Here is a 57,671-nt window from a genome sequence, read left to right as displayed (position 1 = left end):
TTTTAAGTCAAATTCAACAACTGTTTACAAATCTTGAAGTACAAAACATCCATCGTCAACATCAAGCAAATCCACTAACGTTAATGGAACATCCACATCAAACAAAAATTGCATTATTTGAATCGCTCAAAGCGTGGCTTGATGAAGAAGTTGTCGCAGATACATGGTTAGATACATATCAAGTTATGAGAGATGATGAGAAATTAAATGCGGGCCTTAATTATTTATTATCATCTCTCACTTACGATAATAAGACAGTACAATTAAGTGAGGCACTATCAAAAGATTTATATGGTACGACCATTAATGCCAGCGTATCACGTTTTGAAGGGTATCAATCATGCCCATTCAAACACTTTGCTTCACATGGTTTACGACTTAATGAACGTACAAAATATAAACTAGAAAACTTTGATTTAGGTGATATATTCCATCAAGTATTAAAATTTATTTCTGAAAAAATTAATGGTGACTTCAAAAATTTAAACGTAAAGCAAATTCAAAAATTAACGAGTGACGCATTATCTGAAATTCTCCCAGAGATACAATTTAATTTATTAAATTCAACAGCTTATTACCGCTATTTGTCACAGCGCATAGGTTCAATAGTAGAAACAACTTTAACCGCGTTAAAATATCAAGGTAGTTACAGTAAATTTATGCCGCAACGTTTTGAAGCTAGTTTCAGAAAAAAACCAAGGGACAATCAAGAGCTATATGCTCAGCCTTTACAAACAACACAAGGGGTTCCTATCAATATTCGGGGACAAATTGACCGGATAGATACGTATAACCATGGAGATGAAAGTTTTGTAAATATTATTGATTATAAATCATCAAAATATAGTGGGACCTTAGATTTAACAAAAGTCTATTATGGTATGCAAATGCAAATGATGACCTATATGGATATTGTATTACAAAATAAATCTAGACTCGGACTAACGAATATGACTAAACCAGGTGGGTTATTGTATTTTCATGTTCATGAACCACGTATTAAACTTGCTTGGAATGAATTAAATGAGACGAAAAGAGATTTAGAATTTATTCAATCTTTTAAACTAAGTGGCTTATTGAATAGTGATGAAGCAGTATTAGACGCTTTTGATACGCGAATAGAACCAAGCTATAATTCAGATATTGTACCTTTAGGTTTAAAAAAAGACGGTGGTATTAAATCTAATAGTAAAGTTGCGGACGAAAAGACTATTTACAAATTAATTCAGCATAATAAACAAAATTTTATAGAAACAGCATCTAATATTATGGATGGACATACAGAAGTAGCACCCATGAAGTATAATCAAACACTGCCATGTGATTTCTGTAGCTATAAACCAGTCTGTCATGTTGATGGCATGATTGATAGTAAACGCTATAGAACTGTAGATGAAACAATTAACCCAATTGAAGCGATACAAAATATGGAATTAGAAAGTGAGGAAGAAGAATGATAAGTGAGATTCCTGTGAAACCAGCTGATACAAGGTGGACCGATAATCAGTGGAAAAGTATCTTTGCAAAAGATCAAGATATACTTGTAGCAGCAGCTGCAGGCTCTGGTAAAACAGCGGTCTTAGTTGAACGTATCATTCAACGCATTCTTAGAGATGAAATCGACGTAGATCGTTTATTAGTTGTAACATTTACTAATGCAAGTGCAAGAGAGATGAAGCAACGTGTAGACCAACGTATTCAAGAAGCGTTTATTGAATCACCTGATAATACACATCTAAAGAATCAACGCATTAAAATTCATCAAGCTCAAATTTCTACACTTCACAGTTTTTGTTTAAAGTTAATTCAGCAACATTACGATGTATTAGACATTGATCCAAACTTTAAAACAAGTGGTGAAGCGGAAAATATTTTGCTACTTGAACAAACCATTGATGAAGTTTTAGAACAACATTACGATATATTAAATCCTCATTTTGTTGATTTGACTGAACAATTGTCTTCAGATAGAAATGACGAGCAACTTAGAGATATTGTAAAAAAAATGTATTTCTTTAGTGTTGCTAATCCCGATCCTTTGAATTGGTTAAGCCATCTTTCAACACCATATAAAGATGAAGCACAACAAGAAGCATTATTAAAATTACTAAATGAGTTGGCTATGATATTTATGGAATCAGCGTTAGAGTCATTAAATAAAAGTTATGATTTATTTATGATGCTGGAGCAAGTTGATAAACAAATTGCAGTTATCGAAAAAGAACAACAATTTTTAAGTAAAGCTATGGAAAATGGCTATATCAATCATGAAGCAATCGTGCAACACGAATTTGAAAAAACATTCCCTCGAAAAGATAAAAAGATTAAAGAAGCGAATGAAATGATGATAGATGCTTATGATGATGGTAAAGCATATTATGATAATTATAAAAAATTAGTATCAAAAGTTAAAAATGATTATTTTTCAAGATCTTCAGAAAATCTAAAAGCAGATATGCAACGTTTAGCGCCTAGAGTAGCTTATCTTGGTCTTATTACCAAAGATGTCATAACATTTTTTAATCAAAAAAAACGCAGTCGAAATATTTTAGATTTCTCAGATTATGAACATTTTGCTTTGAAAATTTTAACAAATGATGATGGTTCACCTTCAATCATTGCACAAACTTATCGTGAACAGTTCGAAGAAATATTAGTAGATGAATATCAGGACACAAACAGAGTACAAGAAAAGATTTTGTCTTGTATTAAACGTGGTGCAGAACATGATGGCAACTTATTTATGGTAGGGGACGTAAAACAGTCGATTTATAAATTTAGACAAGCAGATCCTAGTTTGTTTATCGAAAAATATAATCGTTTTACTATAGAAGGTTCATCTTATGGTTTACGTATAGATTTATCTCAAAATTTCCGTTCAAGATTAGAAGTGTTAACAACGACTAATTACGTATTTAAACATATGATGGATGAATCTGTAGGTGAGATTAACTATGATGATGCAGCACAGTTATATTATGGAGCTCCCTTTGACAACAAGCCACATGATGTAAATTTAAATATGTTAGTAGAAGATGCATCTTCTGAGTTAAATGGTTCTGAACAAGAAGCAGAATACATTGTGCAACAAGTTGAAAAAATAATGAATAATCATGAAATCTATGATATTAAAACACAACAATATCGAAAGCCTAATTACAAAGATATCGTTATATTAGAAAGGTCATATGGGCAAGCGCGAAAAATACAACAAGCATTTAAAGATCATAATATTCCGTTTCATGTGAATAGTAAGGAAGGGTATTTTGAACAAACAGAAGTACAATTGATATTGTCCTTTTTAAGAACAATTGACAACCCGCTACAAGATATTTATTTAGTAGGGTTAATGCGTTCAGTTATTTATCAATTTACAGAAGATGAATTATCGAACATTAGAGTGTTTAGTCCTCATGATGATTATTTTTACCAATCTATACAACATTATATGGATAATGATGTTGCCAATAAAAAACTAGTCAAAAAATTAAAATTGTTTTTAAATGATATAGCTATGTATCAAGACTACAGTCAAAATCATCCTGTATATCAACTTATTGATAAATTTTACAATGATCATTATGTTATTCAATATTTCAGTGGACTTATTGGTGGAAAAGGGCGACGTGCGAATTTATATGGATTGTTTAATAAAGCAGTAGAATTTGAAAATTCTAGTTTTCGCGGCTTATATCAATTTATTCGGTTTATTGATGAACTTATGGATCGAGGAAAAGATTTCGGTGAAGAAAATATTATAGGTCCTAATGATGATGTAGTACGAATGATGACAATTCATAGTAGTAAAGGGTTAGAGTTTCCATTTGTTATTTACTCTGGCTTATCACGTAAATTTAGAAGAGACGATTTACACAAACCTGTCATCTTAAACCAAAATTATGGACTTGGTATGACGTATTACGATGTTGAGTCAAATTTAGCGTATCCCTCATTATCTTCAGTCACTTTGAAAGCAATCGCAGAAAAAGAAATGGTTTCAGAAGAGATGAGATTGATTTATGTGGCATTGACGCGTGCTAAAGAACAATTATTTTTGATTGGTCGTGTTAAAGATGAGAAAGAATTAACACAACTTGAGCAGGTTTCTGTCTCGGAAACACATTTACCAGTAAGTTATCGAATTACAGCCCAAAGACCGATTGATATGATATATCCAATACTAGCAAAATATCAATCATCGTCATTACCAAGTGAAATGCGATTCGAGCAATCGATAGATGATATTGATGCTACGATGAAACCTTATGTGAAATTGACTACAGAGTTTTATGAAGATGTTGCTTCAGAACAAGTTATTTCAGATAGTGAACAGCGTACTGTTAGTGACATTGAGAATATGAATAGTGGCAATGACACCTTAAAAACACAAATACATCAACAATTAACATACGTCTATCCGTATCAGGAAGCTAAGGAAAAACCTTCAAAACAGTCTGTTTCTGAATTGAAACGACAATTAGAAACGGAACAAGCGGATACAAATTATGATAGAGTTCGACAGTATCGTATTGGTACGACTGCATACGAAAGACCTGCATTTTTAAGTCATCAAACTAAAAGAAAAGCAAATGAAGTTGGGACATTGATGCATACAGTCATGCAGCATTTGCCATTTAAACAAGAAAGGTTAACTTCAGAAGAAATTGAAGCATTTGTTGACCAGTTAATTGTTAAATCTATCATTCCTAAAGACGCAAAAGCTGATATTCAATTTCAAGATATTCATAATTTTGTTGAAAGCGATTTGTATCTTACGATAGCGCAAAGTGATTATATTTATCGTGAATTACCTTTCGTTGTTAATCAAGCAAAGGTAGACCAGTTGCAAGATGGAGAAACTGATGCATCAATTATTCAAGGGATGATTGATTTAATTTTTATTAAAGATGACCAATATTACTTTGTTGATTATAAAACAGATGCTTTTAATAGACGTTTGCATATGTCAGATGAAGAAGTCGGAAATCAATTACGCACCCGTTATAAAATACAAATGGAATATTATAGAAACACCTTACAGACCATCCTTGGTAAATCTGTTAAAGGCTATCTATATTTCTTTAAATTTGGTCAGCTTTCAATAGATGATAAGTCGATAAAATAATGTTTTGATAAAGGAGTGCTAAACAGTGTCGACACAGCAGAGAATATTTGAATTAGATGCTTTACGTGGATTCAGTTTGTTAGGCATTGTATTGATGAATATTTTGACTTTTAGTATGCCATATGAAGAATCATTTCTCCCTGATTTAGTGAAGGGCATAGATGAAAGTTTATTAAGAGGCGTTACACTTTTTGTGATTAGTTCTTTTTATCCCATTTTCACTTTTTTATTTGGTTATGGTTTAGCCATAATGTATAAGCATAGTCTAAAAAGATCAATGAAATACTATCCTTTTATTTATAGGAGATTAATAATTTTATTAATATTAGGTGCATTACACGGTTTTTTACTTTTTTCAGGTGATATTTTATTCAGCTATGCATTTACTGGGATGATTGCAGTATTATTTATTAAAAAAAATGCGAAGCAACTTTTAAAAATAGGTATTGTTTTGTTTGTAATAAAAGTATTGATGTTGATTTTACCTACTTTTTTAGTGACACTCTTCGATGATCCATACAGTACTATTAACATAAGCGGATATACTGTTTCTGAAGTCGTCAACTTTAAGCAAAGTGGTGAATATTTTAACTATTTAAAAATAAATGCTGCTGAAAATATTTATAATATTATAGATACAGTAACTTTTTCTGCATATTTTGAATTTTTACCGTATGTGTTCTTAGGAATGGCAGCACAAAAATACAACTTGATTAAAAAAGTACAATCTAATCAAAGTCGTTATCGTCATATTTTATATGTATCTGTTATGTTAGTTGTAGGATATGCTTTTAAAATGCCATATGTAATTGATTATGGAAATCAAGCTTTTGCTATTATTAGCGCTATGATTGGTGGTCCAATTGTAGCATTTGGTTACATATTATTGTTTATCTATTGTTGTCAATTTAACCGGTTTTCTAAAATAGTGCGTGTTTTTAAGTATCCAGGAAAATTAAGTTTAACAGTATACCTAATGCAAAGTTTTATTTTTACATTTATTTTTGCAGGCTTAGGTTTTTATAATAAGCTGCCACTTTACGAATCTTATATTATCGTGTTTATTGTATATAGTTTGCAACTTATTTTCTGTTATATGTATCTGAAATTTTATAGATATGGACCTATTGAGTGGTTGTGGCGTAAAGTGACTTATTTAAAATAATGATGTGATATCTAAGACAGTGTTTATTGAATTTTTTGAAAATAATGGGTATTTATTTGTGATTTATTACTAAATATAGTTATAATATGTAATAAGATATAGATGAGGAGCTGATATTGGATGAAATTTTTATCATTCAGACATAATGAACAGACATCTTATGGTGTGAAAGTTAAAAGAGAAGAAGCTGCTTGGGACTTGAAAAAAGTCTTTGCAGATTTTGCGGAAGGAGACTTTCATCCTAAGACATTATTGAATGGTCTTCAACAAAACCAAATATTAGATTTCCAAGAACAAGTACGTAAAGCAGTCGTAGCGGCAGAAGATAGCGGCAGAGCTGAAGAATATAAAGTTGCATTTACAGATATTGAGTTTTTACCTCCAGTAACGCCAACAAATAATGTGATTGCTTTTGGACGTAACTATCAAGATCACGCAAGTGAATTGAATCATGAGGTACAACGTTTATACGTCTTCACAAAGGCAGCTTCATCGTTAACGGGTGATAATAGTGTAATACCAAACCATAAAGATATTACAGATCAGTTAGATTATGAAGGTGAGCTAGGTATTGTTATAGGCAAATCAGGTGAAAAAATTCCAAAAGCTTTAGCACTTGACTATGTATATGGCTATACAATCATTAATGACATTACTGACCGTAAAGCTCAAAACGAACAGGACCAAGCATTCTTATCTAAAAGTTTAACTGGTGGTTGCCCAGTTGGTCCATATATTGTAACAAAAGATGAATTACCAACACCTGAAGATGTAAATATTGTAACTAAAGTAAATAATGAAATTCGTCAAGATGGTAATACAGGGGAAATGATTCTTAAAATCGATGAATTGATTGAAGAGATTTCAAAGTATGTAGCATTACATCCTGGTGATATCATTGCTACTGGTACACCAGCTGGTGTGGGTGCAGGTATGACCCCTCCTAAGTTCTTACAGCCAGGTGATGAGGTAAAAGTAACGATTGATAATATTGGTACTTTAACAAATTTCATATCAGAAAAATAAAAATAAACCAATTAGGCTAATGATTATAAAGTTAGCCTAATTTTTTTGAAACAAAGTAATGATATTGCTTTAAATTGAAATTAAAGATAAAATGTGAAGTGCAGAACTTTTTTTGAAAAACATATACTTTTTCAGTATGATTAGAGAAGTACGCTTTTAGTTTTGTAATTAAAAGTAATTATGTATTTATATTTTTTATAAAAAGTAAAAATAGTGTGGGGGTATCATATATGTTACATATGCATATTGCAAGTTGGGTATTATTAATTATCTTGTTTTTCGCAGCTTATTTTAATTTCTCAGAAAAACAAGGCGCAACACCTTATTTTAAACCAATTCATATGCTATTAAGATTATTCATGGTTTTAGTCTTAATTTCAGGATTTTGGATCTGGATTCAAGCATTTGGTGATGGAAATTCAGGCGGACACATGTTATTAACATTGAAGATGATATGTGGTGTTGCTGTAGTAGCGTTAATGGAAGTTACAGTTACAAAACGCAAAAAAGGACAATCAAGCAACGGTATGATGTGGGGCACGATTGCATTAATTATAATTACTATGATTATTGGTGTTATTTTACCGCAAGGACCAATCACACAAATGTTTGGTATGTAAAAAACGGAGACAATTTAATGTCTCCGTTCAGACTGTCGACAAAGTCTCCGACTTTGTTGGCAGTTTTTTTGTGCACGCTTTCCGCGGGAACTGCCTTAGCCTGTAGTCTTCGGCTAGTGCGCTTCTCGCAGGCGTCGGCCCAAACCACTGCCAACATTAAACTGAAAATACTATAATATATATAATTGAACAGTGGTGGTGTTTATTATGTTGAATAAATCCATTAACAAAAGAGATCAATATGAAATGATTTCTATCTCTGCATTAGTTCCTAATAATTATTTATTACGCGTTTTATAGCCTATCATGTTGATAATATCTTTTGGTCGACTATAAGGTGGAGCATAAGCAACTTCGAACTCAGTAAGCTCATCAATGGTTAATTTATGCAACATGCCCATAGATAAAACATCTATACGTTTATCAGCACCATTTTTTCCTACAGCAGCAGCACGAATGATACGTCTGCTAGATTTATCGAAATAGACACGTAAATGTAACTTAGTATTTCCTGGGTAATAACCTGCATGTTCTCCTTGGTTAGCTTCTACTATTTCATAATCAAAGTTATCTAATTCTTGTGGTGTTACGCCAACACTGGCAAAGGTATAATCAAAGAATTTTACAATATTTGCGCCTAAATAACCCTTAAAGTGTACTGAAGTATTTCCTGCTAGTTGTTCTGCAATAATACTTGCTGCTCTATGAGCCCCCCATGCTAAAGGTACATGTGCAGTTAAGTCTACATGACGATAATGAGAAGTAATAATATCACCTAAAGCATAAATGTTTTCAATGTTCGTTTGAAACCGATCATTTACTGGAATGTAACCTTTACTGTCTAAAGTTACATTTGATGATTGAATGAATTCTGAATTAGGTTTAACGCCAATCCCTTCAATAATCAAATCATAGTGTTCAACTTTACCAGATTTAAAATGAACTTCATGACCATTCACTTTTACAATTTCTTCATTTAAACGATAATTGATATCTCTTGCTTTCATTTCATCAAAAATGGGCTGGTTCATATCACTATCCATTAATTTGTTCACATGAGTTGAACGATGTATTAATGTGCTTTCAATACCTCTATGATGTAAATTATCTAATATTTCTAATCCAATATATCCCACACCAACGACAAGTGCTGTTTTAACGCTTTGTCGTTCGATAAAGTTTTCAATGGCATCAGTATCTTCCATATTTCTTAATGTAAAACTGATATCACTATTTAAGTTTAAAGAATTCGCGCTACATCCTGGGCTTAGAATTAAAGTGTCATAGCCTTCTTCAAACGTCGTATTATCTTGCTTGTTATATACGGTAATTGTTTGCGTTTTGTCGTTAATTGCAGTTACTTCGTGATAGGGCTTAACAACAATCTTTTTAGAATCATAGAAAGACTCTGGCGTTGCTTCTAATACTTTGTCTCTAGAATCTACGACATTTCCTAAATAATAAGGCAGTGCACAGTTAGCAAAACTCATATCTCTATCTTTTTCAAAAACGATGATTTCACTCACATGGTCTAATCTTCTGATTTGGCTAGCAACGGTTGCACCTCCAGCAACAGCCCCAACCACTACAATTTTATTCATAGTATATAGCCCCCTATAAATTTAATAATTAAATATGTGATTCTACTACTGTTTCATAAAATAAGTTTAAATGGAAAAAATCATTTAAATAGCGACCAATACCATCGTCATTATTTGAATAAGTTACATGATTTGCGACATGTTTTAATTCGTCTAAACCATTTTCCATAGCAATGCCATGTTTGGCATATTTTATCATTTCTAAGTCATTATCTTCATCGCCAAATGCAATAATATGATTTCTATCCATATCTAAATAGGATTTAACATAATCTATACCTCTTGCTTTACTAATACCTTGTTTTACGATTTCAATAACTGGGAAGGGTGAGCCCCATCTTCGGTGTTCAATGTTTTCAGCATAGAAACGTGTAAGCATTTGCTTGATTCTAGGAATCATAAACTCTTCAGCTTCAACTAAAATTGAAGTAGGTGATTCATTTAAGGAATTAAGTAAGTCACCGGTTTCTATTTTAGGGTTTCCCATTGAAAAACCATCAAATAATTTTTGGTCAAAATTATTTAAAAAGACATAATCTTTTACTTCAGCAATAATATTGGAAACACCAAAGTTGTTTAGTGACTGAATAATCTCATGCGATAAGTCTAAATCTAGTACTTCATGTTTATTTTTAAAATGGTCGTCTTTTGGATGGTGGACGAAAGCACCATTAAAATTAACTACAGGTGTATTCATATTTAGTTCATGATAATAAATTTGACTGGCTCTGTATGGTCTGCCAGTTGCTATCATTAGTTTGTGTCCTTGCTTTTGTAATATCGTTAAAACCTTTTTAGTATAAGGTGTAATTTTCTTGTCATCGTTTAACAGTGTTCCGTCTAAGTCTAAACAAATTAAATAAGAACTCATGTAAATCTCCTTTAAATTTAATAAATGATGTATGAATATCATAGCATTTTATTGGCGTTTTGTAAGATATTTGATATATTGTTAGTATGATTAAATACGAAGAGGTGAGATGTATGGACGAAGGATTAAAAGATAGCATACTAAATGCTTTAGAGATGGTAATTGACCCTGAGTTAGGAATCGATATCGTAAACTTAGGTTTAGTATATAACGTAGATGTTGATGATGAAGGCTTATGTACAGTAGAAATGACATTAACTTCTATGGGTTGTCCGCTTGGACCACAAATTATGAACCAAGTAAAAATGGTCTTAGCAGAAATTCCTGAGATTTCAGACACAGAAGTAAATATTGTTTGGAGTCCACCATGGAGTAAAGAAATGATGTCACGTTATGCTAAAATTGCACTTGGCATAGGTTAATAAAAGATAGATAACTAGTTTAAGTAACAATACGTTTCGATATGTATTGCTAACTTAAGCTAGTTTTTTTATTTTAGAACACTTATGGACATTTTATGTCAGGCTATTTTAAATTTTTTTATTTCTATCGCTCAATTCATTAAAATAATTGCAGTTGTATTACATTAATATTACAATGGCTAAGTGAATAAATTAGATGTTTACGTAATTTTAGGAAAGTTTGTGGGGAAATGAACAATGATCTTGAAAATAATCATGTGACACGTAACACGCGGTATATGCCTGGTTTAGATGGTTTAAGAGCAATAGCAGTAATTGGTATTATTATTTACCACCTAAATAAGCAATGGTTAACTGGTGGATTTTTAGGTGTTGATACATTTTTCGTTATTTCTGGATATTTAATTACGAGCTTACTTTTAAAAGAATATGAAGAAACAGGGATAATTAATTTAAAAAACTTTTGGGTACGACGATTCAAAAGATTGATACCTGCAGTACTAACTTTAGTATTTGTTGTAGTAGTAGCAACATTGGTATTAAAACCAGAAGAAATTGTTAATATAAAAAAGGATGCAATAGCAGCAATTTTTTATTTTTCTAATTGGTGGTACATCGCTTCAGATGTCAATTATTTTGAACAATTTGCTTTTATGCCATTAAAACATTTATGGTCCTTAGCAATTGAAGAACAATTTTACATTGTATTCCCAATTCTTTTTATATTGCTTTTATTATCATTAAAAAAATACCGCAATGTTGTTTTAATATTTTGGATAATTTCATTAATTTCTTTACTTGTGATGATTATCATTTCACAACCGCATATGTCTCATTCACGAGTTTATTTTGGTACAGATACGAGACTTCAAACAATGTTATTGGGTGTTATACTAGCGTTTTTATGGCCACCGTTCAAGTTGAAGAAAAATCCTCAAAAAACATTAACGCATATCATAGATGGTATTGGCGTTTTTGGTATTTTTATCTTACTTTTACTTTTTTATAAAGTTAATGATAATAGTGATTGGATTTATAATGGTGGATTTTACTTAATATCTGCAATGACGCTATTTGTCATAATGAGTGCTGTTCATCCATCAGGTTATTTTGCTAAAGTTATCGGTAACCCTATTTTTGTTATGATTGGTAAGAGATCTTATAGTTTGTATTTATGGCATTTTCCAGTTATTAGTTTTGTACATTCATATTACGTTGCTGGGCAATTACCGAATTATGTGTATGTTTTAGATATCATATTGACAATCACTTTAGCTGAACTCTCGTACCGCTATATTGAAACACCTTTTAGAAAAAAAGGCTTCAAAGTATTTTCTATAAAAGTAAGTAAAAAATTACCGTTTGTAAGAACAGCTATTTTATTAATATTTATGATTCCAAGCTTATTTGTTTTATCCGGCAGTTTTGATAAATTAGGTAAAGATATGATTACAGATAAAAAAACAACGTTTAAAACAGATGAATTTGATAAACAATTAGTGCGGCCGATACCAATTGATGAAGTAAACTTTTTTGATAAATCAAATGCTAAAAAAATAACAACATCAGAAGTATATACAAATATTAAACCATTGCTCATTGGTGATTCAGTGATGGTTGATATAGGTGAGAATTTTAAAAAAAGGGTGCCAAACGCAAAAATTGATGGTGAAGTTGGTCGTAATTTATATGATGTTGCACCACTTGTAGAAAAACACTATCAATCATTTAATAAGAGCTCTGATAAAATTGTGCTAGAACTAGGTACAAATGGTGACTTTAGTAAAGAACAATTAGATACGTTAATCAATAAATTCGGAAGTGCACAAATTTATTTAGTGAATACGCGCGTTCCGAGAAGTTATGAAAGTCACGTGAATAAATTGATGACAGATGCCGCTAAAGCACATAAAAATGTAACGCTTATTGATTGGTACAAACGTTCTGAAGATCATACAGAATATTTTGCACCAGACGGTATTCATTTAGAAACAAAAGGTGTAGAGGCATTAACTGATGAAATTTTAAAACATATAACAAGCGATTCAAAATAAATCAAAAGGTCAGAGAAACACGATATTAATGTAGTTTGATCACACATAAACGCCAATTTCAATTGAAATTGGCGTTTACATTTTTTATAGATTTATTTTTTCGAAAAACCAAAACTTTCATTTGAAAAACTATTAATAACCTTTTATTATGTCTGTGCTCATATTAAGATGAAAATATATTAAATGACAGGTATTTATAATTTATGAGTTGCAATCGTTAGGTAAAGTAAACTTAATATTTTCTATCACGCTCATTGATTGGGTAATCATTTGCACTCATATCTCTTCTCGTCATGAGGCCGTTGTTATTAAATTCCCAATGCTCATTGCCATGTGTACGCATCCATTGATTTGTAGAGGCATTATACCATTCATACTCAAATCTAACTGAAATACGGTTGTCGGTGTAACACCATAATTCTTTCATCAATTTGTAATGAAGTTCTTTGTGCCATTTTCTATATAAAAAGGATTTAATTGCTTCTCGACCTTCAAAAAACTCACTACGATTTCTCCATTGTGAATCTTGTGTATAAGCAAGACATACTTTTTCAGGATCTCTAGTATTCCATGCATCTTGCGCCAATTTTACTTTTTCTAAAGCTGTCTGTTTATTAAACGGCGGCGTTGGTCTTTTGATTACGTTATTCATATATTCAACCTCCATTGTTGTATATTTACAATAATGCTAACATAACTTTAACGTAATGGGATATGTGCTTTTGTTGAAAGTATAAAGATTGCTATCAATTTAGCAGTTTTTATGTAATCTGTATGAATGTTTTAACAAATGGGTATTGGGCAAAAGTTATGATGTGCTAAGTGCTCAAAACTTTAAAAAATAATTAAAAAACGAACCCTTTATTGTTGATTCTTGTCAGAAAGCGTAATATAATATAGATAAGGTCAAAGAAAGTCAAAGTCAAACTTACTTTTTTGATCAATCATTAAATGGTGAGGTGAATCAATTTGGATATAAATCAAATGACCTATGCAGTTCAAAGTGCATTACAGAATGCAATTGAATTAGCCAAAACAAATGAAAATCAAAATATTGAAATTGAAGCAGTATTATCAGCGGCATTAACAGAAAATGAAAGTTTATTTAAAAGTATTTTCGATAGAGCGCATATTGATACAGAAAAATTAGATCAATCATATAAGGAAAAATTAAAAAAATATCCATCAGTCCAAGGGGATAATGTTCAATATGGTCAATATATAAGTCAAAATGCTAATAATTTATTAAATAAAGCTGAAACTTATATGAAAAAATATGAAGATGAATATATATCTATGGAACATATCGTTTTAGCTGCCATGGATATAGATGATACGACCAAACAATTTGTAGCAAATAAAAAAGAAGTAATAGAGGAAATTATAAAAAAAGTTAGAGGAGGCAATCGTGTGACATCACAAAATCCAGAAGCAAATTATGAAGCATTAGAAAAATATGGCCGTGATTTAGTTGAAGAAGTGCGTCAAGGTAATATGGACCCTGTCGTTGGACGTGACGAAGAAATTCGTAATTCAATCCGTATATTAAGTAGAAAAACCAAAAACAACCCGGTCTTGATAGGTGAGCCTGGTGTCGGTAAAACAGCAATTGTCGAAGGATTAGCGCAACGTATCGTACGTAAAGACGTACCAGAATCACTGTTAGATAAAACAATTTTTGAACTTGATTTAAGCGCACTTGTTGCAGGTGCAAAATATCGTGGTGAATTCGAAGAAAGATTGAAAGCAGTACTTAAAGAAGTCAAAGAATCAGACGGAAGAATTATTTTGTTTATTGATGAAATTCATATGCTCGTAGGTGCAGGTAAAACTGAAGGTGCCATGGATGCAGGTAATATGCTTAAACCAATGTTGGCTCGTGGTGAGCTACATTGTATCGGTGCGACAACTTTAAATGAATATAGAGAATATATTGAAAAAGATTCAGCTTTAGAACGTCGTTTTCAAAAAGTAAATGTATCTGAACCTAATGTAGAAGATACTATTTCTATTTTACGTGGTTTGAAAGAACGTTACGAAGTATATCACGGTGTTCGTATACAGGATAAAGCATTAGTAGCAGCAGCTGAATTATCAGACCGTTATATTACTGATCGGTTCTTACCAGATAAGGCAATAGATTTAGTAGACCAGGCATGTGCGACGATACGTACTGAAATGGGCTCAAATCCAACAGAATTAGATCAAGTGAATCGCCGTGTTATGCAGTTAGAAATTGAAGAGTCAGCATTGAAAAATGAATCTGATAATGCCAGTAAACAACGTTTGCAAGAGCTACAAGAAGAATTAGCAAACGAAAAGGAAAAACAAAGTTCTATTCAATCACGTGTTGAAGAAGAAAAAGAAAAAATAGCTAAATTGCAAGAGAAACGTTCAGAATTAGATGAAAGTCGAAAAGCTTTAGAAGATGCTGAAAATAACTATAATTTAGAAAAAGCAGCTGAATTACAGCACGGTAAAATTCCACAACTAGAAAAAGAATTACGTGAATTAGAAGACGCTTTCCAAAATGAACAAAATGAAGACAATGATCGCATCATTCGTGAAATTGTTACTGATGAAGAAATTGGCGATATTGTTAGTTCTTGGACAGGCATTCCAGTATCAAAATTAGTTGAAACTGAAAGGGAGAAACTCCTAAACTTATCTGATATACTTCATGAACGTGTTGTAGGTCAAGATAAAGCTGTAGATCTAGTTGCTGATGCAGTTGTCAGAGCGCGTGCTGGAATTAAAGACCCTAATAGACCAATTGGTAGCTTCTTATTCTTAGGGCCAACAGGTGTAGGTAAAACAGAATTAGCGAAATCATTAGCATCAACTTTATTTGATTCAGAAAAACATATGATTCGTATTGATATGAGTGAATATATGGAAAAACACTCTGTCTCTCGCTTAATAGGTGCTCCTCCTGGCTATGTTGGTCATGAAGAGGGTGGTCAACTGACAGAATCAGTTCGTCGTAATCCTTATTCAGTTATTTTGTTAGACGAAATAGAAAAAGCACATTCAGATGTGTTTAACGTGTTGTTACAAATATTAGAAGAAGGTCGTTTAACTGATTCACAAGGACGAGAAGTAGATTTCAAAAATACTATTATTATCATGACAAGTAATATTGGTTCACAAATATTATTAGAAAATGTAAAAGATACAGGTGTGATTACTGAATCAACAGAAAAAGCAGTAATGAATAGTTTAAATCAATACTTCAAACCAGAAATCATAAATCGTATGGATGACATCGTCTTGTTTAAACCATTATCCGTAAATGATATGAGTTTAATTGTTGATAAAATTTTAACACAATTAAACATTAGATTGATGGAACAACGTATTTCCATTGACGTTTCTGATAAAGCTAAAGCATGGTTAGGTGAAGAAGCATATGAACCTCAATTTGGTGCAAGACCACTAAAAAGATTTGTTCAAAGACAAATTGAAACACCACTTGCACGCAAAATGATTAGAGAAAATTTACCAGAAGGTACATTAATAAAAATAGATTTATCAGATGATGGTTTAACATTTGAAGAAATTAAACCAGAAATAATATAAACTGAAAATAAATAGTATTTGAGATATCAACGCTCATATAATAAGCCCGTAATCGAACTAAAACAGTTCTTTTACGGGCTATTATTATATTAATTCTTAATATTCAATGCGTACTTTAATAAATTTAATTAGTGTTGGATTAATTAAAAATTTAGTACATTTAAAATCTTAGAAATTTTCTATAGCAAAAAAGCAATCTCTAAATTGAAAACTTAGAGATTGCCTTTTTAAATTCGTTCGAGATATTTTCGTTTCGAACGCTTCATAAAAATGTGTATGTGATAAAAAAGTTAATGTTGTTCTTTCGTCTCATGCTTTGAAGGTTTAATAATCAAATCAAATAATACGACAATGATTGTAAATACAATAGCACCAATAATAGGGGTGATTAAATTAAGTGAGCCCCCACCTGAAAGACTGTTAAGTACGAAATTTACCATTTGTAATAAGACAATAGACCAAAATAACACTGCGAGGTATTTCATTATGTAATGCCTCCAATTTAATATATATACATTCATTATAAATAAGAAAGTAGTATTTGTATAGTAGTAACTTATAAAGTATAGATTTTAATTGTGCTAACATTTACGATAAATTATAATAAATAATGTGATTTTAATGAGTATACTAGGTGAAGTTCTTGTATTGGAAATATATATTATGTTAAATTAATACCTGGTATTAAAAAATTATTAAGAAGGTGTACAACCATGAACGTGGGTATTAAAGGTTTCGGTGCATATGCGCCTGAAAAAGTAGTAGAGAATGCCTATTTTGAATCATTTTTAGAAACTTCAGATGAATGGATTTCAAAAATGACAGGTATTAAAGAAAGAAGATGGGCTGATGAAGATGAAGAGACGTCTGATTTAGCTTATCAAGCAAGTGTTAAAGCTATCAATGATGCTGGTATAGAACCAACTGATATAGACATGATTATTGTTGCGACATCTACAGGAGATTTTCCGTTTCCAACTGTAGCTAATATATTACAAGATAGACTTGGAATCGGAAAAGTTGCTTCTATGGATCAGTTAGCTGCATGTAGTGGTTTCATGTATGCAATGATTAATGCTAAACAATTCGTACAATCAGGTGATTATAAAAATATTTTAGTTGTAGGCGCAGATAAATTATCTAAAATCACGGATTACACTGATCGTTCAACAGCTATATTATTTGGTGATGGTGCTGGTGCAGTAGTTATCGGTGAAGTATCTGAAGGCCGAGGCATTTTAAGTTATGAACTTGGATCAGACGGTTCTGGAGGAGAATATTTATATTTAAATCCAGAAAATGGTAAGATATTTATGAATGGACGAGAAGTGTTTAAATTTGCTGTTAGAATCATGGGTGAAGCTTCAAATAATGCAGTTGCAAAAGCAAATTTAGAACCAAATGATATCGATATGTTTGTACCACATCAAGCTAATATTAGAATTATGGAATCTGCAAGAGAAAGATTAGGTATACCAAAAGAAAAAATGAGCGTCTCAGTTGATAAATTTGGTAATACTTCTGCAGCTTCAATTCCTTTAAGTATCGCACAAGAATTAGAAAATGGTAAAATTAAAGATGATGATGTTTTAGTACTTGTAGGATTCGGTGGTGGTCTTACTTGGGGTGCTGTAACTATAAGATGGGGAAAATAGGAGGATAATTTATGAGCAAGGAACATCGCGTTGTAATTACTGGTATAGGTGTTTTATCTCCAATCGGTAATGATGCAAAAACTTCATGGAAAAATGCACTAAATGGTGTTAGTGGTATAGATGAAATAACACGTTTAGATACATCAGCATATAAAGTTCATTTAGCTGGTGAATTAAAAGATTTTGATATTGAAGATCATATAGATAAAAAAGAAGCGCGTCGTATGGATCGCTTCACACAGTATGCAGTAGTTGCTGCAAGAGAAGCGGTCAATGATGCCAAACTAGAAATTAATGAAAACACTGCCGATAGAATTGGTGTTTGGATTGGCTCTGGAATCGGAGGCATGGAAACATTTGAATTATCACATAGTCAATTGCTAGAGCGTGGTCCTAGACGTGTGAGTCCTTTCTTTGTACCGATGTTAATTCCAGATATGGCTACAGGCCAAGTATCTATAGATTTAGGTGCAAAAGGTCCTAATGGTGCTACTGTTACAGCATGTGCAACAGGTACAAACTCTATTGGAGAAGCTTTCAAGATTATCCAACGTGGTGACGCTGATGCTATGGTTACTGGAGGAACAGAAGCACCAATCACACATATGGCTATAGCTGGCTTTAGTGCAAGCCGTGCCTTAACAACGAATGAAGATAAGGAAACAGCTTGTCGACCATTCCAAGAAGGTCGTGATGGCTTTGTGATGGGTGAAGGTGCAGGTATTGTTGTACTTGAATCATTAGAATCAGCAAAAGCGCGTGGTGCAGAAATTTATGCTGAAGTAGTCGGTTATGGTTCAACAGGTGATGCTTATCATATTACTGCGCCAGCACCAGAGGGTGAAGGCGGCTCACGTGCAATGCAAGCTGCGATTGATGATGCTGGCATTGAGGCCAAAGATATACAGTATTTAAATGCGCATGGTACAAGTACGCCAGTAGGTGATTTAACTGAAATTCAAGCGATTAAAAATACATTTGGTGAAGCAGCTAAAAACTTAAAAATTAGCTCTACAAAATCAATGACTGGTCACTTATTAGGTGCAACTGGTGGCTTAGAGGCAATCTTTTCTGCCTTATCTATTAGAGATGGACGTATCGCACCAACCATCCATGCTGAATCTCCAGACCCAGAATGTGATTTAGATATCGTTTCTAATAAAGCTGAAGACTTAGATATTACTTATGCAATGAGTAATAGTCTAGGATTTGGTGGCCATAACGCCGTGCTAGTTTTGAAAAAATTTAACGACTAAAATAATATGTAATGTTAAAGGCTGAGACAATTCATTTGTCCAGCCTTATTTATTTTTGGCTAAATTTATGAAACAGATACGGAAATTTTATAAATAAGCTTTGGACTGTATAAAGCATTAAAAAGTAATAATACAAATAATTAATAGTAAAATACATAATTAATTTTGATGTTTTGTATATTTATGACGTACACCTAGTGTATAATGTGCTTTATATTTAGGTTGAAAGGAGGCAGTCAAGATGAAACGCTTTTCAACTTTATCAACAACTTTGAAAACACGAATGATTGCAGATTTTATCTTGATTATAGCAAGTCAAGCCATCATGCCTTTTATAGCACTTTATTTAACGAGCAAGGTGAATGCAGTTTTTGCAGGGACATTTTTAATTATAAATATTATAGTGAGTTTTATAGTGTCTTTCTTAGGTGGATATTTAGGCGATAATTATAATAGGAAGAAAACGGTGAATTATATCCATTTTTTATACGCAATTTGCCTAATTATTCTAAGTATTACGGTTACTATGGACGGTATTGGTTTAGTTATATTTTGTATTGCTATTTTTGTTTTTCAATTATTGTTTGCTGCAAGCGAACCTATATTTGAAGCGGCAATTATGGATGCTATATATGAAGATGTTAGAGAATATGTATACCAACTCAATTATTGGATGTTCAATATTGGTACAGCAATCGGTATGGCACTAGGTGCATTGTTATATTTGGGACATAAACATTTATTATTTATCCTCTTCTTTATCGCGATGTTAGTGAGTTGGTATTTATTTGAAAAGTATTATGATGTTAAACAAATCATTAACAAAAAGGGAGATGTTACGACTAAGTTTAAACATTTTTTTGATAGTTACCGAGATGTAGTTAAAGACAAGTATTATATGATGCTAAATTTAGGTTATATGATGGTCATTATGGCTGAATTAAGTTTAAATTCTTATGTAGTGGTAAGATTGAAAGATGCTTTTGAACCATTAACTATTTTTGGTTTTTATATAGATGGTGTCAGAATGTTCACAGTCATTATGATTATTAACACAGTAGTAGTTGCAACTTTAACTTTTACTGTTAACAGAATTGTTGCAACGACTTCAACTAGAATTGCATTTATGATTGGGATTGTTTTGTATACATTAGGATACAGTGTTTTGACATCTGCAACATCGTTTTGGATTTTATGTTTGTTTTCAATTGTAGCGACGATAGGAGAATTAATATATTCACCTATCCAAAATGAGCAACGATTCTTAATGATTCCTGAAGATAAACGTAGTACGTATAGCACATTTGCAATGGTTTCATTTTATGGTGGAAATATTTTAGCACGTTTTGGGCTTATTATTGGCGCATTTATATTGCCATGGATGATGTCAATTTATGTGGCAGTCATTGTTTTATTGGGATTTGTCTTATTATATTATGCACTTTTCTGCAATCCCAACATTGATAATCGTAAACAAAAAAGGCTGGATTAGTTATTGTTATTAAATACAATTACTAATCCAGTCTTTTTATATAGCAAATGATATTAAAATAGAGATAATGACATAAATGAGGTTACAAAGAAAAGCAATTTTCACCCAAGATGAAACAATATAAATATCTTTTTTAGGTTGAGTAGGCTTAAAAAACGTATCATCTTCAAGCGAGCTTCTATGTTTCTTTCTCATCAATTGATATTTTAATCTTCTGAAACCAAAGCTTGTAGGATCTAAAATGCCTTCTTGTACAATCAAAATGATAAAAGAGAATATTGCTAAGAAGATAGAGACATAGAATATTATATTAATAAAGTTTATCCAAGTATGATTTGAAAATAACCATAGAATAAATGAAATGATAGGTGTAATAAGTAAAAATAATACAAAATGCTTTAAATATTTCATGTCGTTGCCCCCCCCAAAAAGAATTAAATTAATTGTAACTTAAGTTAACTAAAAAATGAATAAAAATTACTATAAATTCGTTAACAACAGTATTTAATTAGAAGTTTAAAATTAATTAATTTTTAATTTCTTTAATAAAGTAAAGCAATAGAATATTGATTAAAATCTTAACTAAACGTATAATGTTATTAAATATTCTGAATATTGCGAAGGGAATGTTTAATTCGATTCAAAGGGGGATACGATATGCTTAAATATGTTTTAAAGCGACTGGGTTATATGTTTTTATCATTATTCATTATCATTACCATTACATTTTTCTTGATGAAACTTATGCCAGGTTCACCATTTAACGATGAAAAATTAAATGAAGAACAAAAGCAAATTCTAAATGAAAAATATGGTTTGAATGACCCAGTACCAGTTCAGTATGCGAGTTATTTAAAGAATGTTGTTACGGGGGACTTTGGTAACTCATTCCAATATGATAACCAGCCAGTTTGGGAATTAATCAAACCGAGACTTTTACCATCTTTAGAAATGGGTTTAACAGCGATGGTGATTGGTGTCATACTCGGTTTAATTTTAGGGGTTATTGCAGCAGTCCGGCAAAACACATGGGCTGACTATACAGCTACAGTAATTTCAGTTATAGCAGTATCGGTACCATCATTCGTATTAGCTGTTTTATTACAATATGTATTTTCAGTAAGGTTGCAATGGTTCCCAGTAGCAGGTTGGGAAGGTGTTTCAACAGCAGTGTTACCATCTTTAGCACTATCAGCAGCAGTTTTAGCGACGGTAGCAAGATACATAAGAGCAGAAATGATAGAAGTGTTGAGTTCAGATTATATTTTACTTGCACGTGCCAAAGGTAATTCAACAATGAGAGTATTATTTGGACATGCATTAAGAAATGCCTTGATTCCAGTAATTACAATTATTGTGCCAATGTTGGCGAGTATATTAACAGGTACTTTGACAATTGAGAATATTTTTGGTGTGCCAGGGTTAGGTGACCAATTCGTAAGATCGATTACCACGAATGATTTCCCAGTAATTATGGCAACAACCATTTTATTCAGTACACTATTTATAGTTTCTATTTTCCTTGTAGATATATTATATGGTGTTATTGATCCACGTATACGTGTACAAGGAGGTAAAAAATAATGGCTGATAATAAAAATGAAAATTTAAATCAAGATTATTCAAATGCAGTTATGTCACATACCTCAGAAGCGATACCAGCATCAGATTTTATTAGAAGTAACAATGACATTGAAAAAGAACCGGAAATACAAAGAGAGAGTAAAAACTTTTGGCAAGATGCATGGACACAATTAAAACGTAATAAATTAGCGGTAGTTGGTATGATAGGGTTAATTATTATCATTATTTTAGCGTTAATTGGACCATTATTTAGTGCGCATGACTATGCTGAACAAGATGTTGAAAGACGTAACTTACCAGCTAAAATACCTGTGCTAGATCAAATTTCATTTTTACCATTTGATGGTGAAGGTGCTCAAGGTAAAGACGCGTATAAAGAAGCTGGAGTGAAAGAAAATTTCTGGTTTGGTACAGACCAATTAGGTAGAGATTTATGGTCACGTACTTGGCAAGGTGCACAAGTATCATTATTTATTGGTGTTGTTGCAGCATTGTTCGATATTTTTATAGGGGTCATTTATGGCGCGATTTCAGGATTTTTTGGAGGTCGTATTGATAATGTGATGCAGCGTATTATTGAAATTGTTGCGTCTATACCAACATTGATTGTTGTTATTTTATTCGTGTTAATCTTTGAACCATCTATATGGACGATTATATTAGCGATGGCAATCACAGGCTGGATTGGAATGAGTCGTGTTGTCAGAGGGGAATTCTTAAAATTAAAAGGTCAAGAATTTGTATTAGCATCCAAAACATTAGGTGCATCTAAACTTAAATTAATATTTAAGCACATATTACCTAACACACTAGGAGTTATAGTTGTTACATCTATGTTTACAGTGCCGAATGCAATCTTCTTCGAAGCATTCCTAAGCTTTATTGGTATTGGAGTGCCAGCACCAAGAACATCACTTGGTTCACTTGTAAATGATGGTCGCGCAATGTTATTGATTCATCCACATGAATTATTTATTCCGGCTATTATTTTAAGTTTATTAATATTATTCTTCTATCTATTTAGTGATGGATTACGTGATGCATTTGATCCGAAAATGCGTAAATAAAAAGGGGGCAACATTTTATGTCAGAAAGAATATTAGAAGTGAACAATTTGCATGTTTCCTTTGATATTGACGCAGGGGAAGTGCAAGCAGTACGTGGCGTGGATTTCTTTCTAGATAAAGGAGAAACACTAGCAATTGTTGGTGAATCAGGTTCTGGGAAATCAGTGACAACTAAAGCTATTACGAAATTATTCCAAGGTGATACAGGGAGAATTAAAAAAGGTGTTATTAATTTCTTAGGTGAAGACTTAGCTAAAAAATCAGAAGAAGAATTGATTAAATTACGAGGTAAAGATATTTCTATGATATTTCAAGATCCAATGACTTCGCTAAATCCTACAATGAAAATAGGCAAGCAAGTCATGGAGCCATTAATGAAACATAGAAATTACAATAAAGTAAATGCGAAGAAAAGGGCATTGGAAATATTAAACCTTGTCGGTTTACCAAACGCTGAAAAACGTTTTAATGCCTATCCACATCAATTTTCAGGTGGACAAAGACAAAGGATAGTCATTGCGACAGCACTTGCATGCGAACCTAAAGTATTAATTGCAGATGAGCCAACAACTGCACTTGATGTAACGATGCAAGCACAAATATTAGAATTGATGAGAGAATTACAAAGCAAAATAAGTACTTCAATCGTTTTTATCACTCATGATTTAGGTGTTGTTGCTAATATAGCTGACAGAGTAGCTGTTATGTATGGTGGACAAATGGTTGAAACAGGAGACGTAGATGAAATATTTTATGACCCTAAACATCCATATACTTGGGGGCTATTATCATCGATGCCTGATTTAACGACTGGTTCAGAAACAGAATTATTAGCTATTCCAGGTACACCACCAGATTTATTACACCCGCCTAAAGGAGATGCGTTTGCTGAACGTAGTCAATATGCATTAGATGTGGATTTTAAAACACCGCCACCATGGTTCAAAATATCTGATACACATTTTGTGAAATCTTGGTTACTTGACGAGCGTGCACCTCATGTTGAACCACCAGAAATGGTACAAAAACGTTTACGTAAGATGCCTAATAATTACGATAAGCCGCAACAGGTAGAAAGGGTGGCGTTTGATGATGCAAAATAAAGACATACTTTTACAAGTGAAAAATGTTAAGCAATATTTTAATGAAGGTAAACGTAGTGAAGTACGTGCAATTGAAAATATTTCATTTGATATTTATAAAGGGGAAACATTTGGATTAGTTGGTGAATCTGGTTGTGGTAAATCTACTACTGGTAAAGCCATTATTAAACTTAATGATGTAACGAGTGGAGAAATTCTTTATGACGGTGTAGACATTCAAAAAATAAAAAACCGTAAAGATTCTTTGAAGTTTAATAAAAAGATGCAAATGATTTTCCAAGACCCATATGCTTCATTAAATCCAAGGTTGAAAGTCATGGATATAGTGGCAGAAGGGATTGATATTCATAAGCTTGCTAGTGGGACAAAAGATCGTAAAAGAAGAGTTTATGATTTATTAGAAACAGTAGGTCTTAGCAAAGAACATGCCAATCGTTATCCACATGAATTCTCAGGCGGTCAAAGACAACGTATCGGTATTGCACGTGCATTAGCAGTAGAACCAGAATTTATTATTGCAGATGAGCCAATATCAGCGTTAGATGTGTCAATACAAGCCCAGGTCGTTAATTTGTTATTAAAGCTGCAAAGAGAACACAATATTACATTTTTATTTATTGCCCATGACCTTTCAATGGTGAAATATATTTCAGACAGAATAGCAGTAATGCATTTTGGTAAAATTGTCGAATTAGGTTCTGCAGATGAAATATACAATCATCCGTTACATCCTTACACGAAATCATTGCTTTCAGCAGTACCACAACCGGATCCTGAAAGTGAACGTTCTCGAAAAAGAACAGTGTATAAAGAAGACACATCCAAAAATAATCAACGGTCATTAAATGAAATACAACCTGGCCATTTTGTATTTACTACGGATGAAGAAGCAGAAACATTAAAATCTCAAATGCAAGCACCATCAGTATAAGGGGAAGGGGGATTAATATGAAAAGGATTAAACTATTTATAGTTTTATTAGCTTTAACGGTGATCACAGCGGGATGTAGTAGTGCTGAAGGTATCTACTCGGATAAAGGGCAAGTGTTTAGGAAAGTGATACCACAAGATATTTCTTCTTTGGATACTGCCTTAGCCACTGATACTGTATCCTTTGATATATATAACCAAGTGTACGAAGGTTTATATACATTAGATAAAAACGATAAAGCTCAACCAGGTGTTGCTAAAGAGATGCCAGAGAAAAGTAATGGTGGAAAGACATTGACTATTAAACTGCGTAAAGATGCTAAGTGGTCAAACGGTGATCCTGTTACAGCTCATGATTTTGAATATGCTTGGAAAAGAGTTGTTAATCCAGAAACAGCTGCTGAATATGCTTACATAATGTATGATATTAAAAATGCTGAAGACATTAATATGGGGAAAAAAGATGTTGATAAATTAGGGGTTACAGCTTTAAATGATCATACATTGAAAGTTGAATTAACAAAACCAATTCCATATATTAATGAAATGTTCGCCTTTGGAGCATTTATGCCACAAAATGAAAAAGTTGTGAAAAAGAATGGCGAGCAATATGCTACAACTGCAGATAAAACAGTCTTTAATGGACCGTTTAAAGTTCAAGATTGGAAAGTTGAAGATAAAATTCAGTTAGTTAAAAATGAAGATTATTGGGACAAAGAAAAAGTTCAATTAGATCGTGTAAATTATAAAGTGTTAAAAGATCAACAAGCAGGTGCATCACTTTATGACACTGGTTCTGTAGATGATACGACCATTACCGCCGATCAAGTAGATAAATATCAAGATAATCCAGGATTGAAAAAACGTTTATTGGCTAGTACGTTTTATATTAAAATGAATCAAGACAACGTACCAGAATTTAAAAATAAAGATTTGAGGTTAGCCATTGCACAATCTATCAATAAAGAGGGGTATGTGAATTCAGTAAAAAATAATGGTTCAGAAGCGACAGATGGATTTACTGCTAAATTAACGGCAGAAACACCAGATGGTAAAGACTTTGCTGACTCCATAGATTCACCACTGACTTATAATCCTAAAGCGGCCAAACAACATTTAGAAAAAGCAAAAAAAGATTTAGGTATTAAAAATTTAACATTTACGATGAATACTGAAGATACACCAGATGCAAAGATTTCTGCTGAATATATTAAAGCACAAGTAGAAAGTACCTTGCCAGGTGTTACTTTGAAGATTAAACAATTACCATTTAAACAACGTTTAAATCAAGAGTCTTCTGAAACGTTTGAAGCATCGTTATCAGGTTGGGGGCCGGATTATCCAGACCCATTGTCATTCTTAAATATTATGACTACAGGTAATTCGCAAAATAATACTGCATGGAGCAGCAAAAAATATGATCAACTTATTAAAGATGCAAATGGTAAATTATTGAAAAAACCTGAAGAACGTAATGCAGCAATGAAAGAAGCGGAAGAATTATTACTCAATGATGCGCCAGTAGCACCTGTTTATCAAAAAGGTGAAGCACACTTAACTAATCCTCAAGTTAAAGGGTTAATTTATCACCAAATCGGTGGCGATACATCGTTAAAAGAAGTAAGCATTGATAAATCAATTGACCGTGAAACAGGCAAAAAGAAATAAAAAGAACCCTGAGTACCATTTATTGAATTAATGAAAAAAGCGTCAATTTCTATATCATGTTATAGAAATTGACGTTTTCTTTGATAATGAGGACTTTTGTACTTATTGCACTATTATTTTCCTTCAGTAGAATTGACATTTAACGATATTGTAATTTGCTAAAATCAATAAGGCATTTGAGTGAAAATTACAGGAATAAATCATTAGCAGATTAATTTAAACATCATAAAAGTTTAAAAAATACTAATCCATATCAAATGGATTAGTATTTTTAACATGAGATTTATGCCAATCTCCACTATGATTTTATAGATTATCTTTTTCGACCTAAGCCCATCGCTTTTTCCATTTTTTTCAATGTTTTAAATGAAGCTTTTTGAGCTTTATCTCTACCGTTATCTAAAATTGTATCTAATTCATCAGAGTTGAAATAGTATTCATATTTTTCTTGGAACTGAATTAAAAATTCTTTCACAATTTCAGCTAAATCTGATTTAAATTCACCATAGTTAGAATCTTTATATTGTGTTTGGAGTTCATCAATTGTTTTATCAGTTAAACTTGAATAGATAGATAATAAGTTTGAAATGCCAGGTTTGTTATCACGGTCAAATTTAATAATGCCATCTGAATCCGTTACTGCACTTCTTATTTTTTTTGCACCCACATTTGGTTCATCTAATAACGAGATATAATTTTTTTGGTTGTCGTCACTTTTACTCATTTTTTTCGTTGGATCCTGTAAACTCATAACACGACCACCAACTTTTGGCATGCGTATTTCTGGTTTTACAAGAACATCATTGTAACGTGAATTGAATCGATCTACTAAATTTCTAGTTAATTCAATATGTTGTTTTTGATCGTCTCCAACAGGAACAATATTTGTGTTATAAATGACAATATCTGCTGCCATTAATGGCGGATATGTAAGTAAACCAGCAGGTATGCCTTCAGTTTGTTTTACTGCTTTATCTTTAAATTGTGTCATGCGTTCTAATTCACCAATCGATGAAATAGTTGTTAACATCCAGCTCGCTTGCACGTGTGCCGGCACCTCAGACTGTATAAATAATGTTGATTTTTCTGGGTCAATGCCTGAAGCTAAATAAATTGCTGCTAGCTGTCTTGTTTGTTTACGTAGTTTTAATCGGTCTTGTGGAATTGTAATCGCATGTTGATCCACGATGCAGAAGAAGCAATCATAATCATCTTGGACTTCCCCAAATTGCTTCAACGCACCAATATAGTTACCAAGCGTTGGAATACCGCTAGGTTGGATACCAGAAAATAAAGTTTCCATTTTTTGATGCCTACCTTTATAATAATTTAATTTATATACTTTAGTAATAGTATAACAGTATTTCAATCATTTGTAAGTTATGTTAAACTGTATACATATCAATATTTCTAACTAAGTTGATTGGGAATTAAGCTTATTTGAAATTTTTTAAAAAAATTAGAGAATTCTCATTTAATTTTAATGTTGATAGGGTATACTTTAATTGTAAGGTTAAGAGAGATAAAAATTACTTTAAAATTTCTTAATCATATAAAATTGAAATCTAATGAATTTATATTCATGAAAAATAGGAGAGTGAGATGTATGGTAACATTATTTACTTCACCAAGTTGCACATCTTGCCGTAAAGCGAAAGCATGGTTACAAGAACATGACATTCCGTATACGGAGCGTAACATTTTTTCAGAACACTTAACAATTGATGAAATCAAACAAATTTTAAAAATGACTGAAGATGGAACAGACGAAATCATATCTACTCGTTCTAAAACTTATCAAAAATTAAATGTAGATATTGATGCATTACCACTTCAAGACTTATATTCAATTATCCAAGATAACCCAGGTTTATTAAGACGTCCAATTATCTTAGATGATAAACGTTTACAAGTTGGTTATAATGAAGACGAAATTAGACGTTTTTTACCTAGAAAAGTACGTACGTTCCAATTGCAAGAAGCGCAACGTATGGTTGATTAATTAATGTATAGATAGAGCGATTGAGCCATAAAGTAACGTTATTGTGATGTTGCTTTGTAGTTTTGTTGTATTTACCGTAACAGATAAATATATACGTACGTCAAACAAATCGGTTATTCAATTGTGAATGATTATTGACTGAATTCAAACAGCACTCTTATAGAAAGTGCTGTTTTTTGGCCTTTTATAAGGGTATATGTTATTATAAGAGACCAAATAGAAAATAGTAAAAATTAATCAAACAAATTAATTGTAATTCTTACTACGTTCTAATACAATAATGATTACTATTCATCGACTGTAAGGAGTGAGATGATATGAGAATAGAGCGAGTTGACGACACTACCGTTAAACTATTTATAACATATAGTGATATAGAAGCAAGAGGCTTTAAACGTGAAGATTTATGGACTAATCGCAAACGTGGAGAAGAATTCTTTTGGAACATGATGGAAGAAATCAATGAAGAAGAAGATTTTGTTGTAGAAGGTCCTTTATGGATTCAAGTACATGCTTTTGAAAAAGGTGTTGAAGTAACGATTTCTAAATCTAAAAACGAAGATCTTATCAATATGTCTGATGAAGACAATGATCAATTAGATCATCAAGTTAATGATTTATTATCACAAACATTTGAGCAAGATGATAGTTTAGAGGATTTATTTGAACAACGTCAACAACAAAAAGAAACGCAACAAGATCAAGAACGCAACAAACGTAAACCACAGAATACGCGTACTGTTATAGTTAGATTTAATGACTTAGAAGAAGTAATTGATTATGCTTACCATAATAATCAAAGCGCAGATGAGTTTGAAGATTTATTATATAGTCTTAATAATGTATATTACTACGCTGTTCACTTTGATGACACAGTTGGACAAGAAACAATTAACGATAGTTACAGTCAGTTACTTGAGTTCGCATATCCTACTGATAAATCAGAAGTATATTTAAACGATTACGCAAAAATTATTATGAGTCATAACGTCGCTTCACAAGTACGTCGTTATTTTCCTGATACAACTGAATAATGATGATTAAAAACTAATATAAATTATTATCAATACTGGTTATGATTTAATTAGTAATATTATTTAGATACTGAGCCATAAGTTAATTGTTAACTTATGGCTTTTTGTATTAATAATGTTTTTTCTTAAATAAAGTTATAGTAATTTGATGACTTTCTGCGTGTAATTATATGAGGTGACGAAATGTTATACGCAAACAATGATCAAAATCAGACCGTCTGGGCAAAAAATGCAATAAAAAGTGAAAACTACCGTTGCCCATTTTGTAAAGGCAAAGTGGTATTAAAAAAGGGGGCATACTATACACCTCATTTTGCGCATGTTCGTAATGATCTTTTGTATTGCCATAAAAATGAATCGCAAGCACATTCTGAGTTGAAATACCGCATTGCTCAACAGCTAAAAGATTTAAATCATAAAGTTAGCATTGAACCATATGTACCACAAAGTTACCAATATCCTGATTTAATCATTGATGATGAAATTGCATTCGAAATACAATTTTCAAAAGTAACATTAGCGTGTATTTCAAGGCGCAGTAGAGCTTTACAAAATGCGGGTTATAAAGTTTATTGGATAATAAAGAATGTAAAATATAATAAAAATAATGGCGTTGTATACTTATCAAAATACGAAAGAAATTTCATTGATATTTACAATAGATTGTTATTATCATGGGATACAACACATGAAATGCTTTTTGGTTATAAAATGATTAATTTTATAGGTGGACAACAATTTATTGCAAAAGGTTTGATATACCATTAGGACATTTAGTTAATCAAATTCAGTCAAAGCATGGTTATCATGTTGCAACACAAACGTTAAAACTATCAAAACGTGCTATAAGGCGTTATTTAAGTTTATGCCGTAAAGCACATTCAGTTTTAGAGCCAAGTTTAAGTGTGATGTATAATTTAAAGTTAACTGATGAGTGGGTAGGTGAGTACCTAGGAATTATTTATCCAGAACAAATGTATATTAAATCGCATCCTGTGTATTGGCAATTACAACTTATATATATGTGGCAAATGAATACTTTTAATATGACACAATTTAAACAACTGCTAGAATTAAACCAATTTTATAATATTGAAATAGATAAAGCACAAATATGTTATAGCATTGTTCAAAAATTCAAACAATTCTATTATAATCATGGGTGTTATAGCGTGCAAAAATGACTATGACGTGAGAAAATTATACTAATAGACTTTATAGGAGGTTTACTAGATATTATGACACAACAATTAACAAGGGAAGAACAAGAACGTCAATATCCAGAATATACTTGGGATTTATCTACCATCTTTGAATCTGATAATGCTTTTGAAGCTGCATTTAAAGATGTTGAAAATAATATAGGTGAAGAACAACAATATGTCGGTCATTTAGCTGATAGCTCAACGACACTATATAATGCATTAGCATTAGAAGATGAATTAGGTTCCAAGTTAGAAAAAGTATATGTGTATGCCCATTTAAAACAAGATCAAGATACGGCGAATGATAAATACACAGGTTATGAATCCAGAGCGCATCAATTAATTATAAAATTCAGCTCAGCATGGAGTTTTTTAGTACCTGAAATTCTACAAATAGATGAAGCAACGATTCAAAGATTTATTGATGAAAATGATGATTTGAAACGTTATAAATTTGATTTAAAATTAATTAATGAAAAGAGACCACACGTATTAAGTGCTGATAAAGAAAGATTATTGACAGAGGCGCAAGATGCATTGTCTACACCTGACAACGTGTATGGCATGTTTAGCAATGCAGACTTAGAATTTGAAGATGCAATAGATAGTGAAGGTCAAAAACACGCATTAACACAAGGGACATTTATCAAGTGTCTGGAATCAGATGATCGCGTATTACGACAATCTGCATATGAAAATTTATATAAGGCATATGGTGCTTATAACAATACACTAAGTGCGACACTGGCTGGAGAAGTTAAGAAAAACGTCTTTAATGCTAGAACACATAATTATAAAACGGCAAGAGAATCTGCTTTGAGTAATAACCACATTCCAGAAGCTGTTTATGATAATTTAGTGAAAACAGTTCATAAATACTTACCTTTACTGCATCGCTATACTAAATTGCGCAAAGAACTATTGGGCTTAGATGACATGAAAATGTATGATGTTTACACACCACTTGTTAAAGATATTAAATTTGAAATGCCGTACGAAGAGGCTAAAGATTGGATGTTGAAAGCATTACAACCAATGGGTGAAGAATATATGAAAGTTGTAGAAGAAGGTTTGAATCATCGATGGGTGGATGTCTTTGAAAATAAAGGTAAACGTTCTGGAGGATACTCTTCAGGTGCTCACTTAACAAATCCGTTTATATTATTGAATTGGTCAAATACAGTTTCTGATTTATATACTTTAGTACATGAATTTGGTCATTCAGTGCATAGCTACTTTAGCCGTCAAAATCAACCATCTAATTTAAGTGATTACACTATTTTCGTTGCAGAAGTCGCATCAACTTGTAACGAAGCATTATTAAGTGACTATATGGATAAACATTTAGATGACAAACGCAGATTATTACTATTAAACCAAGAACTTGAACGCTTCCGTGCAACGCTATTTAGACAAACAATGTTTGCAGAGTTTGAACATAAAATTCATCAAATAGAAGAAGCTGGAGAACCATTAACTGCTAACCGTATGAATGAAGAATATGCAGATCTCAACAGAAAATATTTTGGAGATTCTGTTGAAACAGATGAAAATATTAGTAAAGAATGGTCTAGAATACCACACTTTTATATGAATTATTATGTGTATCAATATGCAACCGGATACAGTGCAGCTCAAAGTTTAAGTCATCAAATTTTAACAGAAGGTAAACCGGCTGTTGAGCGATATATTAAAGAATTCTTGAAAAAAGGTAGTTCAAATTATCCAATTGAAATCTTGAAAAATGCTGGTGTAGATATGACAACGCCTGAACCAATTGAACAAGCTTGCCAAGTATTTGAACAAAAATTAGACGCTTTTGAAAAGTTAATGAAAGCTTAGTATGAATGTATTCGTTTACAATATGACAAGTTTGTGACAAAGGGTATTTATTTAATTTTAATGGTTGAAAGGTATATAACAGCGTGTTATATTATATATATGAAATTAATCACATAACAAACATACCCCTTTGTTTGAAGTGAAAAATTTCTCCCATCCCCTTTGTTTAGCGCCGTGTAATCAGACACGGCGTTTTTTTTATATCCATTTTTAAATAACTAAGTGATGTATAAGAAATTGAATAACTATTCAGATATTTCGACATATATTTTTCTTTGAATTTTATATAAAGTACTAATGTATATTGATAATAATGATTAACAATTAGTAAATAAGTAAAAGTTGGAGAGATTCATTTTATAAAAAGTAATTGAAATAAAGTAACTAAGAGCAATAAAAATATGCCAACTTCTTTAGTAATATAATATAGAAGTTGGCATTTTCTTTATTTTTACGAAATTTTGTAATTCGTATTTCAATGATATAAAGGTAAATTGCAAATGTTGATTTGAATTTTACTAGCACGTGGTTCGGATCTTTCATATTATATGACGATTTGAAAACGCTTTAGGGATTTAATTTATATAATTGTATCTTTGTTTCTTTTTTACCGTAGTTAGTTAAGCGCGGTATAGGTACTTTTTGAGCTAAAACACATCATTTATAGTAGATTTGTAACGTGTTGATCGATGAAAAACTGAGGTGAGTGTGAAGTTATAGACTTAAATCATATTCTGTTTGAGTCAGTATTATGCTAATAGATAACTTAAAAAAGGGATAATTCATTTTGTTATGGATTAATCCTTTGTCCAATGTTTCTTGGGAGTGAAAAGTATCTTTTTTACAATTTCTTCGATTATTTGTTTCATTGGTTTTAGATAAAATAGTCTCTGAGTTAGTAACGTTTTTAATGTGATATTGGCAGTGATTTGGGTCGATTCCTGGGGGAAGAGCACTAGCTGAAGATTACAGGCTACAGCAATGCCTGCGGAAAACGTGCACAAAAAAACTGCCAACAAAGTAGGAGACTTTGTCGACAGTCCTTTTTAACAATTAAAACACATGCTGCAGTATCTGTTTCAAATAAAATGAAACTTATATTGTTGTGAATACTAGCAACGTTTCAAACTTTTGACTTCCAAAATTTTCCTTCTGGTGAGCTAAGTTTTTCTATTTTTTGCTGTAATGCTAATTTTTTCAGTTCTTTATTCAATAATTTTTCAGGCCATTCATAAATAGTCAGCAACTCTTCTTTGGTTACTAATTGTTGTTGGTAAATGTAAGTTTCTAAACTTGGTGGAAGTTCTTTTTCAATTGGTGAACCAATAAGTTCATTTATGATATACGTATAGATATGATAAGGGTATAAGCCTTCAACCTTTAAACCTTCTTCATGTATATCTTCGTTAAAGAATACAAGGGAAGGAGCCTCTTCAATTTCCATTTCTCGAGCTATATGCAGGTCAACTTGTAAGCTTTCTTTTAACGAACTTTTATGTAAGTCTTCTTTAAAGACTTCATAATCAAGTCCAGCATTACTAATACAATTATTGACCATCTCTTCAGTTATAATATCTCGTTTTGGTATTATCTCATTTTGTACAAGATGTATAAAACGCTCAGCCCGTAATCGACCTTGGAGTTCAGCAGCTTTATAGGCAAGTGCGATATTATCTAAATTCGATGTACTTTGAGCTTGGCATTTTGTTAATACTCGTAAGGAAGGATTTAAAATATGTCTAATACTAATATATTGTTTATACTCAAGTCGTAATTTTGAAAGTATCGCAGACAATTTAAAGCACTCTTTACTGAATGGATCGAAAAAGGAATAAATTTCAATCTTACTCAAAGGTGAAAGATTTGCATCTTCACGACTATTAGCATTTATTAATTTTAATTCTTCAGCCATGTTTTTTCACCTACAATTAATTTTCGGAATTAACCATGTGATTCGCTGTTAAGCGTAATCGTTCATATAAATAATCCCCGACGCCCGCAGGAAAATCTGCTTGTTGAATAGCTTTATACATATTTTCAAGCCATGCGTCACGTTCGTGCGTTGTTATTACAAATTCTAAATGTCTTTTTTTTAACATAGGATGACCATGTTCTTCTGTATACAGTTGAGGACCGCCTAAAAATTGTGTTAAGAACTGTTTTTGTTTTCTGCTTGTTTCTTCAAAATCTCCAGGAAACAAATAATTGATTCTATCATCACGTTGTACCATATAATAAAAATGGTCAATCATTTTAAATAAGGCGTCTTGTCCGATAACCTCGTAAGGTGTTTGTGTCATAGTATCACCATATCCTATTAATATATTACTAATATAACATGAATTTTTACATTTGGAAGTAATTCGACTTCTTAATATTGTGCCCAATTAACTGTCGCTTAATTTGTGTTTGCGATTGAAAAATCTTTGAACTTTATTGTTTGGAATTTCGTGATTGATATTGAATTGATTAAGGATTGATTTGAATTGAATTAACCCTTCATTATACTCATTCACTTCATATTCAAGTTCGAAATCTTCAAAATCCAGATACTGATTTTTGTCCAAGACAAGTAAATTACCATGAATTTCTGTTTCTATACGTTCGGTAGTCAAAGCTCCTAATACGATTAAATCATCGACATCTACATCCATTTTTAAGAGTTGATTTAAAATATCTTGGGGTAGGTCCTGACTTTTGATAAGCATGTTTAATTTTGGCTCAACCTTTGTGTCGAAATTATATTCCATCAAGCCGATTTCAGCTGGTACTTTTAATGTCATTTCGTAAGTATCATCTTTAATACGAATTCTCAAAGCTGAATGATGTGATTTTAAATCGAAATTTGGTGTATCGATGTAATAATTTGTTTGACTAAATGGTTTTGTATCTAAAAAATAAGTGTCGTATATTGCTTGGTAATGGTCTTTAGACAATAGCTGTTTAAATTCAATTTCATTATTAGTTGCCACGGGTTACACTCCTTAAATACTTATGATAGTTCATTTTAAAGTACTTGCAAGTTAATTTAAATTAGATTGCATTATACGCTAAAAATTATTATATTTACGTTAAGCCATTGGATGACATGATAATAGACATGTAACGTGTTATGTACGTCATAATTATGTTAAAATGATGAAGAATAAGGAGGAACAAGCATGCGTATTTATGTGAATGAAATTAAAGTAACAGAAGATAGTTTAAATTGTTATACAGAACAATCTACAGAAGGTTTACAAGAAGCAGGACAAATGCTTGTTGATAGTGATAATTATAGTTTTGCATATATATTAGATGACGGCCAGTCGTATTCATATTTGATTTTTGTTCAAGAAACCTGGTCTATGTTACATGAGAATAAAAATAAGAAGATTATCATTAACGATCAATTAGAACTAAAACAATTCGACAGAGAGTTTAATTATATATTAGAAAATATTCAAGGTAATTCAAACTATGGTAAGGAGTTTGTTTCTGTTGTGGAAGATACTTTCGAATTAGAGTGAAGCGGAGTGAAGCACAATGAATCAATGGGATCAGTTTTTATCTCCATATAGACAAGCAGTTGATGAATTAAAAGTTAAATTAAAAGGGCTTAGAAAACAATATGACGTAGAAGATAATGCTTCACCAATTGAATTTGTGACGGGTCGTGTTAAACCTATGACTAGCATTATTGATAAAGCGAATAAAAGACAAATTTCATTTGATCGATTACATGAAGAAATGTACGATATCGCAGGTTTGAGATTAATGTGTCAATTCGTAGATGATATCGATATTGTGGTGAATCTCTTGAGACAACGTCAAGATTTTAAAGTAGTAGAAGAACGCGATTATATCAGCAATACAAAGCAAAGTGGATATCGTTCATATCATGTTATTATTGAATATCCAATCGAAACACTTGAAGGTGAAAAATCAATTTTAGCTGAAATCCAAATCAGGACATTAGCGATGAATTTTTGGGCAACAATCGAACACACATTGCGTTATAAATATGACGGAGATTACCCACCCGAAATCCAGCACCGACTAGAACGTGCGGCTGAAGCAGCGTTTTTACTTGATGAAGAAATGTCAGAAATTAAAGAAGAAATACAAGAAGCCCAAAAATATTATTCCAAAAAACGTGCTAAAAAGCATGATAATGACTAGGAGGTGTAATCATGCGCTATACAATTTTATCTAAAGGTGATTCAAAGTCTAACGCTTTAAAGCATAAGATGATTAATCACATGAAAGATTTTGAAATGGTTGAAGATACGGAAAATCCTGAAATAGTCATATCAGTTGGTGGAGATGGTACATTATTACAGGCTTTCCATCAGTATAGCCATATGTTATCACGGTGTGCATTTGTAGGGATACATACAGGACATTTAGGTTTTTATGCAGATTGGTTGCCCCATGAAGTGGAAAAATTAATTATTGAAATTAATAATTCAGAATTCCAAGTTATAGAATATCCACTATTAGAAATCATTGTACGTTATAACGATAATGGATATGAGACGAGATACCTGGCATTAAATGAAGCGACAATGAAAACTGAAAATGGCTCTACACTTGTTGTAGATGTGAATATAAGAGGAAACCAATTCGAACGTTTTAGAGGAGATGGCCTGTGTGTTTCAACACCATCAGGTTCCACTGCTTATAATAAGGCGTTAGGTGGCGCATTGATACATCCTTCTTTGGAAGCAATGCAAATTGCAGAAATCGCTTCTATTAATAATAGAGTGTTCAGAACGGTTGGTTCTCCATTGGTATTGCCTAAACACCACACATGTCTGATTACACCAGTGAATCATGATAAGATTTTAACAACCATAGACCATGTTAGTATAAAACATAAGAATGTTAATGCAATCCAATTTAGAGTGGCAAATGAAAAAATTAGATTTGCTAGATTTAGACCTTTTCCATTTTGGAAAAGGGTACATGATTCCTTTATTTCAAGTGGAGACGACGAATAATGCAATTTAATTATACAATTAGAAACCCTCAAATGCTAAGAACCTTTTTACAGGAACAAGGGTATTCTAAAAATACAATTAGCGCCATTAAGCATAATGGCGCTTTAATTGTTAATGGACAAACAGAAACTGTGCGCAAACAATTACAGAAAGACGATAAAGTGGAGGTACATTTAGCTCAAGAAACAGCAAGCCACAATTTGATCCCATTTGAGAAAACTTTAAATATTTTATATGAAGATGAATATTTATTAATTGTTTCCAAAGAAGCTTATCAAAATTGTGCACCATCAAGGGAACACAAACATTTTAGTTTAGCTGAACAAATTCTTGGTTATTTTAAACAATCACGACAAAACATAGTTCCACATATTGTCACTAGGATTGATCGAAATACTTCAGGTATTGTTGTGGTTGCAAAACATGGTTTTCTACATCATCTTATGGCAAACATACACATTGATAAAACGTATTTATGCGTATGCTTTGGTGAAATGAAAGCACATGGAATTATAGATGCACCTATTGCCAGAGATCCTGCTAGTATTATTACAAGACAAGTCAATCCACATGGCAAACAAGCAATAACTAAATATAGGCGTTTAGACTATATCAGTAATTACAGTTTATGTGAAATTACTTTATTAACTGGTCGAACACATCAAATCCGTGTTCATTTTCAGCATATAGGACATCCTATTGTAGGTGATGATTTATATGGAGGCGGACACTCGTGCTATAAACATCAGTTATTACGATGTTTTAAAATATCTTTTATGCATCCAATCTATGATAAAAAAATTGAAATACAGGATAGATATGATGCAATAGAAAATATATTTAATATGATATAATTTGAGTAACTATGGAGGTGGGACTTTTGGCAAATGAAAAAGATCAAATCGTTTTAGAAGATGAGCAAGTATATGACCAAGAAATGTTAGATAAACTACTTCATGAAAATCATATAGATGAATTTAGAGAAGAATTCTTAGCGATGCACACATATGAACAAAGTGAATACTTTGAAGACAGCGATGAAGATATTAGACAAAAAATGTTTGAAGTATTGTCCCCTGAAGAAGTAGCGGATTTCTTCGAACAATTAGAAATTGATGAAGAAGAGTATGAAGCGCTATTCGATACTATGGATGCTACATATGCTAGCAAAGTATTAGAAAATATGTCATATGATAATGCAGTTGACATTATGAATCAATTATCTAAGCAGAAAATTGTTAGCTTGCTAACACTAATGAACCGTGAAGATGCAAAAGAAATTAAAGCATTACTACATTACGAAGAAGATACCGCCGGTGGTATCATGACAACGGAATATATTTCTTTAAAATCAACAATGCCTGTAAAAGAAGCATTAATGCAAGTTAAAGAACAAGCGCCAGATGCTGAGACAATTTATGTCATATTTGCTGTAAATGAGCATAAACAATTAGCTGGGGTTTTATCACTAAGAGATTTAATCGTAGCAGAAAATGATGCTTATATAGAAAACATAATGAGTGAACGTGTGATTAGTGCTAACGCTGCTGATGACCAAGAAGACGTAGCGCAAAAAATGCGTGATTATGATTTTATCGCTATGCCAGTTGTCGATTATCAAGACCATTTATTAGGTATTATAACAATCGATGATATTTTAGATGTTATGGATGAAGAAGCGAGCGAGGACTACTCTCGTTTAGCCGGGGTATCTGATGTTGATGCAACAAATGATTCGGTCATTAAAACTGCTAAGAAACGTTTGCCATGGCTAATCATTTTAACGTTTTTAGGAATGATTACAGCGACGATACTTGGCTCATTTGAGGATACATTAGCACAGGTATCGTTGTTGGCAGCGTTTATTCCAATTATCAGTGGTATGTCTGGTAACTCTGGCACACAATCACTTGCCGTATCAGTACGAAATATTTCAACTGGTGAAATTGATGAACAAAGTAATTTTAAAGTCGCATTAAGAGAAGCGGGCAGCGGCTTTTTAAGTGGTTTGATTTGTGCTATATTGTTATTTATTATTATACTGGTTCTTTACGGACAGCCAATTTTAGCTACGATCGTAGCGAGCAGTTTAACGATTGCTATGACAGTAGGTACGTTAGTGGGATCAATGATTCCATTAGTTATGAATAAATTAAATATTGACCCTGCAGTTGCAAGTGGTCCATTTATAACTACGATCAATGATATTGTGAGTATGTTGATTTACTTTGGATTAGCAACTTCATTCATGTCTTACTTATTATAGGGGGTTACATGGAATTTTTATCACTTGTTGTCGTTGTAATGGCAGCATTCCTTACACCGATACTAATCAATAGATTACGAATTACATTCTTACCTGTTGTTGTAGCAGAAATACTAATGGGTATTCTCATAGGACACTCTTTTTTAAACATAGTAGAGCGTGATGCTATGTTAAATATTTTGTCTACATTAGGCTTTATCTTCTTAATGTTTTTAAGTGGTTTAGAAATTGATTTTAAAGCATTTAAAAAAGATAAAGGATCGTCTGAAGATAAGGATAAAAGTAAAGAACCAGGTCACCTGCAATTAGCACTTACTGTATTTTTATTTATTATGATAATTTCAATTGTATTTGCTTATGCATTTAAGTGGTTTGGCTTAATTGATGATGTCTTATTAATGATTATTATCATTTCTACTATTTCATTAGGTGTTGTTGTTCCAACACTAAAAGAAATGAATATTATGCGTACTACAATCGGACAATTCATATTATTAGTAGCTGTATTAGCTGACCTAGTAACAATGATATTGTTAACTGCATATGGAACACTACATGCTTCAGGTGGTGCATCACTTTGGTTAATAGGTAGTTTAGTAGTATTTGCGCTTGTTTTTTATTTACTAGGAGGCATATTTAAGAAAGCACAATTTTTACAGAAATTGATGGATGGTACCACACAGATAGGTATACGTGCTGTATTTGCACTCATCATTATGCTGGTTGCCTTAGCAGAAGGCGTTGGTGCAGAAAATATTCTAGGCGCTTTCCTAGCAGGTGTGATTGTTTCTTTATTAGGCCCAGATGAGGATATGGTGGAGAAATTAGATTCTTTTGGTTATGGTTTCTTTATACCGATATTCTTTATCATGGTTGGTGTAGATTTAAATATACCAATGTTAATAAAAGAACCATCGTTATTACTTATTATTCCATTTTTAATACTCGCATTTGTAGTATCCAAGTTAATACCAGTGTTTTACGTACGTCGATGGTTTGATATGAAAACGACGATATCTTCAGCATTCCTGTTGACCTCTACTTTATCATTGGTCATTGCTTCTGCAAAAATTGCTGAAAAACTTGGAACAATATCATCGGAAATATCAGGTATTTTAATTTTAAGTGCAGTCATAACATGTGTCTTTGTACCTATCATATTTAAAAAGATGTTCCCAATGCCAGATGAGGCTACAAGACAAATTGAAGTGAGTTTAATAGGAAAAAATCAATTAACCATTCCAATTGCTCAGAATTTAACATCACAACTTTATCAAGTTTCACTTTATTATAGAAATGATTTAAGTGATAAACGTAAATTATCAGATGCGATTTCAATGATTGAAATTGCAGATTACGAAGAACCGTTATTAGATCGACTAGGTTTATTTGAAAGAGATATCGTTGTTTGTTCTACAAATGATGACGATATTAATAGAAAAGTGGCGTTAATGGCTAAAAGGCATGGTGTTAATCGAGTTATTTGTAGATTAGAGGCGAGTACTGGTGATGAAGGTCTACAAAGTGAAGGTATTGAAGTATTTAGTGGTTTTATGAGTAATAAGATACTCTTGAAAGGTTTAATAGAAACGCCAAATATGCTAAATCTTTTAAGTAATGTGGAAACATCGTTGTATGAAATTGCAATGTTAAATCATAAATATGATCAAATTCAATTACGTAATTTCCCGTTTGATGGTGATATTATATTTGTGAGAATCATTCGAAATAATGAATCAATCGTACCTCATGGTGATACTCAATTACGCTATAAAGACCGTGTCATTGTAACGGGTTCTAAAGAATATGTTGATGAATTAAAACGTGAATTAGAGTTTTATTATTAACTTTAATGTCTGGGATATGATTTATATCTCAGACTGTTGTAGAAATAGGCAGTAAATGAGTTTATGAAAGCTGTTTTGAGTTGTTAATATTTATTGAGTGAAGTATTGGTAAACATTTTAACTTGAAAACATATAAAAAATGATAAATTCGCGTATAGAATATAATATGAATTGTTTAAACAATGAAACCAATGTTAAAATAAAGTTTGTTAGAATTGGCATAGAGCAAAGTGATAGGAATACGATTATAACATCTCGAACCAGTTTAAAATGAAAATTTAAAAAAGGAGTTATTTTCATGTTAAATTTAGAAAATAAAACATTCGTCATAATGGGTATTGCTAATAAACGTAGTATCGGTTTTGGTGTGGCAAAAGTATTAGACAAATTAGGTGCAAATTTAGTTTTTACATATCGTAAAGAGCGTAGTAAAAAAGAAATGGAAAAACTTGTAGAACAATTAGATCAACAAACAATTAGAATGTATCAAATAGATGTACAAAAAGACGAAGATGTTATCAATGGTTTCGCAAAAATTGGAGAAGAAGTAGGTAACATTGACGGTGTTTATCATTCGATTGCTTTTGCTAATATGGAAGATTTAAGAGGGCGTTTTTCAGATACATCTCGTGATGGTTTCCTACTGGCGCAAGATATTAGTTCATATTCATTGACAATTGTTGCTAGAGAAGCAAAAAAAATTATGCCTGAAGGTGGTAGTATCGTTGCTACAACTTATTTAGGTGGCGAATATGCTGTACAAAACTACAATGTAATGGGCGTAGCTAAAGCTAGTTTAGAAGCAAATGTACGTTATTTAGCATTAGATTTAGGTGAAGATAATATCCGTGTCAATGCGATTTCAGCTGGTCCAATTCGTACACTGAGCGCTAAAGGTGTTGGTGGTTTTAACACAATCATGAAAGAAATTGAAGAACGTGCACCATTAAAACGTAATGTTGACCAAGAAGAAGTAGGTAAAACTGCAGCATACTTATTGAGTGATTTATCAAGTGGTGTTACAGGTGAAAACATCCATGTAGACAGTGGTTATCATATCGTTAAATAATTTATGATTTAAAACATAATTGAAGATTTATATATTAAAAAAGACTATTCGTTTCTGTCATTGAAACGAATAGTCTTTTTGTTTTATAACGTTATTTTATTCTTTGACATCACTATTTGCTTTAGCGATGATAGCTTGTCTATATCGAAAGACATTTCTGACAACTGTTTTAATTACAGCATATAACGGAACAGCTACTAAAATTAAACCGAAACCACCAAGGTTACCTGCGGCTAATATCACCACAATAATTGTTAAAGGATGAATATTAAGTGATTTACCCATTACGTTAGGTGTGATTACATTACCTTCTAATTGTTGTGCAATGAGCGTGATAATACATACCCATATAAATGTTGAAGGACTTTGTATAATTGCAATGACTGCAGCAGGTGCAAACGCCATCCAAGGACCTAAGAACGGTATCATATTTGCAACACAAGCAAACATAACGAGCAATAGTGTGTAGTTAAGACCTACAATTGAATAACCAATGTATAAGATTATTCCAAGAATAATACTTACTGTTACTTGGCCTTGAATATAAGATTTAACAGTATCATTTAAATCTTTTAATAATTCTACAGTGAAAACTTTTCTATCTCCTTTAAACAATCTTGCAATAAAAGGGATGAAACGCTCATGATCTTTTAACATATAGATTAAAAAGAATGGAACCATTATCAATAAGAAAAGGGTTGAAATAAATGATGTTAAGTATCCTAATGAGTTAGACAGAATATCAGCAGTACTATCGCTAATAGATTGTACCATTTTATTAATTCTATCAGTTACATCATTTGGCAATCTTTCCATTTGATCTAGTGCAAAATTGATGATGTTCTGCACTTCATGTTGTAATGCAGGTATTTGGTGTATTAAGTTTTCAATTTGTTCTGCAATTAATGGAGCTAACACACCAATAACAATACTAATAATAATAATTAAGCCTATAAAGATTATAGTAATGCTCCCCCAACGTGGCACATGATTCTTTTCAAGTATTTTTTGAAAAGGCAAACAAATATAAAATAAAAAGCCACTTAATAATAATGGCAACAATACTGATTGAAGGATAATAATAAATGGTGTGAAAATACTATGTACTTCCATAATCAGTTTGATTAGTAAAAACAGGATTAATAAAGCGATACCTGTTCTAAACCATACTTTGTTAAGCATAGAACGGTTCCTCCTATAAAACTTTATTTTAATTTATAATTCAGTATATCTTAAAAAAAGATAGAACAAAAGATAAATTTGTGAAACTTTGTACTTAATGCGCATGTGAAGATTGATTGCAATTTCAAAGTAATAACAAAGTGAAATCAGTAATACGTAGTGCATTATAAGATAATATAAATATTAAATACATTAATGCTATTTATATAAAAAATTCATAACGAAATATATAATTTGTGAAAATAATAACTTATATAATACATTGCGCGGAACATAACATATGTGTATAATATTAAAAAATATCATTTTCTTTAATGGTATAACAAGGGGGATACGTTATGATAGAAGGTTTTTTAACTTGGCTCTATGACATAGTATGGAGCAAACCATTAGTTTATGGTTTGTTAATCACTGGTATATTATTTTCACTGTTTATGAAATTTTTCCAAGTGAGACACTTTAAAGAAATGATTCGACTTATGTTTCAAGGGGAAAAGTCGCCAACGGGTATTTCAAGTTTTCAAGCAATTGCATTATCGTTAGCAGGTCGTGTAGGTACTGGTAATATTGTAGGGGTATCAACAGCGATATTTATTGGTGGCCCGGGAGCCGTTTTTTGGATGTGGGCAACAGCATTTTTAGGAGCGAGTAGTGCGTTTATAGAATCGACACTAGGTCAGATATATAAACGTGAAGAAAAGGGACAATATAGAGGTGGACCAGCATTTTATATTGAATATGGCATAAAGGGGAGACTGGGTAAAATATATGGCTTGATCTTTGCGATCGTCACTGTGATTTCAGTCGGATTGTTATTACCAGGTGTTCAATCAAATGCTATATCTAGTTCTATGAAAAATGCATTTCAATTAAATCCATGGATTGTAGCCATATTTTTAGCAATTATTATCGGCTTAATCATTTTTGGTGGAATAAAATAGATTGCTAATGCAGCGACTGCAGTTGTACCATTTATGGCAGTATTTTATATTTTAATGGCGGTCATTATTATTATACTCAATATTGAAGCAGTTCCTTCATTATTTGCATTAATTTTCAAATCCGCATTTGGTATGGAAGCTGCTTTTGGTGGGATTGTAGGTGCAATGATTGAAATAGGTGTCAAAAGAGGTCTTTATTCAAATGAGGCCGGACAAGGTACAGGACCTCATGCAGCTGCGGCAGCAGAGGTTTCACACCCAGCAAAACAAGGTTTAGTGCAAGCGTTTTCTGTATACGTTGATACTTTATTTGTTTGTACTGCAACAGCATTAATCATCTTGCTTTCTGGTACATATAATGTAACGGATGGCGGCAACACACCAAGTGATAAAGCAAGTTTAATTAAAAATAATGGCATCTTTGTTGAAATGTCAAATGGAGATAAAGATTATTCTGGAACCGCAATGTACGCACAAGCAGGTATTGACAAAGCATTACAAGGTGGAAGTTATCATTTTGACCCATCGTTCTCTGGATTTGGATCTTATTTTATAGCAATTGCTTTGTTTTTCTTTGCCTTTACTACTATATTGGCTTATTACTATATTGCAGAAACCAATATTGCATACTTAACAAGAAACGCAAATTATAAGACTTCCTTTATATTTATCAATATAACGCGAATTGTATTAATTTTGGCAACCGTTTATGGCGCAGTGAAAACGGCAGATATAGCATGGCTAATGGGAGATTTAGGTGTAGGTATGATGGCCTGGCTTAATATCATAGCAATTTGGCTATTACACAAACCAGCTATAAGCGCATTGAAAGATTATGAATTGCAGAAAAAACGTTTAGGATCGGGTAAAAAAGCTATTTATAAACCAGATCCTGATAAAGTACCTAATGCTGTATTTTGGCTGAAAGATTATCCTGAACGTCTAAAAAAAGAAGATATTAACGACTAAAAATCATATGTCACTTAGACAAATAAAAAGCGAGTTATTTTAAAATATTGCGTCTCTTGATACAATGTCATTAAGACTACGAGGGGGCGCATTATTTTATGGACAATTTTCAAGCAGGGCGAATTAATAAAATTAATTTTTCTAGTGACATATTAGATAGAGACATTACACTTTCTATTTATTTACCTAAAGATTTTACAGAACTATTTAAATACAAAGTTGTCTTTTGTTTTGATGGTTTAGACTTTTTTAGCTTTGGTAGAATACATCGAACTTATGAAAAATTATGGGAAGCAAATGAAGTAGAAAGAGCAATATTTGTAGGTTTTCATTATGAAGATGTTGAAAAAAGGAGAGCAGAATTTCATCCCCAAGGAGCAAAAACGGCTTTAACGGTAAAATGTATGGCGAATGAAATTTTACCGTTTATAGATGCTCAATTTCCAACATATAAAGTAGGAAATGGCAGAATTATTTTAGGTGACAGTTTAGCTGGAAGTGCAGCTTTGATTACTGCCTTATCTTATCCGAGAATTTTTAGTCAAGTGGGACTATTGAGTCCTCAACATGATGAAGTGATACAAACTTTAATCGAACGATGTCAATTTCAAGAACAATTGACAATATGGCATACTGTTGGATTAGAAGAAATAAACTTTGCTTTACCAACGACAGGTAAGCAAGCGGATTTTTTAACACCTAATCGCCAACTTAAATCGATTATCGAACATAGTGATATTAGTTATCATTATGCAGAGTTTGATGGTGGTCATAGATGGAAATCTTGGAAGCATTTATTAGAAGATTTATTAAAATATTTTTTATCAGATAATATTTCTTTTTAATTATCTGTAGGAAATTTAGTTAAAAGTAACGAATTTTTGTGAAATTTGATATAATGTAGTTATGTTAAACAAAGGAGGAATTTAAATGATTTTAGGATTAGCATTAATTCCGTCAAAAGCGTTTCAAGATGAAGTAAATGCATATCGTAAACGTTATGATGCTCATTATGCAACGATAATGCCACACATTACGATTAAAGAGCATTTTAAAATAAACGAAGGTGATCTTGACGCTGTCAAAGAGACAATCAAATCAAGAATCGAGGGGATACCACCGATTGAAGTACACGCGACAAAGGCTTCAAACTTTGCGCCAATTACAAATGTAATTTATTTTAAAGTTGCCAAAACAGACAATTTAGAAAAATTATTTAATCAATTCAATAGTGGTGATTTTTATGGTCGTCCTGAACATCCATTTGTACCACATTTTACAATTGCACAAGGTTTGACTAGTCAAGAGTTCGAAGACATTTTTGGTCAATTGAACTTAGCGGGTATTGACTATAAAGAGGCAATTGAGCAACTTTCTTTAGTTTATTACGATGAAAGTGCGGAAAAATGGAAAGTCTTAGAGAATTTTAATTTTGCATAATATTTTTATATAAAGTTATCATTTCAATCAATGATAATATTGAAACTTAAAAAAAGTCGCTATCATTTTAGAATTTATCTAAAAACTTGATAGCGACTCTTTTGTTTATTGAACACTATTAAATACAGTTAAGTATGTGTGTGTTGTTGTTTATTTTTAACAAAATAAATACCATAAAATATTGCTAAAAATAAAAATACTAATGCTGAGAAATAAAAAGTATTATTAACAGATTTAGAGAATTCTGTGATTAAACCACCTACAAGTGGACCAATCATAGAGCCGAAACCTTGTACACTATTGAACACGCCCCATGTTTCTTCTTGCTCATCCATGTGTATATGACTTGCCATAAAAGTATTCCATGCAGGTAATAAGATGCCGTACATTAGACCGATAAATAATGCTAAGCCCCAAACTAATTTAATATCCGTAATAATAGATAACGTAAATATCATTAAAGTGTATAAAACAAATCCACTAAAAATGATACCGTACATAAATAATGTACCATTGTTGTCTATAATTTTAGATAAAAACAACATAGAAATGGCACAACCTATGCCACCAACGATAATTGCGATTGTGTATTCAACTGTTGAAACGCCCACGACTTTTGTTGCATATGTAGGTAATATCGGTACTAAAGCAGTGATAGAAGCGCCTTGTAATAAAATACCTGGAAATAGAATTAAATGGCGTTTAGTCACATTTACAATTTGCCCTAACTGTTGTTTTACAGGTTTTGTATTATAATTAGTTAGTCTTATTTTAACGAAATAGTATAGAATCCATGCAATTAGTACGACTAATGACATCATAAAAGCAAAACGAGTTGGATGGAATTTAAAAATTAAGTTCATTCCAACCATTCCAACTAATAAACCTAATAACCATGAGAAATAAACATACCCCATTTGTTTACCACGGTTATTTTCATCAACACTTGCAAGCATAATAACCCAAATAGGACTTACTGCGATACCTAGTAATATTGCACTTGTGATTAGCACTACAGGTGATGTAGGAAACCAAATGACTAAAAACAAACTGCCAAACGCTAATAAAAATCCAAGTGTCAAAACAAGCTTTGTACCTAAGCGTTTAAGTAAAAAACCTATGACAAAATTAGTTGTTGCATCAGCAATAAAGTGAATAGAAATAGCGATAGATGTAACACCTACCGCAATAGAAGTTGCTGTTGGAAGTAATGCTAAATAACTCAACACATACATACCTCTAGCAAACTCCATTAAAAATAAAATAATCAACATAATAATAAAATTTGTACTTGAATTGTAATTAGTATTATTTAACGAAGAGCTTTGCATATAAAGGAACCTTTCCATAAACTTCTTCATAACGTGTTGAATGGTCTAGAAGATCTAACAAATCTTTGCATAACTTATATGTTGAATATGGAATGCGCGATTCACTCATTGCTTTAGACATTTCTACTAGTGAAGTTGGATGATTTGTTAATGATGCTACTTGTTGAATAGCTTCATCAGGTGAATAAGCGATAGTGCCGTAACCTTTTTCTTCAAAATAAAGCGCGTTTTCTAATTCCTGACCAGGTGCAGGATCTAAGAAAATCATTGGAATTTGTCGGGTTAGTGCTTCAGAAATTGTGATGCCACCTGGTTTTGTAATCATCAACTGACTTGATGCCATCCATTCATTCATCTGTTTTGTATAACCTAAGATAAGTACGTTATCATAATTTTTAAATTGGCTAGATAATGTGCGTTTCAACTCTTTATTTTTACCACAAACCATGACTACTTGTGATTGTGGACTTTTAGTCAAAATATCACTAATCATTTGACCGAATCCCTTTGAAACACCAAAAGCGCCTGCGGACATAAGTATTGTAGGTTTATCTGGATTCAAATTATTTTGACGTAACCATGAAGATTGGTCAATATCTTGTTCGAATTTATCAGATATTGGAATGCCAGTAACTTTTAATTGATGTCTTGGGATCCCTATTTCAGCAAATTCATCTTTTAATTCCTCAGTTGCCAAGTAATACCTTTGAGAATGTGGTGTAACCCAATTCTTTTGTAATCTATAATCTGTCATAACTGTGGCGATTGGGATATTCATATCAAATTGTTCAGTTAAAACAGACATTACTGGCGTAGGGAAGGTCAACAATATTAAATCTGGTTTTTCTTTTAGTAGTAAATTAATTAATTTATTTAATCCATAATATTTATAGAAACATTTGTCTATTTGGTCAGGTTTACTATAGTAAAAAGATTTGTACATATTTCTGAAATACTTAAAACTATTGATATACCACTTTTTACATATAGAAGTCAAAATTGGGTGAGCTTCTAAAAATAAATCATGTTCAATGACAGTTAAATTGTCTAGATTCATTTCATTGAATTGGTTTACTACGCTTTGAGTAACCTGTAAATGTCCATTACCAAAAGAACCAGTAATAATCAATATTTTTTTGTTACGAGTAACCATTTTGAGTCACCCTCCAATAGTATAAATTTAGCTCATGCTAAGTTTAACGCATTTTATTGTCATGCGAAAGAAAAAACATAATTATTAGAAATTATATCATTTTACAAACGCATAGAAAATGATTCATACTTATTATTTAAAATTATATAACGATAAATTTAGATTGTTCTATATGTATACCATACCACGCTTTCTTTTAAAATAAGCGGCCTTAAAAGAAACTAAACAAATAAAAAAGAAAATCTACACAATTAATTACATATGATTAACAATCCGAATCTAGTTTGTACTCATGATAATTATAAAATTTTTTAAATGAAAACGAAAAATATATAATAGTAGAGAAAGAAATAAATAGCAATATTAGTTTCTATAAAATCACTTGAAAATGTGTATAATAGAAGTATTGGAAATAAAGGAGCGGTTAATGTTGAATGCAAATGAGTTGTTTAAAAAAATAAGAGTTAAACAAGTGATAGGTACATTAGATATGAATGTTAATGATATAACAACAGACTCGCGTACTGCTAAAGAAGGAAGTATATTTGTTGCTTCTAAAGGTTATACAGTCGATAGTCATAAATTTTGTCAAGATGTTGTAAATCAAGGCTGCAAAATTATTGTAGTAAATCATGAACAATTGTTGAAAGGTGATGTAACCCAAGTTATCGTTCCTGACACGTTGCGCGTTGCCAGTTTACTCGTAAATGTATTATTTAATTATCCAAGTAAACAACTAACTACATATGGTGTTACTGGAACCAATGGTAAAACATCTATAGCGACAATGATACACCATATATATAGAAAATTAGATAAAGGCAGTGCTTATTTAGGTACTAATGGTTTCCAAATTAATGAGGAAAAATCTAAAGGTACAAACACAACCCCTGAAACAGTAGCACTAACTAAAAAAATTCATGAAGCTGTAGAAAAGCAAGCACAGGCCATGACTTTAGAAGTATCAAGTCATGGTTTATCATTGGGGCGTTTAAGTGGCGTTAATTTTGATGTAGCGGTATTTTCAAATTTAACGCAAGATCATTTAGACTTTCATGGCACAATGGAAGCTTATGGTCATGCTAAATCATTATTATTCAGCCAGTTAGGTGAAGATTTATCAAAAGAAAAATATGTTGTTTTAAATCAAGATGATAGATTTTCAGAATATTTAGCTTCAGTTACACCTTATGAAGTCTTTACCTATGGCATTAATGAACGTGCGCAATTTATGGCTGAAAATATTAATGAGTCATTACAAGGTGTAACATTTGATTTTAATACACCTGAAGGTACATTTTCTGTGAAGTCACCTTATGTAGGCATCTTCAACGTTTCTAACATTATGGCTGCAATGATAGCTGTTTGGGCAAAAGGTGCTACGTTAGAAGAAATTATTCAAGCTGTAGAAAACTTAGAACCTGTTGAAGGTCGACTTGAAGTTTTAGATCCACAATTGCCAATTAATTTAATTATTGATTATGCACATACAGCGGATGGCATGGATAAACTTATAGATGCTGTGAAACCTTTTGCAAAACAAAAATTAATTTTCTTGTGTGGTATGGCTGGAGAAAGAGATATGGGCAAAACACCTGAAATGGGGCGCGTCGCTTGTAGAGCGGATTACGTTATTTTTACACCAGACAACCCAGCAAATGATGATCCTAAAAAATTAACAAGCGAACTTGCTAAGGGCGCAACACATAATAATTATATAGAATTTGAAGACCGTGCAGAGGGAATTCGTCATGCTATTGAAATTGCTAATCCTGGCGACACAGTTGTCTTAGCTTCTAAGGGACGTGAACCTTACCAAATTATGCCTGGTCATGTAAAAGTACCACATCGAGATGATTTAATCGGTTTAGAAGCAGCTTATAAAAAGTTTGGCGGTGGCCCTATTGGAAATTAGACTTATCAGTCTGAATGATGTAACAGTCCGTAGTTATATTTATAAAAATGCTAACGATGAAGTCTTGCTTTTGGCAATACCAGACTTAAATTGGTCATTAGAAATTGATACTTCGTTAAATGATGATGATATCAAGGAGGAACTTGTGATACACTTGTTTACGTTACTTGATGAGTCAACAGCAGTACAAATTGCTGATGATATTGGTCAATCGATATTTGAGAATTAAAGGAGAGAACAAATGAGTATAAAGGAAGAAGTAGAATCCAGAAAAACTTTTGCGATTATTTCCCACCCAGATGCTGGTAAAACCACATTAACTGAAAAGTTACTATTATTTGGTGGTGCAATTAGAGAAGCGGGAACTGTAAAAGGTAAAAAAAGTGGTAAATTTGCGACAAGTGACTGGATGAAAGTTGAACAAGAACGTGGTATCTCAGTTACAAGTTCAGTGATGCAATTTGATTATGATCATTACAAAATTAACATTTTAGATACACCTGGACACGAAGATTTTTCTGAAGACACATATAGAACATTAATGGCCGTGGACAGTGCTGTAATGGTTATAGATTGTGCGAAAGGTATTGAACCGCAAACTTTAAAACTATTCAAAGTTTGTAAGATGAGAGGCATTCCTATTTTCACATTTATCAATAAATTAGATAGAGTAGGTAAAGAACCGTTTGAATTATTGGATGAAATCGAGTCTACTTTGGAAATCGAAACATATCCTATGAATTGGCCAGTGGGTATGGGACAAAATTTCTTTGGTATCATTGATCGAGATACACATACGATTGAGCCTTTTAGAGATGAACAAAATGTGCTTCATTTAAATGATGATTATGAATTGGAAGAAGATCATAAAATTAAAAATGATAGCGCCTTTACACAAGCAATCGAAGAATTAATGTTGGTAGAAGAAGCAGGAGAAACATTTGATAATGAAGCTTTGAGAAAAGGTGATTTAACACCAGTGTTCTTTGGGTCAGCGTTAGCAAACTTTGGTGTACAAAATTTCTTGAATGCTTATGTTGATCATGCACCTATGCCAAGTGCTCGACAAACGAAAGAAGATATTGAAGTTACACCATATGATACAGATTTTTCAGGCTTTATTTTCAAAATTCAAGCGAATATGGACCCTAAACACAGAGACAGAATTGCATTTATGAGGGTTGTTAGTGGCGCTTTCGAACGAGGTATGGATGTTACGTTACAAAGAACGAAAAAGAAACAAAAAATAACACGTTCAACTTCATTTATGGCTGATGACAAAGAAACTGTTAATCATGCGGTCGCCGGAGATATCATAGGCTTGTATGACACAGGAAATTACCAAATTGGAGATACATTAGTAGGTGGAAACCAAAAATTTAGTTTCCAAGAATTACCACAGTTTACACCAGAATTATTTATGAAAGTTTCTGCGAAAAACGTCATGAAACAAAAACATTTCCATAAGGGAATTGAACAGTTAGTTCAAGAAGGTGCAATTCAATACTATAAAGCATTGCATACTAATCAAATTCTTATTGGTGCAGTTGGTCAACTACAATTTGAAGTTTTTGAACATAGACTTAAAAACGAATATAATGTTGATGTCATCATGGAACCAGTTGGTCCAAAAATTGCAAGATGGATTGAAAATGAAGAAGATATTAAAGATAAAATGAGTTCTTCTCGTTCTATATTAGTTAAAGATGTTTATGATAATTACGTTTTCTTATTTGAAAATGAATTTGCAACGAGATGGTTTGAAGAAAAATTTCCAGAAATTAAATTATACAGTTTGTTATAACATGAATAATTGTGTATAATACTATATTATTAATAGAATACCTATGACTTTGTAGTCGGAGGGGAGTAACTCAACTGTTTTTAAAGAGATATATGAGATAGTCATATCATTATAAAATATCTGTTTTATATATCTTTTTAACATAGTCATTTTATCGTCATTACGAAACGTTAAATGTTTCCGGTAAAATGGGCAGGAAAAACACTGTCGAGTGAGACCTTTGCTTATAAATGTTACAAACATACAAATTATATAAGACTGAGAGTTTAATTTACTTTAGTGAGTGTATATGATTTAAAAATGTATGTAGCATTTACTTAGCTTAGGTCTCTATTTTTATGTAAAAAACTAAAGGAGTTGTCCTAAATGGATCCGAGTTTGATTTTACCTTATTTATGGGTTCTAGTAGTACTGGTATTTTTAGAAGGTTTATTAGCAGCAGATAATGCTGTTGTAATGGCAGTCATGGTTAAACATTTGCCTCCTGAACAACGTAAAAAAGCATTGTTCTATGGACTGTTAGGTGCATTTATTTTCCGTTTTATTTCTTTATTCTTAATAAGCATTATCGCACATTTTTGGTGGATTCAAGCGCTAGGCGCAATTTACCTACTATACATGTCGATTAAAAACCTCATATCATTCTTTAAAGAAAAAGATCATCAAAAAGAGGATGGTACTGATGATCATCATTATGATGAATCGGGTGAGGAAATACATGCTAGTCCAAAAGCATTTTGGGGCACAGTATTAAAAGTAGAATTTGCTGATATAGCATTTGCGATTGATTCCATGTTAGCTGCCCTTGCTATTGCAGTAACTTTACCGACTGTTGGTATACACTTTGGTGGTATGGACCTTGGTCAATTTGCAGTCATGTTCCTAGGTGGTATGCTAGGTGTGATCATCATGCGTTTTGCAGCCACTTGGTTTGTAAATCTATTGAACAAATATCCTGGTTTAGAAGGCGCTGCATTTGCGATTGTAGGTTGGGTAGGTATTAAATTAGTAATTATGGTGCTAGCACATCCTGATATTAAAATATTACCAGAACATTTCCCACACAGTGTATTATGGCAATCAATTTTCTGGACGGTTATGATTGCACTTGTAATTATCGGTTGGTTAACATCTGTTAAAAATAATAAAAAAGAACATCAATAATATATGTAAGCCTGAGTCATAAAACTTATGACTCAGGCTTTTTTGTTCTATATGTGATAAAGTTAGAATTTTTTACTAAAAGAGACTATAATCTGTAGTATGCTAACTTTATATGACAAAATAAAGCAGAAAAATTATATATGTTATGTCATAATAGAATTGTAATCAAAAGTAATAGGGGGGCTTACTGTGACGCAAAATAAAAAACATGTCATCCCAAAAGTAAAGTATGGACGTAAACGACGTGAATACTTTCATAACGAGGAACGGGAACAACGTGTGCAACAAGAACGTAAAGCTAGAAAACAGCGTGAAGAAAAAGCTGAAATACTTGCTAAAAATAATGAAGAACGTGTGAAAGAAAATTTAAGAAAAGCACGTATTGAAAAGCTAACACAAGAAGAAATTCAGCAACAACAAGCAATTGCGGCAGCACGGAATGCCAAACATACGCAAGAAGACACACAGCACAATGACACAACTTCAGCAAATAATATCAATCATTCATATAATGAAAACGACGATATGGTGTCGGAAGAAAATAAAATAGATTCAAAATCAGTACACACTGAGAGCGAGACTCAAAATGACAGTACATCGTCAAATGAACAACATGTCCCACCAAAAAAAGAACAAGAACAGAACTTTTATTCAGAAAATGCGCAACAATCTAGAGTCGATTATTATTTGAATAATGATGAACAAACTTCACAACAAAAAAGTTCTAGGGAATATTCGAATTCTAACACTGAAAATAAGCATCAAAATACGACTAACACGCTAGATAAAGTTAAAGTTTTCTTTATTGAACATTGGGCCAAAATTCTAATTGTTGTGGCAGTTATTGTTTTACTGACACTCATACAGGCTATATTCAAAAATGTTGATGAAAATGGTACTTTAAATGATCATGTCTTTCATGATAATCAAAATAAAGATAAGACTTATACAGCAACAATGAAAAGCGCGAACAATGCAATTCATTCCGTAGTAACTGTTGAAAATGATACGAGTGATGATAGAACTTCTGCTGAAAAAGAGACACAAGAAGCAGGTAAAGAAAATGAATTAGGTTCAGGTGTCGTCTACAAAAAAGTGGGCGACTCTATTTTTATTATGACCAACGCACATGTGGTTGGAGATAAAAAAGAACAAAAGATTACATATGGTAATGATGACTATTCTATTGGAAAAGTTATTGGCACGGACAAATATTCAGATATCGCCGTTGTTAAAGCTAAAGTAAAATCAGATAGTAAAGTGAAACCGATTAAAATAGGTGATTCCAGCACTTTAGTACTAGGTGAACCGATCATAGTAGTAGGGAACCCCTTAGGTGTAGACTTTAAAGGAAGTATATCTGATGGTATTATTTCAGGTTTGAATAGACATATACCAGTAGATATCAATAAAGATGATCAATATGATGTATTAATGAGTGCTTTTCAAATAGACGCTCCTGTAAATCCAGGTAACTCAGGTGGCGCAGTTATCGATAGGAAAAGTAAGTTAGTAGGCATAGCATCATTAAAAATAGATATGGAAAATGTTGAGGGGATTGCCTTTGCTATACCAATCAATGACGCTGAAGATATTGCCAAGCAGTTAGAAGCTAAAGGTGAAGTCAAATATCCTAACACTGGCGTAAAAATTGCTAATATTGGAGATATTGATGAAGCTACAAAGCAATCTATTAATTTACCAGAAGACGTTAAAAAAGGTGTATTTATAGGTGACGTTAAAAAAGATTCATTAGGTGAAAAATCCGGGTTGCAAAAAAATGATGTCATAGTAGAATTAGATGGTAAAGAATTAGAAGATAATCTTAGATACAGACAAATTATCTTTAATCATAAAGATGATTTAAAAACATTACCAGCTAAAATCTATAGAGATGGTAAAGAAAAGGATATTAAGATTAAACTGAAGTAACGTTGAGGTGAAGAAACGTTGTCCATTTTCAACCAATTGTTAAAAAAATCAAGTCCTCAACAAGGGATTGTAATGTATTATATCGTGGCAATTATTGTAGCATTTTTAATGTTGAACTTGCCCTTTGTTCATAAGTCTAATGTGTCTGTAGATCCAATTGATTCATTGTTTGTTGCTGTGTCTGGTGTCAGTGTAACAGGATTAACACCAGTTAATATTATTGATACTTACACAACCTTTGGTCAAGTTATAATTATGCTGATACTTAATTTGGGCGGGATTGGTGTTATGGCCATCGGAACTATGCTATGGGTTGTCTTAGGTAAGCACATCGGTATGCGCGAACGTCAATTGATCATGTTAGATAATAATAAA

At 32.1% G+C, this 57,671-nt stretch carries 47 protein-coding genes and 1 pseudogene (2 of these 48 only partly in view); 36 read left to right on the top strand and 12 right to left on the bottom strand.

Annotation, left to right across the window (positions count from 1 at the left end; translation table 11 throughout):
• The 5 genes from addB to NST87_RS09215 form a co-directional block, all read left to right on the top strand.
• Positions 1 to 1,457, top strand: partial view of a helicase-exonuclease AddAB subunit AddB gene (addB, locus tag NST87_RS09235; RefSeq protein WP_019469643.1) — the 3' portion only. 2,008 nt of this gene lie to the left of the window's left edge; only the last 1,457 of its 3,465 coding nucleotides appear in the window; its start codon lies off the left edge, out of view; the stop codon is at positions 1,455 to 1,457.
• A complete protein-coding gene (gene addA, locus NST87_RS09230) occupies positions 1,454 to 5,125 on the top strand; it encodes a helicase-exonuclease AddAB subunit AddA (RefSeq protein ID WP_040030156.1) in 3,672 nt (1,223 codons plus the stop codon). The genes addB and addA overlap by 4 nt, the downstream gene beginning before the upstream one ends.
• Positions 5,126 to 5,150: 25 nt before the next feature.
• Positions 5,151 to 6,290, top strand: coding sequence for a DUF418 domain-containing protein (locus NST87_RS09225; protein WP_040030155.1), 1,140 nt, complete (start codon positions 5,151 to 5,153; stop codon positions 6,288 to 6,290).
• A 120-nt stretch (positions 6,291 to 6,410) separates the two neighbouring features.
• The gene (locus NST87_RS09220; protein WP_019469640.1) at positions 6,411 to 7,316 is read left to right on the top strand and encodes a fumarylacetoacetate hydrolase family protein; all 906 of its coding nucleotides are present in this window, start codon (positions 6,411 to 6,413) and stop codon (positions 7,314 to 7,316) included.
• Between the two features lie 230 nt (positions 7,317 to 7,546).
• Positions 7,547 to 7,936: a YisL family protein gene (locus NST87_RS09215; protein ID WP_019469044.1), complete on the top strand. Its 390-nt coding sequence runs from the start codon at positions 7,547 to 7,549 to the stop codon at positions 7,934 to 7,936.
• Positions 7,937 to 8,214: 278 nt separating this feature from the next.
• Here the strand turns inward: NST87_RS09215 and NST87_RS09210 are convergent, their stop codons facing one another.
• Together NST87_RS09210 and NST87_RS09205 are read right to left on the bottom strand one after the other, a co-directional pair.
• Complete coding sequence (locus NST87_RS09210; RefSeq protein WP_340721614.1) at positions 8,215 to 9,537, bottom strand: CoA-disulfide reductase; 1,323 nt, start codon at positions 9,535 to 9,537, stop codon at positions 8,215 to 8,217.
• Between the two features lie 28 nt (positions 9,538 to 9,565).
• A complete protein-coding gene (locus NST87_RS09205) occupies positions 9,566 to 10,408 on the bottom strand; it encodes a Cof-type HAD-IIB family hydrolase (RefSeq protein ID WP_340721613.1) in 843 nt (280 codons plus the stop codon).
• Positions 10,409 to 10,521: 113 nt separating this feature from the next.
• On the opposite strand from NST87_RS09205, the gene NST87_RS09200 reads away from it, so the two are divergent.
• Both NST87_RS09200 and NST87_RS09195 read left to right on the top strand, forming a co-directional pair.
• On the top strand, positions 10,522 to 10,830 hold the full coding sequence (locus NST87_RS09200) for a metal-sulfur cluster assembly factor (RefSeq protein ID WP_019469047.1): 309 nt from the start codon (positions 10,522 to 10,524) through the stop codon (positions 10,828 to 10,830).
• A gap of 230 nt (positions 10,831 to 11,060) precedes the next feature.
• On the top strand, positions 11,061 to 12,884 hold the full coding sequence (locus NST87_RS09195; protein ID WP_040030152.1) for an acyltransferase family protein: 1,824 nt from the start codon (positions 11,061 to 11,063) through the stop codon (positions 12,882 to 12,884).
• 232 nt (positions 12,885 to 13,116) lie between these two features.
• Here NST87_RS09195 and NST87_RS09190 read toward each other — a convergent pair whose 3' ends face one another.
• Positions 13,117 to 13,536, bottom strand: coding sequence for a nuclear transport factor 2 family protein (locus NST87_RS09190; protein WP_040030151.1), 420 nt, complete (start codon positions 13,534 to 13,536; stop codon positions 13,117 to 13,119).
• A 317-nt stretch (positions 13,537 to 13,853) separates the two neighbouring features.
• Here NST87_RS09190 and clpB point away from each other — a divergent pair, with 317 nt between their 5' ends.
• Positions 13,854 to 16,463: an ATP-dependent chaperone ClpB gene (gene clpB, locus NST87_RS09185; protein ID WP_040030150.1), complete on the top strand. Its 2,610-nt coding sequence runs from the start codon at positions 13,854 to 13,856 to the stop codon at positions 16,461 to 16,463.
• 290 nt (positions 16,464 to 16,753) lie between these two features.
• Here the strand turns inward: clpB and NST87_RS09180 are convergent, their stop codons facing one another.
• Entirely contained in the window at positions 16,754 to 16,948 is a 195-nt protein-coding gene (locus NST87_RS09180) for a YjzD family protein (protein ID WP_019469051.1), read from the bottom strand.
• A gap of 228 nt (positions 16,949 to 17,176) precedes the next feature.
• Here NST87_RS09180 and NST87_RS09175 point away from each other — a divergent pair, with 228 nt between their 5' ends.
• The 3 genes from NST87_RS09175 (at position 17,177) to NST87_RS09165 (ending at position 20,866) form a co-directional block, all read left to right on the top strand.
• Entirely contained in the window at positions 17,177 to 18,118 is a 942-nt protein-coding gene (locus NST87_RS09175) for a beta-ketoacyl-ACP synthase III (protein WP_040030149.1), read from the top strand.
• 11 nt (positions 18,119 to 18,129) lie between these two features.
• Positions 18,130 to 19,374, top strand: coding sequence for a beta-ketoacyl-ACP synthase II (gene fabF / locus NST87_RS09170; RefSeq protein WP_340721611.1), 1,245 nt, complete (start codon positions 18,130 to 18,132; stop codon positions 19,372 to 19,374).
• A gap of 241 nt (positions 19,375 to 19,615) precedes the next feature.
• Positions 19,616 to 20,866 (top strand): MFS transporter, encoded by a 1,251-nt coding sequence (locus NST87_RS09165; RefSeq protein ID WP_340721610.1) that lies wholly within the window; start codon positions 19,616 to 19,618, stop codon positions 20,864 to 20,866.
• Between the two features lie 36 nt (positions 20,867 to 20,902).
• Here the strand turns inward: NST87_RS09165 and NST87_RS09160 are convergent, their stop codons facing one another.
• Positions 20,903 to 21,277, bottom strand: a complete 375-nt coding sequence (locus NST87_RS09160) for a DUF3899 domain-containing protein (RefSeq protein ID WP_019469055.1) — start codon at positions 21,275 to 21,277, stop codon at positions 20,903 to 20,905.
• Positions 21,278 to 21,523: 246 nt separating this feature from the next.
• Here NST87_RS09160 and opp3b point away from each other — a divergent pair, with 246 nt between their 5' ends.
• Genes opp3b through NST87_RS09135 form a run of 5 tightly spaced genes read left to right on the top strand, consistent with a single transcriptional unit; the run spans position 21,524 to position 27,218 of the window.
• The gene (gene opp3b, locus NST87_RS09155) at positions 21,524 to 22,450 is read left to right on the top strand and encodes an oligopeptide ABC transporter permease (RefSeq protein WP_019469056.1); all 927 of its coding nucleotides are present in this window, start codon (positions 21,524 to 21,526) and stop codon (positions 22,448 to 22,450) included.
• The gene (gene opp3C, locus NST87_RS09150; protein WP_340721609.1) at positions 22,450 to 23,517 is read left to right on the top strand and encodes an oligopeptide ABC transporter permease; all 1,068 of its coding nucleotides are present in this window, start codon (positions 22,450 to 22,452) and stop codon (positions 23,515 to 23,517) included. The genes opp3b and opp3C overlap by 1 nt, the downstream gene beginning before the upstream one ends.
• Before the next feature lie 17 nt (positions 23,518 to 23,534).
• On the top strand, positions 23,535 to 24,620 hold the full coding sequence (locus tag NST87_RS09145; RefSeq protein ID WP_040030147.1) for an ABC transporter ATP-binding protein: 1,086 nt from the start codon (positions 23,535 to 23,537) through the stop codon (positions 24,618 to 24,620).
• Complete coding sequence (locus NST87_RS09140; protein WP_162496140.1) at positions 24,610 to 25,551, top strand: ABC transporter ATP-binding protein; 942 nt, start codon at positions 24,610 to 24,612, stop codon at positions 25,549 to 25,551. Before NST87_RS09145 ends, NST87_RS09140 begins: the two co-directional genes overlap by 11 nt.
• A gap of 17 nt (positions 25,552 to 25,568) precedes the next feature.
• Positions 25,569 to 27,218: a peptide ABC transporter substrate-binding protein gene (locus NST87_RS09135; protein WP_040030145.1), complete on the top strand. Its 1,650-nt coding sequence runs from the start codon at positions 25,569 to 25,571 to the stop codon at positions 27,216 to 27,218.
• A gap of 313 nt (positions 27,219 to 27,531) precedes the next feature.
• Here the strand turns inward: NST87_RS09135 and trpS are convergent, their stop codons facing one another.
• Positions 27,532 to 28,521 (bottom strand): tryptophan--tRNA ligase, encoded by a 990-nt coding sequence (gene trpS / locus NST87_RS09130; RefSeq protein ID WP_019469061.1) that lies wholly within the window; start codon positions 28,519 to 28,521, stop codon positions 27,532 to 27,534.
• Positions 28,522 to 28,824: 303 nt separating this feature from the next.
• Between trpS and spxA the strand changes: the two genes are divergently transcribed.
• The 4 genes from spxA to pepF all read left to right on the top strand — a co-directional run bounded on the left by spxA (position 28,825) and on the right by pepF (position 33,301).
• Complete coding sequence (spxA, locus tag NST87_RS09125) at positions 28,825 to 29,220, top strand: transcriptional regulator SpxA (protein WP_040030144.1); 396 nt, start codon at positions 28,825 to 28,827, stop codon at positions 29,218 to 29,220.
• 317 nt (positions 29,221 to 29,537) lie between these two features.
• Complete coding sequence (mecA, locus tag NST87_RS09120; protein WP_019469063.1) at positions 29,538 to 30,254, top strand: adaptor protein MecA; 717 nt, start codon at positions 29,538 to 29,540, stop codon at positions 30,252 to 30,254.
• Between the two features lie 183 nt (positions 30,255 to 30,437).
• Positions 30,438 to 31,022: a competence protein CoiA gene (locus NST87_RS09115; protein ID WP_019469064.1), complete on the top strand. Its 585-nt coding sequence runs from the start codon at positions 30,438 to 30,440 to the stop codon at positions 31,020 to 31,022.
• A gap of 470 nt (positions 31,023 to 31,492) precedes the next feature.
• Positions 31,493 to 33,301, top strand: coding sequence for an oligoendopeptidase F (pepF, locus tag NST87_RS09110; RefSeq protein WP_064263901.1), 1,809 nt, complete (start codon positions 31,493 to 31,495; stop codon positions 33,299 to 33,301).
• Between the two features lie 1,123 nt (positions 33,302 to 34,424).
• On the opposite strand, the gene yjbH is transcribed toward pepF, so the two are convergent.
• The 3 genes from yjbH to NST87_RS09095 all read right to left on the bottom strand — a co-directional run bounded on the left by yjbH (position 34,425) and on the right by NST87_RS09095 (position 36,273).
• Positions 34,425 to 35,213 (bottom strand): protease adaptor protein YjbH, encoded by a 789-nt coding sequence (yjbH, locus tag NST87_RS09105; RefSeq protein WP_019469066.1) that lies wholly within the window; start codon positions 35,211 to 35,213, stop codon positions 34,425 to 34,427.
• A 16-nt stretch (positions 35,214 to 35,229) separates the two neighbouring features.
• Entirely contained in the window at positions 35,230 to 35,601 is a 372-nt protein-coding gene (locus NST87_RS09100; RefSeq protein ID WP_040030141.1) for a globin domain-containing protein, read from the bottom strand.
• An 87-nt stretch (positions 35,602 to 35,688) separates the two neighbouring features.
• Positions 35,689 to 36,273, bottom strand: coding sequence for a CYTH domain-containing protein (locus tag NST87_RS09095; protein WP_019469068.1), 585 nt, complete (start codon positions 36,271 to 36,273; stop codon positions 35,689 to 35,691).
• Between the two features lie 189 nt (positions 36,274 to 36,462).
• Here NST87_RS09095 and NST87_RS09090 point away from each other — a divergent pair, with 189 nt between their 5' ends.
• The 7 genes from NST87_RS09090 to fabI all read left to right on the top strand — a co-directional run bounded on the left by NST87_RS09090 (position 36,463) and on the right by fabI (position 43,465).
• The gene (locus NST87_RS09090) at positions 36,463 to 36,810 is read left to right on the top strand and encodes a UPF0738 family protein (RefSeq protein ID WP_019469069.1); all 348 of its coding nucleotides are present in this window, start codon (positions 36,463 to 36,465) and stop codon (positions 36,808 to 36,810) included.
• A 16-nt stretch (positions 36,811 to 36,826) separates the two neighbouring features.
• Entirely contained in the window at positions 36,827 to 37,462 is a 636-nt protein-coding gene (locus NST87_RS09085) for a GTP pyrophosphokinase (RefSeq protein WP_019469070.1), read from the top strand.
• A gap of 11 nt (positions 37,463 to 37,473) precedes the next feature.
• Positions 37,474 to 38,283 (top strand): NAD kinase, encoded by an 810-nt coding sequence (locus NST87_RS09080; protein WP_019469071.1) that lies wholly within the window; start codon positions 37,474 to 37,476, stop codon positions 38,281 to 38,283.
• On the top strand, positions 38,283 to 39,137 hold the full coding sequence (locus tag NST87_RS09075; protein ID WP_019469072.1) for an RluA family pseudouridine synthase: 855 nt from the start codon (positions 38,283 to 38,285) through the stop codon (positions 39,135 to 39,137). Before NST87_RS09080 ends, NST87_RS09075 begins: the two co-directional genes overlap by 1 nt.
• Positions 39,138 to 39,220: 83 nt before the next feature.
• On the top strand, positions 39,221 to 40,549 hold the full coding sequence (mgtE, locus tag NST87_RS09070; RefSeq protein WP_445684176.1) for a magnesium transporter: 1,329 nt from the start codon (positions 39,221 to 39,223) through the stop codon (positions 40,547 to 40,549).
• 8 nt (positions 40,550 to 40,557) lie between these two features.
• On the top strand, positions 40,558 to 42,396 hold the full coding sequence (locus NST87_RS09065) for a monovalent cation:proton antiporter family protein (RefSeq protein ID WP_019469074.1): 1,839 nt from the start codon (positions 40,558 to 40,560) through the stop codon (positions 42,394 to 42,396).
• Positions 42,397 to 42,694: 298 nt separating this feature from the next.
• The gene (gene fabI, locus NST87_RS09060; RefSeq protein WP_019469075.1) at positions 42,695 to 43,465 is read left to right on the top strand and encodes an enoyl-ACP reductase FabI; all 771 of its coding nucleotides are present in this window, start codon (positions 42,695 to 42,697) and stop codon (positions 43,463 to 43,465) included.
• Between the two features lie 96 nt (positions 43,466 to 43,561).
• On the opposite strand, the gene cozEa is transcribed toward fabI, so the two are convergent.
• Complete coding sequence (cozEa, locus tag NST87_RS09055) at positions 43,562 to 44,647, bottom strand: lipoteichoic acid biosynthesis protein CozEa (protein WP_019469076.1); 1,086 nt, start codon at positions 44,645 to 44,647, stop codon at positions 43,562 to 43,564.
• 338 nt (positions 44,648 to 44,985) lie between these two features.
• Between cozEa and NST87_RS09050 the strand changes: the two are divergent.
• The 3 genes and pseudogenes from NST87_RS09050 to NST87_RS09040 all read left to right on the top strand — a co-directional run bounded on the left by NST87_RS09050 (position 44,986) and on the right by NST87_RS09040 (position 47,997).
• A pseudogene (locus tag NST87_RS09050) lies at positions 44,986 to 46,557 on the top strand (alanine/glycine:cation symporter family protein).
• Positions 46,558 to 46,655: 98 nt separating this feature from the next.
• Positions 46,656 to 47,402 (top strand): esterase family protein, encoded by a 747-nt coding sequence (locus tag NST87_RS09045; protein ID WP_019469078.1) that lies wholly within the window; start codon positions 46,656 to 46,658, stop codon positions 47,400 to 47,402.
• Between the two features lie 85 nt (positions 47,403 to 47,487).
• Positions 47,488 to 47,997, top strand: a complete 510-nt coding sequence (locus NST87_RS09040; protein ID WP_019469079.1) for a YjcG family protein — start codon at positions 47,488 to 47,490, stop codon at positions 47,995 to 47,997.
• Between the two features lie 128 nt (positions 47,998 to 48,125).
• Here the strand turns inward: NST87_RS09040 and ltaA are convergent, their stop codons facing one another.
• Together ltaA and NST87_RS09030 are read right to left on the bottom strand one after the other, a co-directional pair.
• Complete coding sequence (ltaA, locus tag NST87_RS09035; protein WP_019469080.1) at positions 48,126 to 49,328, bottom strand: lipoteichoic acid biosynthesis MFS flippase LtaA; 1,203 nt, start codon at positions 49,326 to 49,328, stop codon at positions 48,126 to 48,128.
• Entirely contained in the window at positions 49,306 to 50,481 is a 1,176-nt protein-coding gene (locus NST87_RS09030) for a diglucosyl diacylglycerol synthase (protein ID WP_019469081.1), read from the bottom strand. Before NST87_RS09030 ends, ltaA begins: the two co-directional genes overlap by 23 nt.
• Positions 50,482 to 50,911: 430 nt before the next feature.
• Here NST87_RS09030 and NST87_RS09025 point away from each other — a divergent pair, with 430 nt between their 5' ends.
• From NST87_RS09025 to NST87_RS09000, 6 genes are all read left to right on the top strand, one after another.
• A complete protein-coding gene (locus tag NST87_RS09025; RefSeq protein ID WP_026034787.1) occupies positions 50,912 to 52,396 on the top strand; it encodes a UDP-N-acetylmuramoyl-L-alanyl-D-glutamate--L-lysine ligase in 1,485 nt (494 codons plus the stop codon).
• On the top strand, positions 52,386 to 52,625 hold the full coding sequence (locus NST87_RS09020; RefSeq protein ID WP_019469083.1) for a YueH family protein: 240 nt from the start codon (positions 52,386 to 52,388) through the stop codon (positions 52,623 to 52,625). The genes NST87_RS09025 and NST87_RS09020 overlap by 11 nt, the downstream gene beginning before the upstream one ends.
• A 12-nt stretch (positions 52,626 to 52,637) precedes the next feature.
• The gene (locus NST87_RS09015) at positions 52,638 to 54,200 is read left to right on the top strand and encodes a peptide chain release factor 3 (RefSeq protein ID WP_019469084.1); all 1,563 of its coding nucleotides are present in this window, start codon (positions 52,638 to 52,640) and stop codon (positions 54,198 to 54,200) included.
• Positions 54,201 to 54,566: 366 nt separating this feature from the next.
• Complete coding sequence (locus tag NST87_RS09010) at positions 54,567 to 55,364, top strand: TerC family protein (RefSeq protein ID WP_019469085.1); 798 nt, start codon at positions 54,567 to 54,569, stop codon at positions 55,362 to 55,364.
• A gap of 189 nt (positions 55,365 to 55,553) precedes the next feature.
• Positions 55,554 to 57,296: a S1C family serine protease gene (locus NST87_RS09005; protein WP_340721605.1), complete on the top strand. Its 1,743-nt coding sequence runs from the start codon at positions 55,554 to 55,556 to the stop codon at positions 57,294 to 57,296.
• Positions 57,297 to 57,314: 18 nt separating this feature from the next.
• Positions 57,315 to 57,671, top strand: partial view of a TrkH family potassium uptake protein gene (locus tag NST87_RS09000; RefSeq protein ID WP_019469087.1) — the 5' portion only. The gene runs 1,002 nt beyond the window's last position; 357 of the gene's 1,359 nt are visible here — the first part of the coding sequence; it begins with the start codon at positions 57,315 to 57,317; its stop codon lies off the right edge, out of view.

This window comes from Staphylococcus sp. FSL W8-0271 (assembly GCF_038006605.1).
Classification (GTDB): Bacteria; Bacillota; Bacilli; order Staphylococcales; family Staphylococcaceae; genus Staphylococcus; species Staphylococcus cohnii.
The sequence above is the reverse complement of the archived record's forward strand: the minus strand, read 5'-3'. Positions and strand labels throughout refer to the sequence as shown.

What these genes read in the sequence shown, in the direction of transcription:
- NST87_RS09090 (WP_019469069.1), top strand. Translation starts at nt 36,463, where the DNA reads ATGCGTATTTATGTGAATGAAATTAAAGTAACAGAAGATAGTTTAAAT.
- NST87_RS09135 (WP_040030145.1), top strand. Translation starts at nt 25,569, where the DNA reads ATGAAAAGGATTAAACTATTTATAGTTTTATTAGCTTTAACGGTGATC.
- NST87_RS09200 (WP_019469047.1), top strand. Translation starts at nt 10,522, where the DNA reads ATGGACGAAGGATTAAAAGATAGCATACTAAATGCTTTAGAGATGGTA.
- NST87_RS09195 (WP_040030152.1), top strand. Translation starts at nt 11,061, where the DNA reads ATGAACAATGATCTTGAAAATAATCATGTGACACGTAACACGCGGTAT.
- mgtE (WP_445684176.1), top strand. Translation starts at nt 39,221, where the DNA reads ATGTTAGATAAACTACTTCATGAAAATCATATAGATGAATTTAGAGAA.
- cozEa (WP_019469076.1), bottom strand. Translation starts at nt 44,647, where the DNA reads ATGCTTAACAAAGTATGGTTTAGAACAGGTATCGCTTTATTAATCCTG.
- NST87_RS09140 (WP_162496140.1), top strand. Translation starts at nt 24,610, where the DNA reads ATGCAAAATAAAGACATACTTTTACAAGTGAAAAATGTTAAGCAATAT.
- mecA (WP_019469063.1), top strand. Translation starts at nt 29,538, where the DNA reads ATGAGAATAGAGCGAGTTGACGACACTACCGTTAAACTATTTATAACA.
- NST87_RS09075 (WP_019469072.1), top strand. Translation starts at nt 38,283, where the DNA reads ATGCAATTTAATTATACAATTAGAAACCCTCAAATGCTAAGAACCTTT.
- NST87_RS09040 (WP_019469079.1), top strand. Translation starts at nt 47,488, where the DNA reads ATGATTTTAGGATTAGCATTAATTCCGTCAAAAGCGTTTCAAGATGAA.
- NST87_RS09015 (WP_019469084.1), top strand. Translation starts at nt 52,638, where the DNA reads ATGAGTATAAAGGAAGAAGTAGAATCCAGAAAAACTTTTGCGATTATT.
- NST87_RS09100 (WP_040030141.1), bottom strand. Translation starts at nt 35,601, where the DNA reads ATGACACAAACACCTTACGAGGTTATCGGACAAGACGCCTTATTTAAA.
- NST87_RS09065 (WP_019469074.1), top strand. Translation starts at nt 40,558, where the DNA reads ATGGAATTTTTATCACTTGTTGTCGTTGTAATGGCAGCATTCCTTACA.
- yjbH (WP_019469066.1), bottom strand. Translation starts at nt 35,213, where the DNA reads ATGGCTGAAGAATTAAAATTAATAAATGCTAATAGTCGTGAAGATGCA.
- NST87_RS09030 (WP_019469081.1), bottom strand. Translation starts at nt 50,481, where the DNA reads ATGGTTACTCGTAACAAAAAAATATTGATTATTACTGGTTCTTTTGGT.
- NST87_RS09085 (WP_019469070.1), top strand. Translation starts at nt 36,827, where the DNA reads ATGAATCAATGGGATCAGTTTTTATCTCCATATAGACAAGCAGTTGAT.
- NST87_RS09115 (WP_019469064.1), top strand. Translation starts at nt 30,438, where the DNA reads ATGTTATACGCAAACAATGATCAAAATCAGACCGTCTGGGCAAAAAAT.
- opp3b (WP_019469056.1), top strand. Translation starts at nt 21,524, where the DNA reads ATGCTTAAATATGTTTTAAAGCGACTGGGTTATATGTTTTTATCATTA.
- NST87_RS09175 (WP_040030149.1), top strand. Translation starts at nt 17,177, where the DNA reads ATGAACGTGGGTATTAAAGGTTTCGGTGCATATGCGCCTGAAAAAGTA.
- addA (WP_040030156.1), top strand. Translation starts at nt 1,454, where the DNA reads ATGATAAGTGAGATTCCTGTGAAACCAGCTGATACAAGGTGGACCGAT.
- NST87_RS09215 (WP_019469044.1), top strand. Translation starts at nt 7,547, where the DNA reads ATGTTACATATGCATATTGCAAGTTGGGTATTATTAATTATCTTGTTT.
- NST87_RS09145 (WP_040030147.1), top strand. Translation starts at nt 23,535, where the DNA reads ATGTCAGAAAGAATATTAGAAGTGAACAATTTGCATGTTTCCTTTGAT.
- fabF (WP_340721611.1), top strand. Translation starts at nt 18,130, where the DNA reads ATGAGCAAGGAACATCGCGTTGTAATTACTGGTATAGGTGTTTTATCT.
- NST87_RS09190 (WP_040030151.1), bottom strand. Translation starts at nt 13,536, where the DNA reads ATGAATAACGTAATCAAAAGACCAACGCCGCCGTTTAATAAACAGACA.
- NST87_RS09180 (WP_019469051.1), bottom strand. Translation starts at nt 16,948, where the DNA reads ATGAAATACCTCGCAGTGTTATTTTGGTCTATTGTCTTATTACAAATG.
- fabI (WP_019469075.1), top strand. Translation starts at nt 42,695, where the DNA reads ATGTTAAATTTAGAAAATAAAACATTCGTCATAATGGGTATTGCTAAT.
- NST87_RS09165 (WP_340721610.1), top strand. Translation starts at nt 19,616, where the DNA reads ATGAAACGCTTTTCAACTTTATCAACAACTTTGAAAACACGAATGATT.
- NST87_RS09160 (WP_019469055.1), bottom strand. Translation starts at nt 21,277, where the DNA reads ATGAAATATTTAAAGCATTTTGTATTATTTTTACTTATTACACCTATC.
- ltaA (WP_019469080.1), bottom strand. Translation starts at nt 49,328, where the DNA reads ATGCAAAGCTCTTCGTTAAATAATACTAATTACAATTCAAGTACAAAT.
- NST87_RS09205 (WP_340721613.1), bottom strand. Translation starts at nt 10,408, where the DNA reads ATGAGTTCTTATTTAATTTGTTTAGACTTAGACGGAACACTGTTAAAC.
- pepF (WP_064263901.1), top strand. Translation starts at nt 31,493, where the DNA reads ATGACACAACAATTAACAAGGGAAGAACAAGAACGTCAATATCCAGAA.
- NST87_RS09045 (WP_019469078.1), top strand. Translation starts at nt 46,656, where the DNA reads ATGGACAATTTTCAAGCAGGGCGAATTAATAAAATTAATTTTTCTAGT.
- NST87_RS09080 (WP_019469071.1), top strand. Translation starts at nt 37,474, where the DNA reads ATGCGCTATACAATTTTATCTAAAGGTGATTCAAAGTCTAACGCTTTA.
- NST87_RS09220 (WP_019469640.1), top strand. Translation starts at nt 6,411, where the DNA reads ATGAAATTTTTATCATTCAGACATAATGAACAGACATCTTATGGTGTG.
- opp3C (WP_340721609.1), top strand. Translation starts at nt 22,450, where the DNA reads ATGGCTGATAATAAAAATGAAAATTTAAATCAAGATTATTCAAATGCA.
- spxA (WP_040030144.1), top strand. Translation starts at nt 28,825, where the DNA reads ATGGTAACATTATTTACTTCACCAAGTTGCACATCTTGCCGTAAAGCG.
- NST87_RS09210 (WP_340721614.1), bottom strand. Translation starts at nt 9,537, where the DNA reads ATGAATAAAATTGTAGTGGTTGGGGCTGTTGCTGGAGGTGCAACCGTT.
- trpS (WP_019469061.1), bottom strand. Translation starts at nt 28,521, where the DNA reads ATGGAAACTTTATTTTCTGGTATCCAACCTAGCGGTATTCCAACGCTT.
- NST87_RS09010 (WP_019469085.1), top strand. Translation starts at nt 54,567, where the DNA reads ATGGATCCGAGTTTGATTTTACCTTATTTATGGGTTCTAGTAGTACTG.